This window comes from Cryobacterium zongtaii, from assembly GCF_002909375.1.
Taxonomy (GTDB): Bacteria; Actinomycetota; Actinomycetes; order Actinomycetales; family Microbacteriaceae; genus Cryobacterium; species Cryobacterium zongtaii.
Map to the genome: position 1 here is coordinate 1 of NZ_PPXD01000018.1, position 55,316 is coordinate 55,316.

Consider the following 55,316-nt stretch of genomic DNA (forward strand, 5'->3'; position numbering starts at 1 on the left):
CTGCCACCGCCTCAAACACCAATCCAGCTTCACCACCCGCCAAGGCCCCGGCGGCGCCCTCACCTGGACCACCCCCGCCGGCAAGACCTACACCTCAGCACCCACCAACACCGACCCCACCACCTACGACCCCGCCGCGCACCTCGCCGGGTACGACGGAAGACCAGTCGGCCCCAGCAGCTCGGCGGCCACGCCAGCGACGCCACCGGAACCACAGCTGCCGGCTTCGGCCAAGCGGTCGGCCTCCGCGTCTCGACGCAGCGGCGAAGAGCCTCCCCCGTTCTAACCGCCCTGTCCAGCTGCGCGTGTTCGTCAGCCGCCCAGTAACCGGCGTACCAATCGGCGCAAAGACGTCCGCCCAGGGATGCTAACCTAGAGGTTCCTGGGCCCCCATAGCTCAGGGGATAGAGCACTGCCCTCCGGAGGCAGGGGCGGCAGTTCGAATCTGCCTGGGGGCACATTTGTCACGTGACACGCCAGTTCGGACTCCTGCCACCTAGTTCGGACAAACGGCATGCCACTTCCGGGAGTTCATCCCGCGGCAGTCCATGAAACTGTTGCGACGACTCCGTTCCATTCCCCGTGGGTAGGAGCGGATTGCTCCTCGTTGCGTCGACTCCTGTGCCGTTGACGCGGCCCCCAGCGAGTGCCACCGTTAACACATGGCTCGAACCCTTGAAGCCGACTACCTTGTGGTGGGCGCGGGTGCCATGGGGATGGCATTCACCGACACGTTAATCGACCACGCCGACGTGCGCGTCGCGATGGTCGACCGCCGTCACGGGGTCGGCGGGCACTGGCTGGAGGCGTACCCGTTCATCAGGCTGCATCAGGCCTCGGCGTTCTACGGCGTCGCCTCGCGCATGCTGGGTGGCGGCAAGCTCCAGGTGAGCGGACCGGAGACCGGGCTTCAGGAGCGGGCGAACCAGGCCGAGATCACCGCGTACTACGGGCAGATGCTCGACCGGATGCTGGAGACGGGCAAGGTCGACTTTCTGCCCAACAGTCACTTCGACGGCGACCACACCGTCGTCTCGCATATCGCAGGGGTTCAGCTCGAGGTGCCCGAGACATGCCGGATCGTGAACGCCCACTACCTCGCTCCCAGCATCCCGGCCGAGACGGCACCGCCTTTCGATGTCGCCGACGCGGCTCGCGTCCTGCCCATCAACGACCTCGCGCGGCTGGAGGAGGCGCCGAGCCGGTACGTCGTCGTGGGCGCCGGCAAGACCGCGAGCGACGCCTGCATCTGGTTGCTTGCTCGCGGAGTGGACCCCGACGCGATCTGCTGGGTCCGGCCTCGCGACCCGTGGATGTTCAACCGCGCGCTCATCCAACCCGAGCCCGCAATTTTCCTCAGCATGGCCGCCGACGTCATGCAGATGTCCGAGGGCGCGGCCTCGCTCAGCAGCTTGTTCCTGCAGCTCGAGGACGCCGGGATCCTTCTGCGTATCGACCGCTCGGTCATGCCGACAATGGCCAAAACACCGACTCTCGCGTCGTGGGAGCTCGACCAGCTTCGCTCCATTTCAAACGTCGTCCGCCGCGGGCACATCGAGTCTGTGGATCGCGGCAAGCTCACCTTCGCCGACGGCGCCATGCGGGTTGCGGATGATGCCCTCGTCGTGCACGCCGCGGCGGACGGCCTGAAGTACCCACCCCTCGTCCCAGTGTGGCGACAGGAGGACATCACGCTTCAGCCGATCCGGACGGGCTTCCCGTGCTTCGGCGCCGCCCTGATCGGGTACGTCGAGGCCACCCGCACCGACGATGCCGAAAAGAACCGGCTCTGCCCGCCTTCGAACTACGGCAATTCGATGTCCCAGTGGGCGAAAGCGACCGTTCTCGGCACCCGGGCCGCGATCAACTTCACTGCCCAGCCCGACATCAAGGCGTGGTCGGACGGGGTTGCGCTCAACCCTGCGCGAGTGCCGCCGGGATACCCGCATTCCGCTGCGTTGGACGACGCTCGCGAACGTCTTGCGATCCACACCCGTCCGGCGCTGGCGAGGCTCGTCGAGCTGATGTGAGCTCAGCCTGTGCTCGGTCGCTCTTTGAGTCGCGCCACCGCCCGAGCTGGCCGTGCGGGGCTGCGCGCTTCTGCTCACTGTGGGGTGGGGCAGGATCGCGTGTCCGATGTGCGGTGGCAAAACCATCGACCTTGCACGGAGCTACTTCCGCGCAATTACGCGTGTCCGACCTTGGCAATTTGTCCGGACTGGACTGTCACGCGACAACATTTGTCACGTGACACGCAACTTCGGACTTCTGCCATCTAGTTCGAACACACCGCAGACCAGCTCGTGGGAGTTCTGTACTCGTTAACTCGCACCGTCACTTTCCGGGGTCTCGTCACCGGACTGATCTGGCAACAGTCCCAGGGTGCGGGCCCGGCGGTAGAACGTGGCGCGGGACATCCCGAAGTCGCGTGCGACCTGTGCCGTTGGTTCTCCGGCTTCGATGAGTCGGTTGGCGTTGCGGATTTGTCGGTTCGTGATTCTTCGCGGTCGGCCACCAAGGTTCTTGCCGGCCTTGCGGCGTCTATCGATCGAGTCGAGCACACGCTCACGCTTGATTTCGTGTTCCATCTGCCCGAGAGCAGCCAAGATTGTGAACAACATGGATCCCATCGGTGTCCCTGTGTCGACGTCTTCGCCGCCCAGATCGAGGACGCGAAGCTCAACGCCTCGGTCGCTAAGCCTTTTGGAGACGGCAAGAACGTTCTGCGTCGACTGCCCCAGCCGATCCAGCGTCGCGATCACGAATGTGTCGCCAGGTTCAAGCGCTGCGAGTGCGGCATAAAACTGAGGACGAGCTGCCCGCGCTCCGGAACTCCCCTGATCGATATATAGGTCGTCACGCCGCACACCCGCCGCCAAGAGCTCGGCCCGCTGCACGTCAGTATCTTGCTGCCGAGTCGATATCCGCGCATAGCCAATCAGCTTGATCACAGCACTCCTTAGTCGTCTCATAACTAACGATGCGCACTGTAATTCACGTCGAGGGTTATGCACCGTAGTTGTAAGACTCGACCCGTAGTGAGATTCAGGTGATTTCGGAGGAAGTCCAGATCACGGCGAGGAGACGTCTCGAATCCCTAGGGTTTCGAGACAGTGGAGGTACCTCTCGTGGCCCTGTGACTGTGAATCTTGCTTGTGTGGCCTGACCGTTCGAATTCCAGGCAGGATTGGAGCCATCACGACTGCTGCGACCCGTGGATAGTCCACCAGATGGGCCACAATCGCAGCGCCACAATTGACCACTCATTTCGAGGTTAGAGCTGCGTTGCTGGGCCGATATCGTTGGATTTGTGACCCCTTCAGTGCTGAACCCTGTCCTCGTGGTCGTTCGCGGTAATTCCGGGTCTGGAAAGTCCACTGTGGCTCGGAGAGTGCAGGAGCGGTTCGCTTCCGGCGAATGCGCGTTGATAGAGCAGGACAACTTTCGCCGAACGATATTGCGCGAGGGCGACTTTGCCGGCGCACTCAACATCAAGCTGATCGAGCAAGCAGCATCAACGTGCCTCGAACACGGTCTCGTTGTCATCGTCGAGGGAATCTTCCACACCGCGCGTTACGAACCGATGCTCGAACGGCTGAGCCATGCAACCACAGCGAGCACCCTCTTCTACGCCTATGACCTCACGTTCGCCGAAACAATGAGCCGACATGTGACCCGTCCGAAGTCGGAAACTTTCGGCTACGACCAGATGGTGGAGTGGTACCAGGGATGGCAGCCGTTGACTTTCGTGCCCGAAGTGCGGATCGATTCATCGTGGTCCGAAAGCGCGACCGTGAATCGGATTGCATCTGACATCGCCACGGCTCGGGTTTCGTCATCCCTTTAGCAGCTCTGTGCAGGAGGTTTTGGCTCGCTACTGAGACGAGTCCGGGTCAGGAAGCATGAACACGACTGATCGGGTGGCGATCGTTGGCTGCAAAGATATCCAGCGCGCCCGCATAAAACCCGGACGGTTCAACAGGTGTGCAGGTGAGTTTGCAAGGCGTCTCGTTTCGCCTGAGCTTCGGCGGGGTGTCCCATAACTTAGGTGCCTCAGAACCCATGGGATACGAGACGTAGGCTCAATGTCGGGCCGGGAGAAGACGCCATCGACGCCAAGGTTTTTGCGGAACCTCGAACATCTGCGGGAAGGGCGCTTGGCCTCTGGCTGGCGGGCTATGTTCCGGTGAGGGCCCCCGGCGGCCGAATCACCTGTCACAGAGCGGTTTGCGCAGTGAGGAGCTCGCGCACGTCGTCCGGGAGCGGGCGTGTGCCGCTTCCGTCACGGGAGAGCAGCTCGCAGCCGTCGAGTTCGGCGGTGAAGGTCATCTCGAGTTCATGCCCTCCGTGGATAGGCACGAGCACCAGGAACATAGTTGCTGTTGCGTCGCAGGAGCGCGGCACCGGCTCAAATGCGGCAACGCCGGCCACCAACTGGGCGGTCGCCGGGTCGAGTGTGCCACCTGCGACAAACTGGCCCGTGCGAAGCGTGATTGCCCCCGTCATTGCAGCCGTCCCGCTCGACTCCGGCGCGCCCGACGGATCGGGCTCGACCGCATAGCGGCACCAGCGCATTCCGTCGAGATCGGTCGGTAACGTACTTGTCGGCGGTGTTTTTGTCGGCGGCGTGCTTGTCGGCGGCGTGCTGGGAACCGGTGACTTTCCGCCGATACCGGGGAACGAGTCGGTGGACGAGATCGACAGGAGCCTTTCCTCATCGAATGGAGCAGTCCACTCCGCCCTACATCCGCTGTCGAGTGCAGCGCGCGGTTCAACCAGTGTCTGCTTCATGGCCGTGGTCTCCCGCACGGTCAGTCCGGCGAGGGCGTCACGGGCGGCGGGTTTTGTCTTGGCGCATCCGTCTCGGGGGTAGTGCGCGTGGATCGCCGCGCCGGTCGCGTCGACGAGCCAGAGCGGGGGCACGAGTTCCATATCGGCGGTGCACGGGCCGAGCCACTTTTCGTCGTCCGGCTCGGATAGGGCGGCGAGAAGTGGTGCGAGATCGCCCGTGAGCGTCGCTTCGGTGACGCCGCTCCAGCGTCCCTCGGCATCTTCGATGCTCGCCATCAGCTCGCAGCGCACTACCTTAACCGGGGTGAAACCGGCCGGCACCCGACCAGCTTCTGGCGCATCCGGATGCTGTGGGTCGGGCGTGCTGGTCGAGTCAGGAGGAAGCGCCCAGCCAGCCAGGTTCGGCGCGAGGCAATCGTAGCCTTCGACGATCCTGGCAGGACCCACCGCTTGAGCATTGCCGCCCGGAGCACCGGCGCATCCGCTCAGCAGCACTGACACTGACACTGATGCTAAGAGGAGCAGTATCCGGGCGGAAGCCGAGCATCTTTCTTTCGGTTCCAGTTCATGCATGGCTTCACCCTGCCCGGGGTGACCGGCCGCGTCGACGGTCGGGATGCGTTCGTTATCGGAATGGAAGACTCTTGTGCCCGGTCAGGGTGGATTCGCTGTGGTCGAGCGTCCCGATATGGATGCGCGTTACAAAGGTGTCTCGCAACCAAAGTGCCTCATATCCCATGGGTTTCGAGACGCGGGAACTCACCCTTTAACCCTTTAAGCGACGAGCGGCAGTTGATTTGTCTCGCATCCTGACCTGTCTCGTATCGGTAGGGATACGAGACAGCATCATCCGTCTAGAACAGCGGGAGGTGCTTCTGCCTCGTCGCCTGCAGGGCATCGCTCGCTAGATGTCTTGAAACCTCCGCGCGTCATGCCCCATGGGTTGGGAGCCTGTTAGGTTCAGGTCCATGCGCAGCGGAGGTGGCTTAGTGTTCAACCGTGACGGGATGAAAGTGTCTGAGCGTTGGGGAGCCGGGATGTTGCTTGCAACCACGATTCTGCTTGCGGGATGTGTGGAGTCAGCGGATAGCGATTCGGCCACCGTTACGGACGCTAACCCCACAACGGTCAGTGGTGCGCGCATCATTACAGGCAGCATTCCTGGAGAGTACGAGTACGAGGATGTTGCTGGCACGGTCACGGCGGTAGATGGCTGCGTAGCTCTGGAGCTGTCAGACGGTGCGGTTTACCCGATAATTTGGCCGCTCGGTTACCAGTATCTGCCCGACGAAGCTTCTGTCAGTAGCGCGCATGGCACCGTCGCTCTCGGCGAAAAGCTGACTGAGAGCAGGGGCTACCTCATTGATCGCGAGGTGATCGACGAGTCCCCAGAACCTGCACGGTTAACAGGTTTCGATGAGTGCGACTCGAATGCGCCGACATTCCTTGTGCTGGTAAATGTAGAAGACTTCGACACCCCTGAGTAGCGCGCCGTCGCTTGCCAATCGGCTATTAGGCGAGATTTCTTGCAGCGCGCTGTTGTCCCATAACCGACCTGCCTCAAAACCCATGGGTTATGAGACGTCGAAGATCGCCGCCGCGACACGGTACCGTCAGGACAGACAACAGGACTGGAGCGTGGGCAATGGTTTGTTTAGGAGTCAATGGGCATGCTGGGCCCTCAGGAGACTTTCAACCGAATAGCAATCTGCGCGTTGCCGAGTCTCCTGGTCGAAATTGATGAACAGATCTGAAGTGGGAGAAACTCTGCCTGTTGCGGTTAGGGCCACCGTTGTCACCAGGAAGCGCCGTTCACTTATTTTTGGTCGTACGCACCTTTCGTACGACGTCCGATTCAAGGATGGCAAGGTTCAACAGGACGTGAACATCGATGCTGTTTTACAGGGCGCCCGTTTTCCAGCTGATTATCACACGGTCGTGGACGGTGCGAAGGCAGTGGCCGGTGATGGCGTGCCGGGCGAATGGGTGGACTATCCGTATGGCCGGCCGCTGCGCGACTGAGAGAGTTAGGCCTGCCGCAGCGTCATTCATTGCCGTGCGATGGGCCGGGTCGAATCCCCTGTCCTATATTTCGCTCATTGGGCACTTCGGTCTTGTCTCGTAACACCCGTGTGTCGAAACCCATGGGATATGAGGCACCAGAAACCGTCTGAACCGTCGCTGATTGACTCTGACAGCCAGAATCGTTCATCCTCGGGTTGCTCCTGTTGCGCAGTACGATTCCCCCGTGAAGAGAACACCCGTTGGCATGCGAACCTCCGCAGCATCGCTCTTCATTGCGTGGCTGATACACGATGCGGAGGAGGCGTTCACGTTCCCGGCTACATCAAGGATCATCGCCGCGCGGTTGGGATCCTCCCGCATTCTGGTAACTCCGGCCCAGTCCTTGATCGCCATTGCTTTAATGGGCTTGCTCGTCGGAGGGGCGTGCGTTCGGGGTATACAGAGCAACGGCAAGTCACGACTGTATCGCGCTGTCACAGCGGGCTTAGAAGCGCATGTGGCCACCCACGTCCTGGCCTCCGTTGTTCTCAAGCGATATACCGCCGGACTGGTTACCGCACCATTCGTAATGCTGCCCGGGGCCCGGATCTCCCGCGCCTCCCTCAGACGCAGCGGCACGCCTCTCGCCGCGCGCGACACCGCGCGAGGAGCTGCCCTGATGTTGAGCGCAGCTCTTGCATCTCATTTCGTCGCCAGACTTGCATGCCCCGGGTCCCGACCTTCATCATGACTGTCACGGGGCCACCACCCAACAGCGTTTGTCTCGTAACCTGAGCGCCTCGTAACCCATCGGATATGAGACGTCAAAGATCGCTTGCTCAAGCGACAAGCGGCAGCTGACTTGTCTCGTATCTGGACCTGCCTCGCATCGGTAGGGTTTCGAGACGCTGGGACTTGCCGAACGGCTGTCCCCGTGGCCTGGGGTGCCGCATTCGATAGGTTTAGCAGACGGTGCCATTCAAAGATTCGGGAGCGGGCCTTCCGGACCGTCATCGGGCCTCCATACAGGTGGCTGGTAATGGAAAAGGTGTACAACGAAATGCCGACAACGGGTAGCCCTGCAAAACCGAAGGCCACTAAGCGAATCGTCAGGTCGTTGTCCTGGGCAGTTTTCCTTTTTACGGTCGTGGTTGCTGTGGGTGTATTGTTCAGCCCGGTGTGGAACACCTTTGATGTTGAAAGCGTGCGCTGTGTGGTGGTATCGGCGGAGCCGAGGACGGCGTCGGGCGGTTTGAGAGGGTCGGTGTCGACGCCTGCGGTTGTCATCTTGACGGCGAACTGCGGTCCCTTGGGAATTTCCAGAGGTGTGACTTCCGATGAGCAAGAGGAGCTAGCGTCCTCTTTTCAAGTTGGCGCCGAGTACGAGTTCGACATCGGCTGGTACGGCCGGGTCATCATGAAGCACGTCTTGCGCGGAGCTCCAGAAGTGCAGGGTTACCGGCTGGTGGAATGACCTGCCCTGCGGTGACGGCCGGGGAGTGTTTCGGTGATCCAACGGGCCGAAATGTCTCGCAACCTGAGCGCCTCGAAACCCATGGGAAACGAGACACCCTTTCTCGTCGCGTCGATTTATCTCGATTGGAACGCAGCCCGAACGTATTCGAGACCTTCGTCCATGCCGATGCCAAGTTCTACAAGGCGCAGGACGTACGCTTGCGCGGCTGCCTGGGCGTGACGCTGATTGGAGGTGCCGTGCATCGCGATGTAGGAACCATGCCGACCGCGCGTCTGGATGATTTCGTCCCGCTCAAGCTCTCGGTAGCTACGCGCCACCGTGTTGGGCGCTAGCCCAAGGTCACCAGCGAGCCGACGCACGGTCGGCAGACGTGTTCCGGGAACGAGCTCTCCGTCTCGTACTAGGTCAGCTATCTGTATTCGTATTTGCTCGTACGGCGGAGTTGACGAGGTCGGGTCGATTGTCAGCATCGGCTCGGATCGGTGGTAGCGGAGGGCTCCCATAGCCGCCCAATGGGCCGGCGGCTGACGGGAAGGTTCACCAACCACAAAGGTGACAGCCCGACGACTAGTCCCACGAAGACGAACGGCGAGCTGTAGTCGAATAGCCACGAGAAGCCCGCTACGAACGCCGCAGTGCTAAGGGCAATGGAAGCGATCCACAGGTCGCGAAGAGCGTACGCCCGAAGAGCGTCGTCCCACTGGAGCTCAAGCTCACTCGACGCTGGCTGCGGAACCGCCAAGAGCATCGAACTCAGAGCAGCGACAGCTACGATTCCGGTCAAGGCCAGAACCGCCAGAGCGAGCACTGCCCCTAGCGGTAAGCCGCCTTGCAGCGTCGTTGGCCTGAGACCGATAGAGAGCGCGATCGAAAGCGCTGCACTGACCACGGCCAGAACTGCCGCGCCAAGCACCCAGCCTGGATGCACATAGTCACCGAGGGAAGGCGATTGTGCTCGAGCGAATCGCGGAGCGCCCGGCTGCGGCGCGGTGAATTGGCCGAGGGCAGACACTGCTCCTCCCAGGGCCAGCGCGGCCGTAAGAATGCCAGTCGTAGATGCTCCCGCGACGCCGATCGGCCAATAGTCCAGCGTGATTCCGAAGAGAACGGCAAACGCGAACAGCGAGATCAGACCACCGGCCGTCGCCCCTTTGGAACGCGCACGCAGGCGTCGATCCACGCGGCTATACACGTGATCAGTCATGGGCAGGCCAATGCGCTCTATGAAAGCGAAGACTTCAACTTCACGGCGCCTCCTGGTGGATCCGTACCAGAACGTCACAAGGAGAAGCGCTGTCATCGCGCCAATGAATCCCAACACAAAGCCCATGGACCATACCCCCAATTGTCGCAACCTTGTACCAAGGTACTCGTTCGGGGACCGAGCGTACAACTAGACGATGCCGCGCGCGTGCCGGTCCGGGACGCCATCGCTCTGGCAGTCTGCCGGCGCTCACTCGGTTAGTGCCGCACGCGAGGTCGATCAGGGTGGGACGTCGCCCTCTACCGAGGCCTGGCCTTCGGCTATCCAGTGATTTGCGATTCAAGACAGGTCTCTGGTGTTCGCCACCATGAAGGCCTCCGCGAATGCAATTTTTGGAGAGAGCTGTCGCATAACCTAGTGCCTCATAACCCATGGGATACGAGACCAAGCTGTCATTCGTCGATGCGCGACGAATGGCGGGAAAGACGACTCAAATCCACCGGCGTTCGTTCCGGGCTCGATGACGAGCTGCGGGGCAATTAGCTCTTGGCGTTCGGGTTAACAATGAGGAAGTCACTGAGCCGGACCCACCCCTCCGGTGTCGGATCTCCTTCTAGCACGATCTCCGCACCCCCAGTCTCGCTGCCGATGGTTCGCATACCAGTGGCCGAACCACATGCTGAATTGGAGAACTGAGAGCTTTGATTGACGAGAACTATACAGAAGCCCTCATCACCGTTCCGTGGGTCCTCGAAACTGGCGACGTAGTACGTCACGTCTCCATTTGTTCCAACTTGCCGACTGGATTCTGCATCTAAGCCTTCCGATTTTGCGTCCGGAGGTAGGGCGTCCTCCGGACCTGCGTCCGTGGAAAGGAACGATCGAACCCGAGAGCTGGCGTCTTCGGTCGTGCAACCCGACATTGTCAAGAGGGATAGAAGCACGAGGCCTGCTGAGGTCCAGATTCTTTCGGTCCTGCCGCGATGCTCTGTCGTTAGCACTCTGAACCCCCGTTGCGTTGTGCGAGAAAGCTAGCAGACGCCGTCGAGCCCACGGGAGTGAGGCAGGTTCTTCAACGTAACAACTCCGCTAAAGCCGAAGCGGAGGGCCGAACGAGAGGCCCGGGTCGCTCGTCCAGTACTGTCCGAGATGGGCTGGCCGGTACACACTCTCGGCAGACTGGGGTGGCCTGCACCCAACCTCTCACGCGTCTCGCAACCTAGGCGTCTCGTCACATGGGATATGAGATGGGGCCGTTCTGTAAGGATGCGGATTCAGTTTGATGTGCCGAAGCGATGACAGGATGCCACCAAGAGTGCCCGGGTATTCCCGGTCGCTCAATTAGTTGGCGTCACAAGCTGAAGGACTGGCGGCCAATAGCCTTTGGGTATGAGTGAGATTGAGCAAGAACTGACTGGGGGCAACGCGTCCGGCCGTGTTGTCCGTGTGGGCAGCACGGTGCGAAAGCCCTGGATCGAAAACAGCCCGGTCGTGCAGAGCTACCTTGAGAGTCTCCATTCGCAAGGTATAGACGTACCCCGCCCGCTCGGTCGCGACGAGGCCGGCCGGCAAGCGGTCGAGTATGTAGAAGGCGCGATCGCTATGAGTGAGATGCCGCTCGAAGCCGAAGACTTGCGTCGGGTCGGCCGGATGATCCGCCGCATTCACGATGTGAGCGAATCTGTTCCTCTCCTCGACGTTGCGGGTTGGAAGATGTTGCTGCCAGTCGATAACCCAAACCTGATGTGTCACAACGATCTTGCTCCGTGGAATCTCGTCATTGGGGATCGTTGGGTCTTCATCGATTGGGATGGTGCGGGGCCGAGTACCCGGCTGTGGGACCTGGCCTACGCCGCCCAAGCGTTTGCCATGCTTGTTGAGGGTCAATCTGTAGAGTCCGCCTCGGCGAGGCTCCGGGCATTGATCGATGGGTACGAAGCCGATGCCTCTCTCCGTGAAGCACTTCCAGCGGCCATGGCGGAACGGACCGCGGCGATGTTCGAACTCTTGCGCACTTCTCACGCGAACGGTCTTCAGCCCTGGGCCGACATGTACGTGAGCGGGCACGGTGGTTTCTGGCGAGAAGCGGCCCAGTACGTCCGTCGAAACCAAAGGGCTTGGGAGCGAGCGCTCTCGCAGTCGGAGTAGTCGACCCATCACTGTTTTTCTTGCGGAAAGCTTGTTCGGGAGGGACCGCTGAGCCGCCCTTGAGTCCCATTCCTGTGAGAGGTGTCTCGAAACGTCATAGTGTCGAAACACATGGGTTACGAGACGTCAAAGATCGCCTACTCGCGCGAACGAGCCGCACCTCACTTGTCTCGTATCTGGACCTGTCTCGCATCCGTAGGGTTTCGAGACACGAATCCGGGTTCGTGGAGTCATGCGCCTCGCATCTGACAGTCTCCGGTCGCTGGCTCGGCAGTGATCGGCGCCATCCCGCTCACTGCGTGCTGGCGCGCTACTCGTCGATGGGAGGAAGGACCTGCTCGGTGCCTACACCCATGGTGACTGGTGAGGTGTTTGTGGCATCAAACGCCACGCTGAAAGGCGGGTCGACGTCAATGGACTCGGCCAGCCCCGGGTCGATGGTCAGCGTCGGGTCGAGCGACTGGAAGCTAACTTCGATTAGGCCCGGCACATCCGAGGAGCTCTGGGAAACCTGCACCTGTCGTTCGGCAGAAACGTACTGGCGGGTCTGCCTGGTCACCTCGTTGGCCGCCGTTTGGTATTCAGCTGCGTTGAAACCCACAGACTCGACGATGACGAAGGGCAAGCCGGTGTTCTGTAAAAGTACGACGGCCTCGGCCGGAGCTGATCCCTTGAACGCGACATGCATAGTGGGGGTCTTGTCGAAGAATGCGTAGCCGAACTCTTCCGGAAATTGCTCCTCAATGGCTGCGGTGGCGGTTCCAAGCGGAGCGTAATTTGCTTCCCAGAACTCATCGTCGCCGGGAGTGGACGCGTCGGCGGGCGGAGTCTGTGGCAGGACCTGCTTGGTATCCACTCCCAATACAGCACCGGCCCCCGCAGCAGCAGCAGGTTCGGATACGGGAGGCGTAGCGCAACCGGACAACAACAGCGCGGCTAACCCGGCGGCAACGAAGTAGGAAGCGAGCTTGGTCATTTTGTTCCTTCAAAAGTTGTTGCCAGCATTGGCGGGAGCCAGTTGGTCGATCCGCGCCGAACGGATTCTCCCGTTCATTCAATAATGTCCGGAACATGCCGCTCGGGTCCCGCCTGCCCCGAACTGGGGTGTCCCCTGGACGCCTACGATGAATGGCCGAGCATTAATCCATGGCGGGTCCAACCGCATGCGACGCGGCAGCTGACTTGTCTCGAATCTGGACCCGTCTCGCATCCGTAGGGTTTCGAGACAGCACCGTTCGAAAAGGTCCACCAGCTCAGATCGTGCTCGTGCCAAGAAGGGGTGACAGACCGAGCGGCTCGAGGACTAATGTCCTCGAGCCGGCAGATATGTAGGTCTCTATCGATCGAGCATCTCTCGCACCGCGTAGGTAACGTCTATCCAATACGTCGCGGACGGCACCGATGCCGACTCTTGGTCCGTGATCATCCGCGTGTCTCTAGCCCTGCGGGGGCCGCACGGTGAAGGGACCAGTGGGGGCTTGATCAACCACCGTGGTTTCCAATGTCACGTTTCCACTCGTGCCAGCCGGTACGAATTGGCGGTCAATGAGTTGAACGCTTCTGGTCCCGATAAGTAGCCCTGTGGTTGGGTCGATGATGAGCTGGTGGGATTCCGAGTCGGAGTTGGTCTTGCGGCCGATTGCTACGCCGGTGCGGCCATCGACGGTCACTTCACCCTCCGCGACATAGACCCCCGGTATCTGGGCAAGAGCCTCATACATTGCAGCGCGTAGTTTCGCCGGCACCACACCCGTCGACAGGTGGTCACAGATGTCAACAAAGGCTTGTTCGTCTCGCGGGTTCTGGCCGGTGAGGTTGTTGTAGACGAACTCCAGCAGTTCGGTGGGATCTGTGGGCATGGATGCCATCTCCGGGTACGACCGGTCAGATCCGGCGAAGATACCGGCCGGCCCCTCGTAGAATTTCGCGTCACCGCGTCCCGGCGTGCTCCAGAAATCGTCGATCTCTGCTTGTGCCTTCACGGCATCACCGAAGATCTCGCCAGCGGGGAGCCACTGTATCTCTTCAATCCAGGTGTCTGCCCGGTCATAGGGGATGTACATAGCGCTGCGACGGTTGTCGATGTAGCCGTAGTCGTTGCCTCTCCCCAGGGCGCCTTCGGTGCGTTGGGTCATGAGGTATTGGCCTGGGCCGACGACCGGGTCGGCGGTGATGATGGTCGCGGCTGCGGCTGAACGGAGCACTTCCGCAGCCGTCGCGGTCGCTACGTTCGGGCTGAAGAGGTTGGCCCCCAACAGGGCCACGGTGATCGCTGCTGCTGCCACGGCCATGGCACCTGCCCACCGTCGCCGCGTCGTCTTCTTCGCAGGGTCGTGTATGGGCGTGACCGGAGCAATCAGATCGATTGATGGGGCGAGCTCGTCGGCGTCGATTCGTTCGAACAGGCCCTGCTTCATCCGGGTGAAAGCCTCGTCGTTCGGCAGGAGGTCGCTGCGCAGGTCAGTTGACTTGGTCATGAGGTTCCTTCCTCCAGGTGCAGTTCGTGGCGTAGTTGTGTGCGTGATCGGGCGAGTCGGTTTCGCACCGTGGCGTGAGTGATGCCGAGTTGGAGCGCGGCCTGTTCGTACGTAAGGCGGTCGACCAGGCACAGGTGCACAATGCTCTGTTCGAGAGGACCCAGATCGGCGATGATTTCTTCGAGCCGTTCGGTGAGCTGGCGTTCGGCGGCGATCGTCTCGGCGCTAGCCGAGGAATGGGTATCCACGTCGTCGTTGAGCGAGATCGTCGCCTCCCGGAAACGTGCCCGTTGGTGATTCATCGCGTGGTATCGGGCGGTCGCGATCAACCACGGTAAGGCCGATCCGTCGGTGAATCGCACCGTCGCCCGCTTCTTCCACAGCGTGAAGAACGTGTCTGAGGAAACTTCCTCAGCGTCGGCCGCGTTTCGCGTGGCCGTGATGGCGACGGCGTAGACGATTCGGCTATGTCGGTCGTGCAGGGTGCCGAAGGCTCGTCGGTCACCGTCAACGCTCTGCTGTAGGAGCTTCTCGTCTGTCACCGGCCCTGACGAGATCTCTGTCACGACCGCTGTTCGCATCTTTTTCTCACGCTGTCCCCCCAAAATTGTGGTCTTTCCAAAGAATGTCAGGAACGTTCGATTCGTCTCCGAAATTGCAGACCGTTCGAACAACTCGTCTGCCGGACGCAGCCATCATTTTCCGAACGTGGGCTGATGCCTGTTCTCGACTTCCTCGCTGACATCCATGTCGGACCACCGGTTCCCCCAACCACCTCGCGACTCAAAGCAGGAGTGTCTCGAAACCAAAGTGCCTCATATCCCATGCGATATGAGACTCGGTCGGGGCGACGAGCAAGAGGTGGCTTGTCTCGCATCCGGACGTGTCTCGCATCGGTAGGGTTTCGAGACAGATGTGGGCTATTCCAGCTCCGGTGGCAAGTGGGCCTTCAGAGTGGGCGCTAGCCGGTCCGACGGACATACATCAGGGGTGTGCCAACGACGAAGCACAGGATGCAGCTCCCGACCAGTGCCAGTACCAAGCCGCCTTGCGGGTGCCCCTGGAAAGTGCCAATGAGAACTACAACCGCTCCATCCAAGGCAAGAACGACGCCGCACAACACGAGCGCACCACCAAGACGAACTGATCGAGACAACCCCGATCGAGAGGTCCCCGCTGCAGTGATATCGCGGCCGGATCCGTCCGGCTCTCGCGGGAGCGTCGTCGGCGGTGTCAGTATCCGGTCACTGTGTCGTCTCGCAGTTTCGAAGGCCACAGGTGACGGGTGGGCGACGTAGCTGCCGGCCTGTGGGACGCCTGCGATAACCATGAAGTCATCGAATCGGTCCGGGCGAACCAGGTACATCGTGGGAACGGTTTTGTAAGTGGAGTACCGGCTCAAGCCAATGTGCTGTGCTGCGAGTGCTCCCGCACGCCGTTTCAAAACTGTTCCGACGACCATTGCACTCATCACGAGCGGGAGCACTCCCACGAAACCGACGACGAGTAGCGCAGCGCCGTACTGCTCCGGCGCAGACACCATACGGCCTACGAATGCAGCCAACATGATGGTTCCGATGCCCGCTGCCACCGCCCCAAACACGATCGGGTCGGCCTTACGGCGCACTCTCGCTGCTTCCGAGCCGATTCGCTGAACCCACGCGTCGGTTTCTTCGCCCTGAGGCATTGATTTCCTCGTTTCGGCGACTGTCGAGTGCGGAGTGGCAGGTGCTCGTATGCGCGACGATTGACACCTTAGGACATGGGACGGCAAACGCATGATCGATGTGCGTGACCAACGGCTCCGAGAGGTCGCATATGCTCGGGCCATGTCGCGAAGATTTTCGCTAGCCACCCGAACAACTCTTGGCTTGATAGGCGGGCTCGTTTCAGCGGGGCTGCTGGCGGGGTGCAGCCTCCTCGAGCTGAGGACGTCGTCTCCCGACGAGGTCGAGACAGCGAACCTGCGGATCTCAGCTGATCAGATCAGCTACTCCTTCGACGGCTACTGCGGAGTCGGAGTGAAAATCGAGAACCTCAGCCCCACGCCGATCAAGTTCAACGAAAGCGACCTTGCAGTCTTCGACGGCTCAAGCTCGACCGAGTGGGATCTTCCCTTCGGCGGTCGCGCCGGATCAGTGACGACGGAGCACCGAGGTTATGCGATCGGCGAGTTCCCCTCGATCATCGAGCCGGGCGCCACCGCTACGGATGCCTTCGTCGTGTACTGCAAGGAAGGCAACACGTACACAGTCACCGTCACTTCACTCGACGGCGACAGCGCCTCATTCGATTTCACCAGCGCGCCAGGCGGTTGACATGGGCGCAGCTACGATCGGGCACCTGCTGGTCGTCGGCCTGTTCATATGCGCCGGGTTGTTGTTCGGCGTATAGGTGCCGGGTTGTTGCGTACGGGTAGCCGCCTGCGGGTGCCGGCTCCTCCTCTGAGCCCAACCTCGGTGTCTCATAGCCTCGGTGTCTCGTATCCCATACGAACAGCGGCAGACGCTGCTACTGCGGCGTCCGCGGGAGCAATACCCACGAGACTTTACGCGTCGGTAGGGTTTCGAAACAGGCAAGCCCAACAGGCGTTGAGAAAGTTGCTTTGGGTCCGAGGGTCAAACCCCGAGCTGCGGGATTCCAACCAAATAGCCAGTGCAGCCGGGCTCTCGAACTTTCGCTTGGGGTGGGTGCGCTTCGCAGGATTGTGATCCGATCCCAACGGGCATGGACGGTTGCCGGTCATGGCAGGCCCTGGAGAATCTAGGCTGCCCGAATTGGGGGCAGAACGCGAGGAGTAGGGACCAGATAGATGGCGGAGCTTGCCTACACTGCCCACTACTCTCGCAAGAGGAGCCGTGTTGTTTTTTTCGGTCCGCCCGGACAGAAGAGAACGATCAGAGGGTCCGGTCCGTCGTTTCTACGCCGATGCAACTGCGGATAGGAACTGATGCGGATCGACTACGCGCGTTGGCCAGGCGACTAGGCATCTTCAGCGTCGTCGGCTAGAGACCCTAGATACACCTTCTGTCCGTTTCGTTCAAAGGATTCGCCGTATGCGCACGACCCGGACTGGCCGCATCGCCCTCACGCCGGCTGTTTTGCTCGCCATCGTGGTCCTCAGCGGATGCACTGCGGGGCCCCCGATAGAACCGTCAGCGTCCGTCGCACCAACACCAGCGGCAGCGAGCGTTTACACCTGCGACGACATTGCCGCCCTTGATGACGTGGCACCCGTTTTCGTCACCGCTGGCGGAACCGCGCCGACCCCGGTGGCCGCGATCCAGCCAGCGTTTAACCTCATTGACTACGTCGTGCCAGCCCTGGGCGGTCTGTCCTGCTCCTGGCGGGTCGGCCCCGCGGTCACCAACCCGTTGCTCGACCCGGTCGATTTCGACTGGGCTTACGTCAGCGTCAAGGTCGTTCCCGGCGGCGCCGACTCTTGGGCGCCCTACACGGTGGGCGACGACGCCTTATCGTTCGGCGACGGCCCTTCCGACACCGCGATGACCATCGGAGGCATTGAAGCGGCGACCGGGTGCGGCTACGACACCGGCTGCTTCATCAGCGCGCCGGTCGGCGATGCCTGGGTCGAAATCGTGTTGAGCACGAACTGGATCCAACGCGACGGTTGGTATTTCTCCGGGCTGACGCCCGACGCGATTCTGGCGCAGATGCAGCCGCTCGCGGCATCCGTTTTCACCGCTCTGACGGATGCTCAGCCCGGCCAGTTCGTCTGGCCGACGGTCGATCTGGTCGAACACGAATCGGACTGCACCCGCGCGGTGGGATCGGAGGGCATCGCCACGGCTCTCGGCGTCGACTCGCTCGAATACGAAGTCCGGTCCCCACCAAACGGCTTGACCTACTTTGAGAACTACGTGGCGCAGCGGGCCGGGGTATTCCAGTGTGATGTGGATGCCGCCGGCGTCCCGGTCGACTTGATCGCCGCCGGGGTTTTGGGTACGTCGGTCACGGTCGGTTACGACCTGGCCGGACTCGTCGACACGGTGGTCTCCACACCAGACAGCCAGGCCCTGCCGACGATTGCGCTGAAGGGCGCGGTCGAGGGTGATCACGCCGTGCAGATGTGCTCCGACGTGACACCGTTCTGCGTCGTGATCTTCTCACTCGGCCAGTCGGCCTACCAGGTCGCGTCGAACAGCGACACGGTGGCTATCGCCGAAGCGATCATCGCCCACACCCGCTAGTGGTCATGTTTGTAAGTTCGTCGAGGGTTATTGACTGTCCGACAACGCGACACTGTCAATGGACGACAGCCTCCATCGTCTGGCTGGCAAAAGAGACCTTAGATGCACCTTCTGTCCGTTCATTCAAAGGATTCGCCGCATGCTCAAGACCCGGACTGACCGCATAGCCCTCATCGCGCTGCTGATGCTGCCCACTCTCGCGCTCGTAGGATGCGCCGAAGGGGCCGCCGAGGCTCCGGAGCCCACTGTGGCCAGCGCACCCGTGTCGAGCTCGACCCCGACTGCAACCCCCAAGTCGAAGCGGCGGAACCTGTGTGGCCAAACGACCGGTGTCAGGACGAACAGCTCGCCGCTGAGCTTGTAGAGCGTCCCGACCTTTCTACAGCGACCCGGGAGGGGCTCGCGATCGTGCTCACGAACGTGTCGGAGCAATCCTGCTCCTACTACGGGGGACCAGGAGTGCTGTTGCTCGGCGCCGACGGCACTAATCTGGCCAGCCGTGACGACAAGATATTGGGCCCCATCGAGCCGGAGGCCGGGGCGCTCGCCCCGGGCGAGTCGGCCCAGGTGGAAGCGCTCCTCACGTACGTCGTCACGTACGACTGCACGCCGGCGAAAGTGACGACCATCCGGGTGCTCGTGACATCGGATGGTGCTGGCCCGGGCATCGACGCGCCAGCTGATCTGCAGGTCTGCGGCGACGCTTGGACCGACTTCACGGTCGGGTCACTCGTTCCTGCATCCTGACTCCGCCGGATGCCGCGCTGCGCTCGGCAGGCCGTCGTCCTGTTGAGACTGCACATCTGAAGCACTGTCTCGTTACTTATGTGTGTCATATCCCATGGGATACGAGACATGGAGATCGCTCCCGTCCACGAGATGAGCGGCAGACGACTTGTCTCGTATCCTGGCCTGTCTCGCATCGGTAGGGTTTCGAGACAGTAAGTCCGGGATTTGCGCCGTGAAGGGCCTGTCTCCAGATCACAAACACTTTCCGCAAATGCTCGCGCGATTGCGACGTTAGTTTGGATCTGATTGCATAGCAGCATGTCAGACAGAGGAAAGGTGATGGGGGTGCTTTGCGTATTCTCACTCCTCCTCGGTATTTCCGTGGCCGCAGGTGTCTATTCGGTCCGCGACCCCACATACTCCTGCTTAGTTGACGTTTTGCCCTCCGTGGACGTCAATGTGGATCCATCACAGCCCATAGTTGGGACGATCACCACCTTCCCCCTCGGCTTACAGTGCACCTTCATCACGACAGACGGAGACACTGTCATCGAGCGTCCCGGGTGGAGCTCCTCGGCGCTGGCTGGAATGTCATTGGTGGCTTTATTCGGGGCGGGTGTAGCGGCAGCAGGCCTCCGACAGCGACAGCGGTTGAACTGAAAACACACGCGTAGTTAGCGTTAGGCTCCATCAATCACTTCTCGTGCGAAGCTGACCGCATTTTGGACAGCCAACGTTGCGCTGTGTCTCGCAACCTACGCGCCTCATAACCCATGGGATACGAGACAAAGGAGATCGCCTGTTCAGCGACGAGCGGCAGCTGACATGTCTCGCATCTGGACCTTTCTCGCATCCGTACGGCTTCGAGGCACATCACAGGCTTCGTTCGTGGGACCATACCGTCGGCGATAGGCGGCATCTCGATAACGACGGGTCGAAATCAGAGGGAACCCGTTATGGTTCGAAATACGTACGAGCCAAGGGGACGGGCCAAGCGATGCGAACGAAGACTGTCCAGATCGACTACTCGGGAGGCACATGCAGATGACCGACACCGAATATCGCCGCTCTTTGAAACGACGATTGTCCGTTCTGTTCTCGCCTATCCGTCTCGCCCTCTTCCTGGGGTCTGTGGTGTGGCTCATCGTGCTGAACTTGATCTACATCAGCAACTCCGGCAATCCGTCATGGGCTGGTCCCGCCTCGGCCTTTTCGATCCTGGTATGGGTGACGGTCATGCTGATCACGGACAGCCGTTATCGGAGGGCGGAGAAGACCTAGCTCGAGCATTTCGGTCAACCCTGAAAACGTCGAGCAATGCCATGGTCACCTTGGATGAGTTGAAGAGCTCCCTTCCTCCCTGAGCTGCCCCCTTCACGTGTCTGGCCAATCTGCCTCATATCCCATGGATGCCAGACATCGGGCACCTGCCGGCACTGAGTCCATGGGCCCTGAGCTCCTATTTCCGGACACGGACTATCCAGCCGACAAGTACACCGTGATGTACGCGCGGACTTTGCAGGCTCAAGACGCTGTGCTGCATGGCACCACCAGTTTCTGCCTCCCTCACTCCGCGTTCCGCTGGGTCTTCCGACGGGTGAAAGCGCACGGAGATCTGGTCGATTCGAGTCACGCGACCGGTGAGGTGAGTCCAAACCAAAGTCTCCGTTGGGTGCCGCCGCGCTTCGGCGTAAGTGTCCAGCTGTAGAGAGATTGTTCGGCGGCCTGCAAACAACTGGGTCGCCCAGTCGTCGTCCATCGGCACGAGTTGCCAGTCGACGTAGTGATCGAGTGCGACGTCGAAGCCCTCCTCAGCGACCTGCCATTCGGTCAGCCACACATCGGTCTCGTGTGGACCGCTGCTCGGCTCGATGTCCTCCGCGTCGACCGCTCCTACATCTTCTTTGACGAGTGGGCGGAAGGAGAAGACGCCGAGACGCTCACCACTGCTCGCGCCGGGGGAATCATCACGTTGACTCCGCGCACGCATCGCCAAACGCCGCTCACTGCTCGGGACCGTCATTCAGCCAGAATACGAACCCCAGCAGCTGAGCACTACTTCTCTGCGGGAGGCCAACCCACGTCACGAAGGTTGCGGACAATGCGAGGGGTTAGAGGCGTCTCATTACCTATGTGCCTGGTATCCCATGGGATACGAAACAGAGGGAGCGGTCTGGAGGTTGGACGAGCCGTGATGAAATGTCTCCCTAGGGTTTCGAGGCACCGCCGGCCAGGCGTTTCGAGCTGAGCGCCACGCTGGCTTCGGACACCTGGATGCGGTGGAGGCTGCGCTCGTCAGCCCGCTCGAATTAGGTCGACGATCTCCTTGGCGCTGACATCCGGCGAGAGACCGATTTGTGCCTGATCGCCTTTCAACGCTTCCATCACCAGGACCGCAGCCTGCAGCTCGCCCCCGATCTTTATGACTAGGCGCGCCGAATCTCCGGCTCCGACGGCCTTCTCCGTGAGCGCGTGAAAGACCTCGGCCCCATCTTTGTCGAACGTCACATCAACCATGTTCTGCCCGTCTTCGGAGACACTGGAATCCCTGACCCCGGCTACTTCGAATCCAGACGGGAGCAGGACACTCGTTCCGTTGACAGATACACACTGGGCATCCGACCCATCAGTGCACGCTTCCGAAATCGCCATCTCTATCATTCCCCCGGTGCCCGGCGATGCCTCGTCGGCGCCAGCAGCAGCGGAGCAGGCGCTGAGCGCCAACACGGCGAGTACAGCCAAAGAGAGCCTGGGCGTTCGAGAAGTCATGAGGTCCTTCCTCGAGGCGGGAGCTAGACACTGACACCGACCCCGCTTGCGACCCTAGGTGACGGGACAGACAAGCACCAGCATCCAGTGGTTTGCGGGCTCCAGCTGTCACTCCGGTGTCAGCAACGTGTCTCGTTAAGTATCTGGCCCGACCTGCTGACAGGCCGCCCCCACTTCGGGCAGCCCCAGAAGGGCACGGACCAATAACCACGGTCATGATTCCCACGGCCGGTATCGAAAACCGCCAAGCGCAATTTCGAGTGTCTCGAAACCTAGCTGCCTCATTAGCCATGGGATACGAGGCACGGGAAACCCACTGAACGCATGATTCGCATCGTGCGGTGCCTGTGCCGTGCACGCGAGTGTGAGGACTCGTGCAGACGAATGCGAGAAGCGACAAGGGTCGTCAATTTCCGTGCACTGTCCAACGAGCAAGTCACTTGCCGTCATGGAAAGAAATCGTTACGCTTTCCAATATGGAAAATCACTTTCGAGATCCCTCACGAGAGGAAGCCGCGGCTGCCCTGAACGCGCTGTCGTCCGACCGGGAGCACCTCGCGGCGAGCGTGCACGCGCCCTGGACATTGTTAGCCGCCTTCGGAGGTGTCGGTGCGTGGTGGGTTTCGGCAGCAGCGGCCACCAACCCAGGTGCGAACTACGAACCGCCCTCATCGAGTTGGTTAGCCCTCGTCGGAACGCTCATCGTCGTGTATCTGATCCAACGTGAGACCGGCGTCCGCTTTCGAAGGATGGGCGCGCGTGCAGGCTGGGCGATAGTCGGAATCATCGCCGCTTGTCTCCTACTCTTTAGCGTGTCACTCGGCTTCGTATCGTTCGGAATGCACTGGGCCGTCGCGCCCACCAGTTTGGTCGCCTTTGCGACGACGACCTGGCTGGCCAGTGTCGCTTATCGATCAGCGGTGGAGCACCTGCGCCATGGCTGAGACGCGGTTCGACGAAATCATCCACGCACCCGTACGACTTCGGATCTGCGGGCTCCTGCGCCCGGTCGACCATCTCGACTTCGCCGTGCTCCGCGACACACTAAGCGTGTCCGACGCCACACTCTCCAAACACCTGAAGACCCTCGCCACAAGCGGATACGTCACCTCGCGCAAGGCCGTATCGGCAGGTCGCGACGACGCGCGCCGAATCACTTGGTTGGCCCTCACCCGTGCGGGACGAACTGCGTTCGACGCACACGTCCGCGCTCTTCAGGAGATCGCGACACCCTCCATCTGACATCGAATGTTGAAATTGGGCACCGCCGCCTGTACCCGCCAATACCAGGTAACCCGCGATGGATCACGCTGGGAGTTCTCCGGAGCCAACGAACGCGCAACGATCGACTTCAGCGAAGACGGGCGCGTCCAGTGCGACCGAACACCCGTAGGCCCATGGTTCATCGAGTCGATCGGCACCTTGCCGACGCTGCAGGCCCACTTAGGGCGCCGGCGCCGCCGCCGCGCCGAGTTGCACCGCCAGCTCCATGCTTCGCAGGCGGGCCGGGGAGAAGTCGTAGGGCATGCTCCGGATGATCTCCGCCGCGCTCCTCCCGCGGGAGCCCTCTGCCGGGCCGGGGTCGGGCGCCGGGTCAGCGCCCTCGGGCGGGTGCAGCTCGTCCCAGGCGTCGAAGATGGCGTCGTCTTCCTCCAGCTGACCGGACTCCTCGATGACGCGCATCAGCGCGGTCTCGAAGGCGTGCCGCTCGGCCGCCACCTCCGCCACCCGGGGGTCGTCGACGGCGACCGTGTCGTCCAGAGCCTTCTCGGCGGCGTCGACGCGGTCGGACTCCGCTCGCAGTGCCGGATCGGCGGCCAGAGCGAGGAAGCGGCCGGCCTGGACGGCGGCGCCGAGCGGACCGAAGATCCGCTCGGTGACCAGCAGGACGTCCAGGTCGTCCGGGCGCAGCGAGCCCTCGGGTGCGCCCTCGAGGCGGCCGGAGACGAGATCGTCGAGCAATCCCAGTCGGCTGCCGAGGGTCCGCATGCGCTGCACCGAGGCGCGCTTCCGCCGCAGCTCGGCCTCCTGCGCTGCGAGGGTGTCCTCCAGTCGCGCGAGGACGCCTGCGATCTCGTCCTCGCCGTCGGCACCGCTCGGTGCGGCGCCGTGGAAGGCGTCGCGGATGTCGTCGAGGGCGATCCCGGCGTCGGCCATGCGGCGGATCCAGAGCAGCCGGATGATCTCCGCGTAGCCGTACCGGCGGCGGCCGTCGCCGCCCCGCTCCCGCTCGGGCAGCAGGCCGACCTGGTGGTAGTGGCGGATCGTCCGCGGAGTGACGCCGACGAACGCCGCGGCGTCGCCGATCAGGACCTCTCGGGGCGGGGTCGGGAACGGGCGCATGGCAAACCTCTCGGATTGGGACGGGATGTGTTTCCAGCAGACCACATGACGCTACGGCAGGAGCAACCCCCTCTGACACAAAACGCCGACTCCAGGCGCGAGGGCCCGCAGTGCAACCCGCGTCAGCCTGCGCCTCGTACTCGCGAGCTTGCAGCTCGAGCACAACCGCCTGATCCACGCGCCCCGACCGTGCTGCGCAGCGCCGGGACTTCGAGGATGCGGATGATTACTCGACAACGACCATGTAGGCGTCGTGCGATTCGGCCCAGTCGGTAACCGCGGCCACCATCGCCTCTTGGTCGCTGGTGCCTGCTAGCCCGGTCCCGCCTGAAGCGTCGACGGAGGAGATCGAGCCCCAATAGCCGAAGTCGTCCCGGTAGACGATGACGACGATGCGACCAAGCTCGTTCGCGTATGAGCTTGCGACCTCGCGGATGCTTCTCATGCCCGCAATGGGCGCAAACTCGTCGGCGGTCTGTGCCTGGGCCGCGCCGGGCGCCGCATCGGCGGCTATCTGGTCGATGACCGGCTGCGGGAGGGGCTGACCGGGTGTTACGACGACGACGGTGCCATCGTGGAGGGTGATGTCGCGGGGAGCGTTCATCGTGAGCACCTGCTTCTCGAACTCGGAGAGCTTGCCGTCCCCGTTCGAGTCCCCTTCGATTGGCGCGGAGGCCGCGGCAGTCGCCTGCGGGGTCCTGTCGGTGTCGGGCAGAAACGAGGCGTCCCCAGTGGTACAGCCGGTGAGCACGGCGAGCACGAGCAGGCCAGCGCCGGCTGCTGTGGCGGCGCGGATGGTGGTCACTCGGTGGTCCCCCTCTAGCTGCACTGACCTGGAGGGTTGACTACGCGGGCCGCTGGGGGCTTGCCTCCGAGGCGTGTGGCGATCTGTGGCGATTGTAGTCGTGGAGCCAGGGTCCGGATGCAGCTGGCCATGCCGGTGAGGGATCCTCATACGGATACCCGCCCTCACTCCCATCAGTGGGCCGTACTCAAAGCCCGGCGGCGCGGCTGACCTCGGCCAGGCGCTGCTCCAGGAAGGCGCGCTCCGCGGCGTTCGCCGTGAGCTCCATCGCGCGCCGGTACGACTGAGCCGCGCCGGCGGCGTCGCCGAGGCGGCGCAGCAGGTCGACGCGGGTGGCGGGAAGGTAGGGGTAGTCGGCGAGCCGGGGATCGGTCGCCAGCTCGTCGAGGAGCGGCAGGGCGGCGGCCGGACCGTCGGCGAACGCCACGGCGGCGGCCCGGTTGAGCGCGACCACCGGGGTGTTCCACACCGCCAGCAGCCGGTCGTAGAGGTGCACGACGCGCGGCCAGTCGGTCTGCTCCAGGGACGGCGCCATCGCGTGCACGCCGGCGATCGCCGCCTGCAGGGTGAACCGCCCCGGTGGGCCGGACGCCAGCGCCCCGGCCGTCATCGTGAGCCCCTCCAGAATCGCGCGCTGGTCCCAGCGCGTCCGGTCCTGGTCGGCGAGCAGGAGCAGCCGGCCCTGCTCGTCGGTCCGGGTGGCCCGGCGCGCGTCGGTGAGGAGCAGCAGGCCCAGCAGGCCGCGGGTCTCGGCCTGCTCGGGGAGCAGCGCAGCGAGGGTGCGCGCGAGGTGCACGGCCCGGTCGCAGAGCTCCTCACGGACGAGCGCGTCCCCCTCGCCGGCCGTGTGGCCGGTGCTGAAGAGCAGGTGGACGGCGGTGAGCACGCTGTCCAGGCGCTCGGGCAGCTCCGCCCGGCCCGGAACCCGGTAGGGGATCCGCGCCGCGGAGATCTTCTTCTTGGCCCGGGTAATCCGTGCCGCCATCGTCGGCTCGGACACCAGGAAGGCCCGGGCGACGTCGGGCGTGGGAACGCCGCAGACCAGGCGCAGGGTGAGGGCGACGCGGGCCTCGGGGGCGAGGGTGGGGTGGCAGCAGGTGAACACCAGCCGGAGCCGGTCGTCCGGCACCGCGGCGTCGGGCCAGTCCAGGTCGGCCGGGTCGTGCGGATCGACGGTCGCCGGCTCCACGAGCAGCGGTAGCTTGCGCCGGAGGGTGACCTCCCGACGCAACCGGTCCAGCGCGTGGTTCCGCGCCGCCGTGGTCAGCCACGCGCCGGGCCGCTCCGGGACGCCGTCCCGGGTCCAGGCCTGCAGCGCGCTGACGTACGCCTCCTGCGCGCACTCCTCCGCGACGTCCAGGTCGCCCGCGACGCGCACCGTGGCGGACAGCACGAAGGCCCACTCGGAGCGGTGGGCCTGCGCCAGCGCGGCAGCGACCGCGTCCGCCTGCATGGCGGACGCGGTCGGCTCGTCGCTGGGAGCGATCAGAACGGGTTCGTCGACGCGTCCACGAGCGGGCGAACCTCGACGCCGCCGCCGGGGGCCGGGCACAGCTTGGCGATCTCGACGGCGTGGTCGAGGTCGCGCGCCTCGACGATGTAGTAGCCGCCGAAGGCCTCCTTGGTCTCGACGAACGGGCCGTCCGTCACCGTGCCGCCACCCTTGATCGTGGTGGCCGTCGTCGTGGGCGCGAGCGCCCCGCCGCCCGCGAGGGACCCACCGAGCTCGGAGACCTGCTTGGTGAACGTGTTGTGCGCGTCGATCACCGCGCCCCACGCCTCGGGCGACGCGTTTGCGTAGAACGCCGGGTCTTCGTAGATGAGGATTGCGTACTGGGACATGGAGCTGCCTCCTGCATTAGGTCGCGGGCCGGCCTGTCCGGCTCCGTCATTAACTACGACGAACATCCTGCCGCCGGATCGACAGCTAGACCTGGATTTTCTTCAAGATTTTTCCGGCGCCGCCGCCGCCGTGCGTGCCGGAGTCGGCTTTGCGTGCTGAAGTGCACTCTAGCGGCCCCACCTGACGCTCCGTCTCGCCGCGGAGCGGCGCGACGGGATGCCGCCCGCTGACGCCTAGATGTACTCGCCTGACACGTTCATGACAGTCGGCTGATCGGGGGAAGGCCTCTGATGGATGAGCGGCGTCGTCCAAAACCTGCAGATACCGCTCGTAAGTCTCGACGGTCACGTGGGGCGAGGGTGAGTTGGTGCCGTTGCTCGATGGAGCGACCCCATGCCGTTCCCGCGAGGATGAGGGCGACACCTAAATATCCAGTGACGGTCACGAAGTCACGAGCAATCGTAATTCCGATGATCACGGCCCAGACGGGCTCAGTTCCCAGGAGGAGGCTCACTCTCGACGGCGATGTTCGCCGGACCGCCCAGGTTTGCACCAGGAAGGCGAAGACTGTGCAAGCGACGACGAGGTAGAGGAACATGACCGCGCGTCGCGGGTCGAGGTCGGTCAGGAAGTGTGGGATTGGGTCGCCGTAGAACAGTGACGCCACCGAAAAGACTGTCGCGCAGGTAACGAGTTGAACCGTGGTGAGGTGAAGCGAGTCCATCGGTTTGTTGCCGGTGAGTTTAGACATCGACGTGACGTGGATGGCGCGCACGATTGCCGCAATGAGGATAAGTAAGTCGCCAAGGCTTGGCGTCTGAAAAGTGCCGTTGCTGGCGAGAAGTGCAACACCGATGACGGCGATCATTGCGGCAAAGAAGAATCTGCCGGGCAGAGGTCGACCGGATACCGCGGAATCGAGAAGAGGAGTGAACACGATTGTCAGGCTGATGATGAGGCCGGCATTCGTAGCTGACGTGTGGGCGATCCCGAAAGTCTCGAATGCGAACACTGAAGCCAACACCATCCCGAGGATCACACCCGCTCGCAGTTCGGCTGCAGTTACACGGTGCCGCCGGGCGGCCACGATTGCCGCCATGAGGGCCCCGGCGAGCAGCATGCGCAGCGCGAGGAGTGCCACCACGGAATCGAGCGTGACTAGCTCTTTGGCCACGAGGTACGTCGATCCCCACGAGGCGGCGACTAAGAGCAGGAGTAGGTCGACACGGAATCGGCTGAGTGGAGCGGTCATTCCACCATCGTCCGGTTTGCTTTCACGTAAGACAAGAGAGAAGTTTCGTCATGGATGGTTTAGTTTGAACTTATGGAACTGGGTCAGCTTCGCGCCCTAAGAGAGTTGGGTGACCGGGGCAGTATTACCGCCGTCGCTGCGGCGCTGTACGTCACGCCGTCGTCGGTCTCGCAACAGATCAGCGCCTTGCAACGTCACTCGGCCGCACCGTTGACTTACAGGGACGGACGGCGGACAGCGCTCACCGACGCAGGGCGCGCCCTGGCGATGGCGGCGATCGACGTGGAAGTGGCGCTCGAACGTGCCCAGCAGGCAGTGGCCCGCTTCCAAGACGATCGCTTGGGCGCCGTTTCAGTGGCGGCTTTCCATAGCGTGGGCCTTGCGGTCTTTGGCGCCCTGATCGCCGCATGTGGCAGTCCAGATCAGCCCGATGTACGGCTGAGTGATTTCGACGTAGCCCAGGAGGAATTTCCCCCTCTCACGGCCGATCACGATCTTGTCCTTGCGCACAGGCTGGTCGGTAGCCCGTCGTGGCCGGGGTCGGTGCGTGTGGAACCGCTCCTGTACGAGCCTCTGGATATCGCTATCCGACAAGATCACCCCCTCGCAGCGAAAGCCGCGATCCAACCGGCAGACCTTCAGGACGAAGCATGGATCGCTGTACATGAAGGATTCCCGCTCAAGCAGGCTCTCTCAGTAATCTCAGGAATCGGTGGGAGTGAGGCGCGCATCCTGCACCGGATCAACGAGTTCTCCGTAGCTGCCGCAGTTGTCGAAGCGAGCGGTTGCATCGCGCTCATGCCCCGATACACGACCAACATCCGCGACCACCCGGATCTGGTCCTTCGTCCGCTCGCCCACCCTGGGCTGGGCCGGCACATCGACTGCCTTGCTCGACCGGAAACTCTGGAGCGAAACAACGCAAAGGCGGTCCTTTCACAGGTCAGGGCCATAGCAACGGCCCTCACCCAAAGACCGCCCGGCGTCTAGAACCGGTGTCGCGTGGGGAGTTCCTCTTGTAGGGAACGTCACGACAGTGGCCAATTCACTCTTGTCTCGTAACCTCCGTGTGACCGCCTGTTCGAGCGTCGTGCATCAGGTCACTTGTCTCGTATCTGGACCTGTCTCGCATCCGGTGGGGTTACAAGACACGAAATCATGTCGCAGATAATGCACCCTTACATCCCGACCGATTACCGACCGCCCATTGGGCAAGGTCGGTGGTCCGAATTCGGCCGCAGAACTGGCTCTGCGCGACTGTGCCCCAGTTCACACCCGTACCGTAGCCTCGAATCGTGATTGAGGAGCACCCTGTAAGTGGAAGTGACGGCCGGTACCGCCGCGTGGTCGACCCGGGGACGCAGATTGAGATACTCGTGCCCGCGGAAATCCCAGACGATCGCGCCGTCGACCATGCCCGGCGGGAGCAAGCAGGCGAGCTGCACCGGATCCGGTTCTTCCTGGACTGGGGCCATGACTATCCGTTATGGGAGAGCTTCACTGACAAGTACGCCATAGAGCCGGACGATTATGGCATCTCATCTGAACTGGGCCGACGCCTCAACGACTGGTCGCTTTTCTGGCAATGTCACTTTGACCCGTTTGACGGCTGGGACGAATCCAGGAATCAGACTCGATGGTTGGCGACGGGAGATGAGTTAGTGCGTCTGCTTGAGGTTGAGGTCTACGACATCGCGGTGGTTTTGCCCCAATTCCGCCCCAGCTGAAGAAATCGCGTGCTGGAGGCTCTGGTGCAACTGTTCGCCGTAGCGCGCTCGAGATCGCTATTTGCGGAATCTTAACTCGAACACACGAGACGCCTCACAAGCCATCGGATGCGGTACAGACGAGCAACACGGCATGCTGAGGCCATGCCCAGTCGCACGCAGGGTGCACGCTCATCGACAACCAAAGCGCGCTCACCGTCGAGGCAGTGGTGAATGCTGAGTACGAACCGGATGCCACGACCAATCCTCAGGATGTCACCGCGGATAAATGCGGAGCAACCGTTGACTGCGTCGAGGCCTTCGCGAGTCATGACGCCCACATAGAAAGTCAACGGTGGGCGATGGAAGCGCTCGCTGGGACTTGGCAAGACTACGAGGGAACCTTCCCCGCACGGTAGACGCCCGAAGCCGCGGGGTGTCGCGTAACTTCTGTGTCGCGTGTCCCATCGGATACGAGACATCAGAGGTCGGCCGCCAAGGTCCTTGCCGGCGTCGCGGTGTTTGCACGTCTGGGTCGCTTGGCCCAGCCGGTCCAGAGTCGCGATTACGAGAGTGAATCGCCGGGCACAGCCACTTACCGCGATCCACTCTCGCCGTCATTGCGCAGAGAGTGGATCATGCTCTGCAGGATTCTGTGCGCACCGGACTGCTCTTCTTGGGTCATGCCGCCCAGCATCCTGACCTCGACGGATCGGACCGCAACGGTCGCCTTCTCGAGGCTCCGTCGACCGCGTGGCGTGAGCTGCGCGGGAAGGACTTTACCAACGCGGGCCTCCGCCGGCCGGGTCACGTCTCCGTCTCGTTCCAAGGCTTGCAGCAGCACATTCATCGATTGCCGCGTCACGAACGCTCCTCGCGCGAGCTCGGAATTGGACAGGCCCGGGCGCTGTGCGAGCAATTCGAGGCAGGAGTAGTGCGTCACGCTCATTCCGAGCGGGCGCAGTACTGTCTCCATGGCGGCGCGGAGGCCGCTCGAGGCCTCTTTCAGCAGGTAGCCCAGTGACGTCTCCAGGTCTATACCGTCTTGACTCATGTCAGTATTTTGACATACATTGGTCTGTGTCAGATAACTGACACTGTCGCAACTGAAAGTAGCATCCCCATGCCCGTAACCGGCCCTGACTTCATCTCCCTTCAAGCTCGCGATCTCGCCGCGTCGCAGGCGTTCTACGAGCAGTACCTCGGCCTCGTTCGCTCGCAGACGGGCCCACCCCATGCTGTCGTCTTTGAGACGACCCCGATCGCGTTTGCGCTTCGAGACATCGTTCCCGGCACCGATCTCGCGTCCGTTGCTCAGCCCGGTATCGGGGCCGCGATCTGGCTCCACGCCACCGACGTCCAAGCCATCCACGACGCTCTCGTCGCCGACGGCCACACGATCGTCTCGGCCCCGATCGACGGCCCTTTCGGTCGAACCTTCACCTTCTCCGACCCCGACGGCTACCAGGTCACCCTCCACGACCGGCCCTAAGGCGCCGAACGCCGCCGCACGGCTGGTGACCCGCAAACTAGGCGGGGACAGCGCCTCAGCATTCGGAGCGCTCGCTGAGCGTGCGGCGTGAGTGTCACCAACGTCATGCCTCAGTACACCTAAACGGCACTCCAGCCGGATCGACGAGCGGCACTTCACTTGTCTCGTATCTGGACTTGGCTCGCATCCGTAGGGGTTGCGGACAACGGATGACGTGCTCAAGCTCGTGCGTATGGTGTCCCGCCATCTGGCTTATTCTCGGGACGGTCAAAACTTGTACCGTCGTAATCCGGCAGGCGCGGAACCGCCTGGCTCCGGGCGATGAGTTGAAAGTCAGTTACGTGGCGAGCCACGAGGGGTCGGAAAACAGTTCTTGCAGCTCTTGGACAAGGCGAGCGGTGTGGAAACCGTCAGCGGCCGCATGGTGCACCTGAATGGCGACGGGCATCGTGGTTCGCCCCCCAGACTCCCTGTACCGACCCAGGGTGAATATCGGCAGAAGATGCTTCCAACCGTCGCGTATCTGCAGGCTGAACCCAGTGAACGACGTCCACGGAACGCTTGATATATCAAACACATTTGCGGGCATGTCTGGTTGCGGCTGAAACGACGTGGAGGTGCGGTATCTGGCCAAGACGTCGGCCGCGTGTTCATGGAAGGTAAAGAAGTCGGCGTGAAAGGGAGACCAGACGTTTGAGAACGTCTCTCGCTCGGGATTGAAGACGGTGAATGCAGGGTGAACGATGTCCCAGGTCGCCGGGCCGTTCCCCTCAGTGAGGGTCATCCGGAATTCAACGTGACTATTCACTACTGACGCGATGGCCCACATCTGCGCGATATAGCTCTTCCATGGACGGACACGAAGCGCCGCTACCAACTCTGTGACATCGAGTTCGACCGTGATGGCATAAGTGCACTCGACGCGGGTGAGGTAGTGCTCGAAGTGCTCCCGCCGAGGCCAATTGTGCATATCGATCGCACGTGTATGTGTCATGCTCTCGAGCCTAAGTCGGGTAGGCAGCTCCACCGGTCGGCTACGTGGTCGGCAGCGTCGGGCTGGCTTTCGTCTGGCTGTTGGGGGCTCTCTCTTTCTCCGCACCCGGCGGCCAACGCCGCGCGTGGGGAGTGTGTGCCGGCCCGCAGCACTCTGGGCAGGTGACGCCAGGGCGCAATAGGGTGGGCGGATGAACTGTGATGGTGTTGTTGGCGGGGCGACATGAGCAGGACGCCTTGAGTCCGAGGGGCAGAGCGCTTCTGAGTCTGAGCGTCGGCTTCGTTGCATCCGTTTTTGCGGGAAGTGGCTTTCTGCTGGGACTGGTGCGGGAGGACCTACATTTCCAGTGCAGTTTCCATCACATGGGCAGCGATGATCCTGGCTCGTTCTATTGCGCAGACGGCATCGGATACATCGGTGTTGGAGTGGCCACGTATGGTGTGTATGGCGTTATTCTGCTGATCGCTCTCGGTATTGCCATGGCGGACTTGAAGTCGTCGGGAATGCAGTCGCGGCTCCTGGCAGGCATCTCGATTTTGCCCATCGCCATGTTCAGCTGGTCCACCTGGTACGCGACGAGTTCCCGTCCTATCGATCAGGCGCCGGGTGCCAACTACTGGGTCCAGCCCCTTCTCCCCGTGACGGCAGTCTTGGTCACTGCCGTGATCGTCATCCTGGCAGCCGGGCTTATTCCTCGACCAGGGTTACGCACCGCTGGATTCCGGCTGGCAATGGCACTGTTCGTCGCGGCTGCGCTCATTCAGCCTGGCAGTCTCTCGGCCGTCGCCGTCACCCTCGGGACATTGGCTGCGGCAGTGTGTCTCGAGTGGCGAGTGCCAGACGAGGTCGAAACCCCCACGGTCACGTCCGCCAGGAAACTCCTCTAAGACAAACCGCAGCATCCGACGGCAAAGGCATAGCCCGTGTGATGTCTCGCAACCTGCTCCCAGATGTCGGATGATCCCCCGCTACTCATTGCACGGAAGGGCGGTTCCTCACCGTGCACCCAAGGACTCAGACCAGCGGAGCCAGCAGTAGCGCTGCCCGCCTCAGTCTGGCCACGTTAGCGGATGCCCCCTCGTTTTGTGACTCCCAGTAGTACGACCCGACGTAACGCGCGAAAGAGAGAGCTTGAGCCCAGGTGTAGTCGACTCCTGCCGTCTCGGTAAAGCGTCGAGTCCAGTCGGCCAGGACTGCGACAGGGGCGTCAGCGCTCATGGCGGTACTCAAGTGGCTTCTAACCACTGTGTGTGCTTCGTTGGCCGAGGTCCCGATCAGCAGGAGGGGGTCGATGGCGACCCAGCGATCAGAATCCGCCTGAAGGATGTTGGAGAGACTGAGATCTCCATGGGTAAGGGTCGATGTGCCGTCTGACGCGAGCTGCTGAACAATCCGGACAGCCAGCTGCAGGTGCTCGTCTGACATCGCAGAACCAGATTGTTGTGCGACCTCGTGCTGTTCGCGCAGTTGGGCCAACCAACCACACGCCTGTCCGGCGAGGCCAGGCGCACCGGCCGGTGAAGTCGCAGTGGCCAACTCGTGACTGAGCTGGCCGGCAATCGCCATCGCGGCACCTTTGTCCGCCATCTCGCTAAGCGCTGGGCCGTCTATCCACTCAAGCAACATCGCTTGACGCGTGGTGTCCGCATCCAGCAAAATCACCGCCCCACGACCCCCAAACGCGGATAGCGCTGACACCTCGGCCTCGATACGGACCACCGGACTCACGAGCTTCACCGCGGCGCGGATGCCAGTCCGTGTGACCACTGGAACGACGAGTGAGGTTGCGCCGGTCCGTGGGGATCCGACAACGTCCAAGCCCCATGCCGCCGCCAGGCTTCGCCAAAGTCCAGGTAGACCCTCAAGCCACTGGGCCGCTAAGGCATCACGGCGGGTAACCTCCGCTCTGAAAGCAGAACTGATCTCTGGGAAGGTATCCATTCCCCCCATCTTCTCGTCATTCAGCTGCACTGACCCGCTTTTGGTGTGAGGCTATAGCCAACAACTCTGTTTGAAGGCCACGAAGGGAACTCCTATGACCGCCGGCGCTCTCATGATTGTGCTCATCGCCGGGGGTGGTCTAGGTCTCGCGCTCGTCATTCTGGCGGCCTTCTACCTGCTGTCTTCGCGGCGGCGACTCAACCCATCGGCAGCTCGGGATCTTCGAGGTTCTGACCCGGAGTTGGCTCAAGCCTTGTCGGACGTTCGAGCAGACATCGAGAGAGGCCAGCGCGGGTTCTAGGGGTTTAGGCGGTCAAGAGTGCGGGTCTGAGCATCAAGAATGCTTCGTCGAGCAATTGCCGAGATGACACGTCGCCGCCGCGGTGCACCCACTCGGCTGAGCAGACGTCCAGGCAAGTCAGGGCGCACAGGGTGACCGCCCGCGCCTGGTAATGCCGATCCGCCTCGGGACCAGTCAGGGCGTCAGCGACCAGCGGCTCGAGGACGGTCATCCAAGCCAGGTGCTTCTCCGTGTCATCGATTCCAGGCCTTGCGCCAGGCGGGAACGTCGCTGTCACCAACCGCCACGCGTCGGCGTATGGCCCTGTCGGGCGTCGTCGGGCATCGCCATCTCGGCTCGCAGGCCCAGGAGCCGGATCGGACGGCCCGCTTCGATCCCGGCCGCGAGATCCAGGGCCCCCGCGAGGATTTCGCTCCGGTCAGATGTGTCGGGGATCTTTCTCGCGCGTGTCGTGGTGACGAACGGCGCATAGCGAATCTTGAGGGTCAGCCCGATGACTGGCCGCCCTTCGGCCAGGACATCCTCGAGCACCCGCGCCGTCAGCTCACGCACGGCGTCGTCCACCTGGGCGGGGTCGGTCAGGTCGCGTTGGAAGGTGGTCTCCCGGCTATGCCCGCGGGCGACCCACGGGGTGTCATCCACAACACTGGCACCGTCCCCGCGTCCGAGTTCCGCGTACCACGGCCCCATCTTGGGCCCGAACTCCGGGATCAGGTGCTGGGGGTCGGTCGAAGCGAGTTCGGCGACGGTTTTGATACCGAGTTTCGCCAGCCGGCCAGACACTTTGCTTCCCACGCCCCACAGATCCTTGGTGGGCCGGCTGCCCAAGACACCGAGCCAGTTCCCGGCCGTGAGACGGAAGACGCCGGCCGGCTTGGCAAAACCGGTGGCGACCTTGGCGCGGACCAGAGTGTCGCCGATGCCCACACTGCACTGCAGCAGAGTCCGCTCCAGAACGGCAGCCTGCACCTGGCGGGCGTAGCTTTCCGGATTCTCGGTCTTTATGCCGACAAAGGCTTCATCCCAACCCAACACCTGCACGGTGGCTCCGGGCTGCGCACGCAGGGCAGCCATCACAGTTTCCGACGCCGCGAGGTACGCCTCCTGATCAACCGGCAGGATCACGGCGTCGGGCACCTTGCGGGCCGCAATGCGCAGGGGCATCCCGGAGCCCACGCCAAACGCCCTGGCTTCGTAAGAGGCGGTCGACACCACCGCTCGTTCCGTGGGGTCACCCCGACCGCCGACGATGACCGGCCGGCCGGCAAGTTCCGGTCGTCGGAGCACTTCGACCGCCGCAATGAACTGGTCAAGATCGACGTGCAGTATCCAGGGGATTCCGCTCACGCCGCCAGTCTGCCCCGACCTCGTCGAGAGTGTCACTCTTCACGGACGAACTCGATCGAATCGAAGACGGCGCGCGCCTCTTCCGTCAACTCGTCAGTGACCGATTGGAACTCACCCACCGCGAAGAGAGCGAGCTCGCCATTCAGGTCGAGCACCCGCTCGGTCTCGCGTTCGGTCACCATTGAGTACCCGCGTGTGCAGTCGGTGGCCTGTTCCGACCAGAGGCAGACGTGTTCCTTGCCGCAGTCGTTGATGTTGATGCCGTTCTCGACGGAGTAGTCGAACTCGAAGCCTGAATAGTCGCCCATCACGACCTCAACCGGCGGTGTGGTCTCCGTTGAAGCCTGCGCCGTCATCGCAGCGACAAAGGCCTCAGGCGACGGGTCTACGGCGACGAGCGCGTTCTGCCAGGCGCAGGCATCCGTCGGCACATAGCCGGGGCTCAGGAAATTCACGAAGACCTCCCAATCCTTCAGGACACCCCAGCCGAAGGATTCCCAGCCGTCTGGAACGGTGACCTCGAAGGGTGCTGTGAAGCCGTAGACGACGTAGGTGCCGGCGTCGATGGCACCGGTCGCCGGCAGCGGTTTGGTCGTTTCAGTCTCCGCGGTCGGTGCGGGGGCGGGCGTCTCGGCCGCTGCGGTGCAGGCCGCGAAACCGGCGCACGCCAGCAGGGCGACCACGACACCCGCCAGCGGCGAGCGCGTCCGATGAGTGGCGCCGGAGCGCCGGGATGATGTCCACATGTCTGATCCTTCCGTTCGGACCGTGCAGCGAGATGGCTGCAAAGTCAGTAAAGGACGCGCCGATATCAGCTGAATACCGGAAGCCCAGCCGGCCGGTATCGGCCCGATATCGGCCGTCTTGACTGATGTCGGAGGCGAGCGCACAGTGGCGTCATGGAGATACGCGTCCTTGGATCGCTGACTCTTGACGACGGTCGGATTCCTCTTGCTCCGCGCGATCGTGCGGTGATGAGTGCGCTCACGGTCCGCCTCGGTGAATCCCTGTCGGTCGAGTCCCTCGCGGCGGCGCTCTGGGGCGACAACTTGCCCGCGTCGTGGTCGCACGTCATTCCTGGATGCATCATGCGGTTGCGCCGGCTGATCGCACCGGCGCAGATCGAGACCACCGCACTCGGATACCGGCTGTCCGCGGAGCACCTCACGGTCGACGCCGATCAGTTCGAGCGACTCGTTGCGCGGGGCACTCAGCAACTGGAGCTCGGTGAACCCGAGCGTGCCACGCATACGTTTTCGGAGGCGCTCGCGCTGTGGCGAGGTGAGCCCTTCGTCGACCTCATTGACTGGGCGCCGGCAGAGATCGAGTCCGGTCGTCTCGAGGAGATGCGGTTGGGGGTCGAGGAGCTCCTCCTCGACGCACGGCTCCAGGCCGGCGAGGTTCAGGAGGTCGCCGCATTGGCGCGCGCCCGCGTCGCCGAAGCTCCACTGCGGGAGCGACGATGGGTGGTGCTGAGCGTGGCGCAATATCGCCAGGGGCGGCAGGCGGAGGCCATCGCCACCGTACGCAGGGCGCGAGGGCTTCTCGCTTCCGAGCTGGGGCTGGATCCGTGCACGGAGCTCGCTGAGCTTGAACAAGCTATCCTCCGGCAAGATCCATCCCTGCTGTCCGACCGAGTGTTCCGGCCCGGGAGTACCGAGTGTCCGTACTTCGGTCTGCCTCACGCGCGCGTGGAGGACGCCGAGCGGTACTTCGGTCGCGAGCGGGAGCTGTCCGGGGCGCTGCGAGCGCTCGACGAACACGGCGTGCTGCTCGTCACCGGCTCATCGGGTGTCGGCAAGTCCTCGTTCGTCAGGGCGGGGATCGGCGCGGAGATGATCGCCCGCGGCAGAGAAGTCGCCATCGTGACGCCCGGCGAGCATCCGATCGATGCACTGCGCGATGTTGGTCTCACGCCCGGAAACTCACTGCTCATCGTTGATCAATGCGAGCACGCGTTCGCCGCGGACGACCCCGCCGAGATTCGGGAGTTCTTCGGCGCCCTGCAGCGCATGGTCTACCGTGGCCTGCTCGTCATCGCGATCCGCGCAGACCGTCTCGGCGACTTGGCCGATCACGACGGCTTTGCCGGGATCATTCAGTCGCACATGCTCATGCTCACCGCGCTCGGCCCCGACGGGCTCCGGGCCGTGATCGAAAAGCCCGCGGAGCAGGCCGGGCTCATCCTGGAGCCGGGCCTCGTCGAGATCCTCGTCCGCGACGCCGATGGGCGAAACCTTCCGCTGCTGTCCCACGCCCTGCGCCAGGTGTGGGCACGGCGTGAGGGCCGCGTCCTGACCGTCGACGCCTATCGGGCATCCGGTGAGATCAAGGGCGCCGTCGCGAAGACGGCTGAAGAGGTCATCGCCGCGCTCCCGGCTGAGGACAGGCATTTGCTGCGCGACATCCTCCTCCGACTCGTCGAAGCGTCCGCGGACGGTGCGGTCGTAGCTCGTCGGATTGAACGCTCACGGATTTCGATCGACGACGCCCACGCGAGGATCGTCGATCGGTTGGTCGATGCGCGCCTGCTCACCACCGACGAGGAATCGGTGCAGTTGTCGCACGAAGCACTCGCACGGGAATGGCCCCGGTTGAAGGACTGGCTAGCGGACGATGTCGAGGGCCAGCGGATCATGCGACATCTTGGAGCCGCGGCCGCCGCCTGGGATGCGATGGGACGACCCGAAAGCGAGCTCTATCGCGGCGGCCGGCTGACGGCGACCCAGCATTGGAGGGATGCGGCCGATCCCGCACTCACGCCGGTCGAGCGAGACTTCCTCAACGCGGCGGCTGAGCAGGAGTCCGCCGGACTCGAGGCCGCCCAAAGGCAGCTGCGGAAAGAGCGCCGGATGGTGCGACGTCTGAAATGGGTGTCGGCCGGCGCGGCGGGTCTCGCGGTCCTCGCTGTCACGGCGGGCCTCATCGCGGGCTTCCAGACGAACCTCGCGGGCGAGCGTGCGACGGTTGGGGAGGCACGCCGCGTCGCCGCGTCGGCGCTCGAGGAGCCGCACTTCGATCGCGCGCTGCTGCTCGCGGTCGAGGCCATCCAGCTCTGGGACAGTTCCGAAACACGTGTCAATCTTGTGCGGGTCTTCGCGCGCGCGCCCCGCTTGACGAGCATCATTCGTATCCAGGAAGACGGTGTGGCTGCGAAGAGCATGTCGGTCGCGGAGAACGGGACTCGAGCAGCGGTGATCGATAGCGATGACGATGTGCGCCTCTTCGATCTTGACAGCCGCTCGCAGCTCGGCGAATACGGCCCCTTCGGCGGGAATGTGGTGTCATCGGCCGTCGACCCCGCTTCGGGCACCGTCGCGTACAGCGCCACCTCGGACCTGTGTAGCGTCCTCCCCTGCCCTAGTGGGCGAACGGGAACAGTGGATCTCGCGGACGGAGGACGCTCGTCCGTGATGACCTTTGCGGGCCTGGCTGGGACAGCGGCGGATGTCGAGTACTCCGCCGACGGATCCCTGTTCGCTGCGCTCGCGGCGACACGCCCGTTCGAGCCGTCTGGGAGGGTCGCCCTGTGGCGAGGCGGAGGGGAGAACCCGTCCGGCCCGACAATCCTGAGTTTGGACGTGAGCGGTTCAGAGCTCGCCGCCCCAATCGGGTGGGTCGGCCAGTTCGGCGCGGTGAAGTTCTCGCCGGACGGTTCGCGGCTGTACGCCAGCCGATTCGGACCGACCGTGGTGTACGAGACGACATCGGGTGCCGTGCTGGATCGGATCGCCGGCGCCGGGATTCTGGCCGTCAGCCCGGACGGCCGTCGGATCGCGGTCCGCGATGGCTTACTCGCGGCGCGCATCGTCGACTCGTCCGGGGGCGCAGCGCCCGTCACCGTCCCGCTGACTGACTTTCCATCGGTGGCCGATTTCAGCCCTGACGGCAGTCACCTCGCTGTCGCCGCCGGCACCGGCGTCGTGGTGTTCAACACCGAGACCGGAGACGTTGCCGAGTCGCTTCGTAATCACGAAGGCGCGGTCACCGCGGTCGAGTACCGGCCGACCGGTGAGCTGGTGGCCGCCGGGGAGGACGGCGCGATCATCACGTGGGACCTCGGCGACTGGTCGGCGGGTTTTCGCACCGACCAATTCGTCGTGCGGAGGTCGGCCGGCGCGGAGAGCAGCGAACGTACCCTGGCTCTTGAACGATCCGATGGGAGTACGCAGGTGGTCATCGCCGACCCGGCGGCCTGGGAGGAACGCGCGTGTCAGGTCGCGGGACGGGTACTGACCGAACAGGAGTGGGGAGAGCTCCTGGGCGCTCGGCCCTACTCGCCGGCCTGCCGCGATTGATCCCCGCCGTCAGCCGATTCGCGCGTAGGTTGGAAACGGATTGGGGGCCTCATGACCGGTGAACCGATACCCTTCGAAGCGCACGAAACGGGTGCGCTGTTCCACGGCACGAAAGCCGACCTGGCGGCGGGTGAACTCCTGATTCCGGGCCGTCGTTCGAACTTCGGCGGCGGACGGAGCGCGAACCACGTCTACGTGACCGCCACACTGGATGCGGCAACCTGGGGCGCCGAACTGGCCGCCGGCGAGGGCCGTGGTCACATCTACATCGTGCAACCGCTGGGCCCTCTCGAAGACGATCCCAATGTGACCGACAAGAAGTTCCCCGGCAATCCGACCCGGTCATACCGCACCCGGGAGCCGGTGAAGGTCATCGGTGAGCTCACGGACTGGGTCGGACACACACCCGAACAGCTGCAAGCCATGCGGGACGGCCTTGCTGAGCTGGAGCGTCAGGGTATTGCCGTCATCTACGACTAACCGCGCCAGAATGCAATGGGTTGGCTAGCCGATCTCTGCCGCGTACTCTGGCAAAAAACAGGAGGAATAGCAGTGATGGCGAATGATCCGTTCCTGATGGCATCGGATGCCCTGTCCGATAGCGGAGCCCGGATCTCCGAGCTTGCCCGCCCATTCCTGCGGTTTCTGCCCATTTCTGGCGCCTCGATCTCGACCTTCGGATCGTTTCTTGGCGCCGAAACAATTTCAGCCACGGATGCCCGCGCCGGGCGTGTGGATGAACTGCAATTCGACCTCGGTGAAGGTCCGTGCTGGGACGCATTGGTCAACCGGGAACCTGTTCTCGAACCCGACCTTGCCTCCACGACCAGCGTCTCCTGGCCGGCCTTCCTGGACGCCATTCGTGAGGAGGAGATCGGGGCGATCTTCGCCTTTCCGCTTCTCTTCGGCCCTCTGGAGATCGGCGCCGTCGACCTGTACTCCATAGACCCGGTCTCCCTCACCCCCGAGCAACAGGGGCAGACGCTCGCCCTCTCAGCCCTGGTGAGCCGGATTATCCTGCGCCACGCCATCAGCACCGACAGCATCCCCGACGATACGACGACATTCTCACGGCGACTCATCCATCAGGCGACGGGCATGGTCCTCGCCCAACTCGGAACGACCGCCGAGGACGCACACCTGAGCATCCAGGCGCGGGCCTTCGCCGAGAATCGTCCGATGCGCCAGATCGCCCAGGACGTCATCGAACGGCGGACCCGCTTCACCGCGCTGACCGAGCCGGGCCGATCCCATGAATGAAACGACCCGCCTCGAATTACTCTTTGATGCCTTCGCCACCTTCGCGGACACCCTCGTTGTCGGATATGACATCCTCGATCTCTTGCAAACCCTGGTGGAGACCTGCCGCGATCTCCTCGACGTCGATTCCGCCGGAATTCTCCTGGCCAATGCCGCAGACAAGCTCGAGGTCGTCGCCTCCACCAGCGAGGCGAACACCCTCGTGGAAGTGATGCAAATCGACGCTGACGCGGGGCCCTGCCTGGAGTGCTTCCGCACCCGTGCCGTGGTGTCCTTGCCGGACATCGACGTCGGTTCCTCCCGCTGGGCAGCGTTCTGCGAAACCGCCCGCTCGCAGGGCATCCACTCGGTCTATGCCATCCCCCTGCGACTCCGGGAGACGACAATCGGCACATTGAATCTCATGCGGAACGAGCGCGGGGAGCTCAATCAGTACGATATCCGGGCCGCACAGGCCCTCGCCGACGTGGCGACCATCGGCATCCTGCAGGAGCGCACCATCCGTGATGCCTCAACGCTTCGCGATCAGCTGCAGAAAGCCCTCTCAAGCCGGATCATCATCGAGCAGGCCAAGGGCGTCGTCGCGGAAACCGCAAATGTGTCGATTGAGATGGCTTTCGACCTCATTCGCCGACACGCCCGTTCGCACCAGACGTCCCTGAGCCTGGTCGCGCAAAGTCTCGTCGCCCGGGAGCTCAGCCTCTGATCCAACTGCGCGAGACTGGGCACATGTCTGATCTCACTCTGCGCGGCGGCCTCGGCAGCCATGTTGAGGCCGAAATCGACGTCAAACGATCCAGATTCCTCTGCAGTCTCGTCAGGATCGACACCGAGGATGCCGCGCGTGCGGCGATCGACGAGGCACGCAAGAAGCATTGGGGCGCTCGCCACCACTGCTCGGCATTCGTGATCGGGCCGCGGGGCACCCCCGATCAGGTGCGCCGCTCGAATGACGACGGGGAACCATCCGGAACCGCGGGGCGCCCCATGCTGGAGGCGCTGTCGGGACGCGGATTGGTCGACTGCCTGGCTGTCGTTACTCGGTACTTCGGTGGCACGCTCCTCGGTGCCGGCGGTCTGGTGCGCGCCTACTCGGACGCCGTGACCACCACCATCGATCGGGCCCAGTCCCTCGGGGCGCTCGTGGAACGCGAACGCCGTGAGTTGTTCACGCTCACCCTCCCCCATGCGGATGCGGGCCGCGTCGAGGCCGAGTTGCGCCAGCGCGGTGTGCTCATCCTGGGCACGGACTATGGGCAGGACGCCGTGCTGCACATCGCCGATGATGACGCCGAGCGGCTCGCCGCGATAGTCGCCCACGTAACGGCCGGAAGCGAACACCTGGAGAGCCTCGGCCACGAATGGGTCGACGTCGAACCCGCCTGACGCCCTGCCGGGGCAACAGAGGCCTACAGTGGGCTGCATCGCGCCGAAGGGAGATCATATGTCCGGTCGGATTCACATCGACCACTTCACCACCCTCGACGGGGTCGCCCAGGCTCCCGGCGGTCCCGACGAAGACACGGATAGCGAATTCGCGTTCGGCGGGTGGCAGGCGCCCCTGCTCGACGACACCGTCGGCGCCCAGGTCGACGCCGGGATCCAGGCCATGGACGCGCTGCTACTTGGGCGGCGTACCTACGACATCTTCGCGGCGTACTGGCCTCATCAACTCGACGGGCCCGCCGCCGGAATCGCCCGCACGTTCGACTCGATCCCCAAGTACGTGGCGTCGCGGGGCTCGCCGGAACTCGGCTGGCGCGACTCGCACCTGCTCGGCCGCGATCTCGCCCGGGAGCTGACCGCGCTGCGCAAGCGGCACCGGGAAATCCACGTGATCGGAAGCATCGATTTCGCCCGCACCCTGGTCGCCGATGGCCTGTTCGACCAGCTGAACCTGTGGGTATATCCGATCGTGGTCGGGGCTGGCAAGAGACTGTTCCCCGACGACGGACCCCCGATGGCCCTGGAGCTGCTCGGCGCCGAGCCGGCCTCGGAGAAGGGAGCGGTTCTCCTCCGGTACGGTCCGACGGGTTCGGTGCCGGCGACGGGCGACATGAGCCGAGAGGATCTCGACACCTGATGCCAGCGGCAAGGGTGCGACCAGCGCGCGCCATCCGGGCCCTTGACCACACGATGTTCGATCGTGTGGGCCGGCCCACGTCGGCCCGGTTCGATCGATCCATGGTCGGCCTGTCCTCGCTTGCCGATCACGGAAAGCTCTGGGCGGCAGCCGGCGCCGTCCTGGTGGCAACCGGCCACCGGTCCGCCGCCGCGCGCGGCATCACAGCGCTCAGTATCGCGAGCCTCACCGCCAACCTCTTCGGCAAGCAGTTTTTCGGCGGATCACGCCCCCTGCTCAGTCGTGTTCCCCGTCGTCGTCGGCTTCCGCGGCCACCTACCTCGGCGACGTTCCCCTCCGGCCACAGCGCCAGCGCCTTCGCCTTCGCGGTGGGGGCATCGCTTGATGACCCCAGGCTCGCCATGGTGTTCGTGCCGATGGCCGTGGCCGTGGCGTATTCCCGTCTGCACACCGGCTCACACTGGTTTTCCGACGTGGTCGGTGGAGCCCTGCTGGGGACGGCCATCGCGGCGGCCGACGCCGCCCTCCACCGCCGTCGGGCAGCGTTGTGACCGGCGAGGGGCTCCGACCTGCGCCCACCGGCGCCGGCCTGTTCCTCGTGATCAATCCGCACTCCGGCCAAACCAAGCGACGGCCGGACCCGAAACCAATCCTGGACAGCGAAATGCCCGACGCCGTTGTGCATGTCCTCGGCAAGGGCGAGCGCATCTCCGACGTGATGCGTGCTGCCGTGGGCTCGACCACCCCGCCCACCATCCTGGGCGTGTACGGCGGCGATGGTTCCGTCGCCGCAGCGGCAGAGGTCGCGTTCGAGACCCACCTGCCCCTGCTCGTGTTGCCGGGTGGCACTCTCAACCACTTCGCGCTCACGGTCGGGATTCCCGATCTCGCGACGGGCATCGCTGCCGCGCAAGCAGGAACCGGATCCGCGGTTGACCTCGCAGAAATCGACTTCGGCGATCGCGGCAGGGTCCTCGCGCTCAACACCCTCAGCGTGGGCGTGTACCCCCGGTTCGTCCAGTTCCGCACCAGGATGGAGCCCACCATCGGCCGGCCGTTGGCGACACTCGCCGCCGCGCTACGTGCCGCATTCACTGCCGCGCCCCTCGACGGCAGTCTTGACGGCCAGGAACTTCGCGTCTGGTCGATGTTCATCGGAGTCGGGCGCTACGCCCCGCCCCGAGGCGCCCCACTGAAACGGCAGGGATTCGACGACGGGGTCCTGGATGTCCGGATCCTGCGCTCCACAGCCCGATCCCGCGGACGTGGGTTCCTCTCCCTACTGTCCAGCCGGACCCGCAGTCTCACCGACCACGGTCCGGAGCCGATGTTCCACGCTCCACGGCACAGCCTCGTGTTCACGCGAACGGCAATCACCCTGCGGTCCAACACCGACAGCGCCCAGTTCTACGCGCATGACGGGGAAGTTCAGAAGGCGCCACCGTTCATCCCCGGCGGTACGCGCGCGGTGACCGTGCGCGTACTACCGGCGGCAATCGAGATCTACCGCCCGTGAGAACGCTGAGTATCCGCGCCACTAGGACCTTTGTCGCTGGGACCGGCGACCGGTCGGCAGCACGCTGGAGACATGATCCGTTCACGATTCGCAGCGAGCCTTGGCACGCTAGTCCTCCTTGTCTCCGTCGCGGCCTGCTCCAGCGGCGGCGAGAGCACCCCCACACCGACCGCTCCGGACAGCCCGGTCGGGCTGGGCGTGGATGCCGAGTCGATGCTCGCCGAGTTCGACATCGCGGCGCCCGCCAACGTGGAGGACCTCATCGAGCAGCTCCAGTCGCAGCCACTGGCCGAGCGCCCGGCCGGCCTGATGGCCTCCGTGCGGGTCAACGAGCTACTGCTCTCCAGCGGGGACGACGAGGTGGGCGTCCCCCTCCCGACCGACGACTTCCACCTCTCCGTCGCGCCCTATCTGAACGACACTCACGACTGCTACTTCCACTCGCTGACGACCTGCGTCGGGGAACTCGCCGACGAGGAGCTGCAGGTGACGATCACCGACGACGCCAACAACGAGGTGTTCCTCGACGAGACCGTCACCACGTTTGAGAACGGATTCTTCGATGTGTGGCTCCCGGCCGGGCGCGAGCTCACGATGCGCATCGACGACGGTGAGAACACCGCAGAGGTGCCGGTCGGCACCGGCGCGGACGATCCCACCTGTGTCACCACGGTGCAACTGAGTTGACCGACCGCGGGCGCTCCGAGTTGCTCTCGCCGCACCACGCGCACCAGACTGGAACCACCGGATCGCTATTGAGTTTTCCGCCTGTGGCTAAGGAGCTCACCATGACCGAACCGAACGACGCACGCGTAGGCCTGTACATCGACTTCGACAACATCGTCATCTCGCGCTATCAGCAGCTGCACGGCCGCAACGCCTTCCAGCGCGACGGCATCCGCAACTTCGACAAGACGAGCCGGGATGCCGACCCCGAGGTCGCCGCCCGGCTGGCCGCCGCGACGGTGGACTTCAACGCCATCATCGACTTCGCCGCATCCTTCGGCACGCTGGTCGTCAACCGCGCATACGCCGACTGGTCGGTGCCCGTGAACGCTAGCTACCAGCGCCAGCTGATGTCCCGCGCGGTGGACCTCACTCAGCTGTTCACCACCACCACCCGGGGAACGAAGAACGGCGCCGACATCCGTCTGGCCGTCGACGTGGTCGAAGACCTCTTTCGGCTGCCCGATCTCACCCATGTCATCATCATCGCCGGTGACTCCGACTACATCGCCCTCGCCCAGAAGTCGAAGCGGCTGGGCCGCTTCGTCGTCGGCATCGGTGTCGCCGGGTCCACCAGCACCTCTCTCGCGGCCGCGTGCGACGAGTTCGAGGACTACGACTCGCTGCCCGGAATCGTGAAGGTCACCGCGAACGCCGACGCCGACACCGCCCGTGCGGACAAGCCCAAGGGTGGCCGCCGAGCTGCCGAACCCGTTGAGGTGGAGCCCGCACCGCCGGCCAGCACGACCCGCAAGCTCACGACAATCCCGATGTTCTCGCACACCGACGATTCCCCCTACGACGAGCCGGAAACGGCCGAAGACATCGACCCGCAGTCGCTCGCGACGGAGCTCCTCGTTCGTGCGCTGCAGATCGGTCACGCCAAGGGCGATGACGACGAGTGGCTGAACACGGGCACGGTCAAGAACCAAATGCGTCGGATGGACCCGTCTTTCAACGAGAAGCCGCTCGGCTTCCGCTCCTTCACCGACTTCCTCTCCTCACGCAGCGACCTGGCCGAGCTGGCCGAGGACGGCTCGCAGCGCCTCATCCGGCTGCGCCCGGAGGCGAACGCCGGACACTGAGCCGTCGGCGTTTCGGGCCCCGCGGCGGGCCCATACCCCCACCTTGCGGGACTAACGACCCAGCGCGGGCCGCGCTGAGCGTGTAAATTCAACTGTTGTGTGAAATTTAACAGGAGAAACTCAGTCGGCTAACCCGGTTCGACTGAGCTGTGTACCAAGCGGGAACCACGCGTTTGGCATCCACACCGTAAGGAGATTCAGGTGGCGTCCTCGCCCGCTAAAGACATTATTGAGAGCATCGGAGGGGCCGCGAATGTCGTCGCGCTCACTCACTGTGCCACCCGACTGCGCTTCACACTGAAGGACGCATCGGGAATCGACCTGCCGACTGTTGAGGGTATCCCCGCAGTCCTGGGTGCCGTTCCCCAGTCCGGCGACCGCTTCCAGGTCGTCATCGGCGGCGCGGTCGAGACCGTGTACAACGAGATCCTGGCTCTGCCCGAGATGAAGAAGGTCGGAACGGGCGAAAGCGCCGACGACATCAAGGCCGCCGAGCGCGCCAAGGGCCCCCGCGGCAAGTTCGCCGGGCTCGACACCTTCTTCGAGGTCCTCTCCGACTCCTTCCGCCCGATCCTGGGCGCGCTGCTGGGCGCTTCGCTGTTCATCACCTTCATGGCGCTGATGGCCACCCTCGGTGTCATCCCCGCATGGAACGCGCCGGGCGTCACCTTGGAACCGGGCTGGGCGTTCATCAACCTGATGTGGCAGGGCGTGTTCGTCTTCCTGCCCCTCATGGTCGCCTACAACGCCTCCAAGCGCCTCGGCGCCGACCCGTGGGTCGGCTTCGGCATCATGGCCGTCGTCATGCTGCCGGGCTTCTCCGCCCTGGCCGCCTCCGACGGAGCCCAGACCGTCTTCGACGGCAAGGCCGCCATCGTCTCGATCTTCGGCCTGCCGCTGACCGTCACCGACTACAGCTCGCAGGTCTTCCCGCCGCTGCTGATGGCTGCCGCTCTCGGTCTCCTCACCAAGGGCCTGAAGAAGATCATCCCGGCCAGCGTCCAGCTGATCTTCGTGCCGTTCCTGAGCATGCTCGTCATGATCCCCGTCACGGCCTTCCTCATCGGCCCGATCGGCGTCTTCGGCGGAGCGGCCATCGGCGAGTTCCTCAAGTCCATCAACGACTTCTCACCGCTCATCTTCGCCATTGTCATCCCACTGGCCTACCCGTTCATGGTTCCGCTGGGCCTGCACTGGCCGCTGAACGCCGTCATGCTGCTGAACATCCAGTCCTTGGGCTATGACTTCATCCAGGGCCCGATGGGCGCCTGGAACTTCGCCTGCTTCGGTGCCACGGCCGGCGTACTCTTCCTCGCCATCCGCGCCAAGAACAGCCAGATGAAGCAGACCGCGACGGGTGCTCTTGCCGCCGGTCTCCTCGGTGGTATCTCCGAACCGTCGCTATACGGCATCCACCTGCGGTTCAAGCGCATCTACCCGCGCATGCTCGTCGGTTGCCTCGTCGGTGGTGTCATCATCGGTCTCGGCGGTGGCGTCACGACCAACGCGTTCGTGTTCACCTCGCTGCTGACCATCCCGGCGTTCAACAACATCCCGTTGTACGCACTGGCCGTTGCCGCGTCGTTCTTCACCGCGATGATCCTCGTGATCCTCTCCGGCTACCTCTCGCCCGAGCAGAAGGCCGAAGCGGCCGCTCAGCTCGCCGCAGACACGGCTGCTGAAGAAGCCAAGCACGCGCCCGTCGCCCCGGTTGCCGCACCGGTTGCCGCTGCAGCTACCGCCGCACCTGCCGCCGGCGGCACGGCGACCATGGTCGCCACCGTCCTGGCCACGATCGGTTCGCCGGTCGCCGGCATCGTCGTCCCGCTCGCCGACGTTCCCGACCCCGTGTTCAGCAAGGGCATCGTCGGACTCGGCGTGGGCGTCGACCCGACCGAGAACACCGTGTACGCACCCGCCGCAGGCAAGGTCCTGGTCGCTCAGCCGACCGGACACGCCTTCGGACTGATGCTGGACGGCGGCATCGAAATGCTCATTCACGTGGGCATCGACACCGTCAACCTCGCCGGTAAGGGCTTCGACGTCAAGGTCAAGGCCGGCGACAGGGTCGAGGCGGGTACCCCGCTGGTGACCTTCGACCGCGCCGTGATCGAGGAAGCCGGCTACTCGCTGGTCACCCCGGTCCTGGTGACCAACCCGAAGAAGTTCGGCTCGATCGACCAGGCCGCTTCCGGCCAGGTGAGCGTCGGAAGCCCGCTTCTCACGGTGACCGCCAAGTAACACCCCGCACGAACAAAGGTGGGCAGAGATTTCTCTGCCCACCTTTGGTGTACCCGCCGGCGCCGGTCGCCGCCGCCCATGGAATACCGGGGAGGTGCCCACGGTTGTAACCAATTCGTCCGCGACAACCTCAGCAAGGAGACCTACATGAGCACCCTCGACGTGACCGAGACCACATTCGGCGAGACCCTGTCAGCCAACGACATTGTTCTGGTGGACTTCTGGGCCGACTGGTGCGGCCCGTGCAAGCAGTTCGCGCCGACCTATGCGGCGTCCTCCGAGCAGCACCCCGACGTGGTGTTCGCCAAGGTCGAGACCGAAGCCGAACAGCAGCTGTCCGCGGCCGCCGGCATCCAGTCGATCCCCACGCTGATGGCCTTCCGTGAGGGCGTCCTGGTGTTCTCCCAGCCCGGAGCGCTGCCGCCGGCGGCACTCGAGCAGGTCGTGACCGCGGTCAAGGCGTTGGACATGAACGATGTGCACCGTCAGGTGGCGGAGCAGAAGGCCGCCCAGCAGACCGCACAGGCCTGACCCCGCGGGCTGGACTGATACGCGGCGCGAGCCGCCGGGTCACCGCCCAGGTCTGTCATGACCGCCTCACATCCATGCCGAAGATGATCGCCGCATCGTGCACGGCAATGTTGAGCACCGGCCGGCGCCCGCTCAGGTAGCCCAGCGGGCCGTTCTCGGGAAAATGCCATGCCGCACGCAAACCCGCCATCCGGCCGATGACCCGGTTGTGTGACAGCGTCACCCGGCCGTCGAGGTCTTGCAGGACCGGCAGCGTGAGCTGGCGCATCCCGGGCAGCAAGGGCAGCCCGCGGCGAGCGCGCAGGCCCGCGACCGCGGCACCGTCGACCGACATGGTCATACTCGTGACACCCCTGCGGTCGCTCTGCCGAAACACGGCCAGGTGTTTGGGGATGCCCCAGAGGTCGCGCCCGCCGCGCACCGACGTGGGGCTATCGACCCAGATCTGCGGGATGGTCACGCGCAGGCCACCGCGCCCGAGACTCGGCACCGCCACCAGCAGCTCGTCGTAATCGAGCACCCCGCCGGGCAGATAACGCACAGCGGCGACCCCCACGACGACCCGTGAACCCAGACGCAGCGCGCGCCGCCCGCTCGGCAGCTCGAACCCGGCAGGCAGGCCGGCCGCCGGCACGAGGAACACCGACACGTTCAGGGAACCGCCGAGATACCAGGGCTCGGGCGGGTACCCGGTGCTGTCGGTCATGGGAGGTCCCTTCGCCTGGTGCAGGTCTCGTTTTCAGTGTGGCATGCAGAATGGATGGCATGGTCACCGTTCCGAGCAGCCTCATCGCCCCCGCTCTGCGTCTCATGCGCGCGAACCGCGTGTTCGCCACGGCCGACGGGGCGCGCCGCCGGGTGCGCGAGCTCGAACTCCGGCCGACCCCATACGGGCCACCGAGCAGAATGCGCCGAGATGTACGGATAGACGTTTCCAATCGGAGCTGGCCGGTCTACACCATCACCCCCTTCGGCAGCACCCCGACCGGAAGCGTGGTGTACGTGCACGGCGGCGGCTGGCTGAATCAGATCGCTGGGCAGCACTGGCATCTGGCCGCCCAGATCGCCGCGGAGGCGAACACCGTCGTCACGGTGCCGATCTACCCACTCGTGCCCTTCGGGACCGCAGCCGTCGTGGCCGCCGGAATCGTCGACCTCGTGCTGGATAACCTGCAGTGGTACGGCGCCACCTGCATCGCCGGGGATTCCGCCGGCGGCCAGATTGCCCTGTCCACCGCGCTCGCACTGCGGGATGAGCACGGCATCACGCTCCCCCAGACCGTCTTGGTCTCACCCGCCCTCGATCTCAGCTGGAGCAACCCGCGCATACCGGCCGTGCAGCCGAGCGACCCCTGGCTCGCCACTCCCGGCGGAGAAGTTCTGGCCCGCCTCTGGAAGGGCGACCGGGACATCCTGGACCCCGTGGTGAGTCCGTTGATGGGCGACCTGGCCGGGCTGGGACCGCTCACCCTGTTCAGCGGCTCCAGGGACGTGCTGAATCCGGATGCGCACCTACTCGTCGGCAAGGCCGCAGCAGCGGGGGTTGACCTGGATTTCCACGAGGCCGTGGGGCAGCTGCATGTGTACCCGTTGCTCCCCACGACGATCGGCGGCGATGCCCGTGCGACGATCGTGCACGCGCTGCGCCGGGGAGTGACCACACCGCTCAGCGTCGGCGAGACGCCACCTGCGCCCCGATAGCCAGGGTGAATGCGCCAAGCGCGGGGAGGAGGCCCAGCGCAGCGATCTCTCCGATCACGACAAAGCCCACCATCGACACGACAAAGAGCACTGCGGCGAGGAGCAGGCTGGCGATGGCAAGAATGCGCATGCGCCCATCCTGCTACATCGCCGTGAACTACACCCGGCCCGGCAGTTAACGGCGGATCAGTTGGGCCAGAGACCCGGCACGACGATCGCGAGCTTGCAACGCGGGCAGCGGTGGCAGGACTCGAGACCCTCGGCCGTGTCGACGCCGTCGGGGCTCATCTCGATGCCGCAGGCCGGGCAGAGCGGGCCGGGCTCGTCGAAATCGAATCCGTCGTCGTCCATAGGTGAGCTAAGCCTCGCATGCCTACCGTCGCCAGTCGACCAGGCCGATCAGGAGTTCCGGGCGATCCGGAAACCGACGTCGTCGATCTGGAGGCCCGGGTAGCTGCCCCGCCGCACGGAAGCACGGCAACTCCAGTGCTGGTCGAACCAGCCGCCGCCGCGCAGCACGCGGTAGGTGCCGTACCGCTCGGGGTCGGCGAAGTCCCAGCACCACTCCCAGACACTGCCCAACGTGTCGTACAGACCCCAGGCGTTCGGCTGCTTGCCGCCGACGTCGTGCGGGTGTTCGTCTGAGTTGCCGCGGTACCAGGCGATCTCGTCGAGGTCCCCGTAGCGAGGTCCGGCGGTTCCGGCACGGCAGGAGTGCTCCCATTCCGCCTCGGTCGGCAGCCTGTAGCCCTCCGCTGCGGGGTCCCAAACGATGGCTTCGTCGGCGCCCAGCCGATACGCCGGGGTGAGGCCGGCCCGCTCCGATAGGGCATTGCAGAAGCGGATCGCGTCCCACCACGACACTCCCTCGACGGGCAGCCGTGCGCCCAGGGTCGCGGCAGGCCGAAGACCGGTGACCTGGGCGTACTCCTCCTGGGTCAGCGGATACGCTGCGATCTCGATCGCGGCGACATCGGCGCTCCAGCTGCGGCGGGTGCGCGCATCCGTCATGGTCACGGTCCCCGAAGGAACGGCGACCAGGCTGGGGGCGGCATCCGTCGGCATACCTGCACGGTACCGGCCCGCGCGCCAGGGCACCGCTGTGTTACGCCGGGGTGGCGACAAGGACCAGGGCGCGCAGGGTGGGCTGATCCGACCACGTTCCGGCGAGCACCTCATGGGCCGAATCCGGAGCCTGGTTCGCCAGGACGTCGTCGTCGCCGAGCACACGTGCCACGATTATCCGCAGCGTTCCGGCAGTCACGACGGTGGCGCCGGGCTCCTGCCGGATGCTGATCTCGGCCACCGCGGGCGGTGTCACGGCGGCACCGCCGGGCGTGCCGCTGCCTGCGACGACGGCGGTGGGCTCACGCACCACCATCTGCCCGTCGATCTCGATGGTGAGCTCGGCCTGGTGGCCTCCGGTGAGCGCGGCGGTAGCGACGGCCGCGAGGTAGGCCGGGTCGCCGGTAGCGTCGTAGACCCACCGCTCCCCCAGCACCGAGTGCTGCATGGTGGTGATGAGTGACGCGTCAGCGCCGGCGAGCGGGGCGTCCCGGTACGTGACGGGAATCTGCAGTACCGGGCCGGCGCCGGCCGTGATGAGGATGGTCTCGATGCCGACCTGTCCGTCCGGATCGTCGAACCTGTAGGCGGCGAGGTTCGTCACGCTCACGCCGGCATCGCCGACGAACCAGGGCTGGGTGGGCGCCCAGCGGCTGAGCATGTCGATCTTCGTCGGGGTGATGTCAGCTTGGTGAAGGAGGGCCATGAACCGATCCTACGGCGGCCGGATGATCACTCGGCGTCAGTCAGGGCGGACTGCACGGCGACCACGCCCGCACCCCACTGGTCGTCGAAGAACCGCTGGATCGAGCCGTCGTCGTAGATGACCGAAATCCAGAGGTAGCCGTTTTGGGTCCAGTTGGAGAGGATCGGCATCTCGGACCAGTCCGAGGCCGTGGCCGGGCTGTAGTCGGCGGCGTTCAACTCGTCCTGCAGGCGCAGCAGGGTACTCTCCTCGCTCGGGCCGGGCGTGGCCTCGTCGAGCCGCGGATCGATCTGGGCGAGCGGGTCGTAGAGCGATAGCGGGATGGGCGGCCGGGTCACCGTGAACGCGGCGGCGTCCCAGGTTCCGGTGACGGCGTAGCTGCCCCAGGTGACGCCGGACTGCGTCTCGGACTGGTCAACAGTCGCCCAGTCCCAGCCGAGGATGGGTGGTCCGCCGCACTGGGGCGGGAGTGACTGAGCGACTGCGCCCAAGCAGAGTTGCGGGGCCTCGCCGTCCTTCTGCAGAACCGTGGCCTGCGCGAGGACCTCACCGGCGGCCGCGGGGCGGGGAAACTGCCCCGGGACCGCGGAGGACCGAGGCCCCCGCGCGTCACTGCCGGCGCATCCGCTGACGGTGAGCAGGGTGACGGTGACGCCGGCGAGCACGAGGAGCCCCGAGATTCTCATAACCGCAGTGTGGCAGGCGGGCGCGACAGCCGCCAGCAATCATTTATTGTCGAGGAATGACTTTTAACGACGACGCCAAGTACTCCGGCCAGGGTGTGCGCAAATCGGGCCGCCGCACCGGCCTCGCCGTCGGCGGTGGAGGCCTGGGCCTCGTCGCCATCGTGCTGCTCTCCCAGCTGCTGGGGGTCGACCTGTCCGGCTTGCTGGGCGGCGGCACAGCCGGTGGCGGCGACGAGGGCGACACCACTGCGCTGACGAATTGTGAATTCGGCGCCGACGCCAACGCGGACGTGGAATGCCGGGTGGGTTTCACCCGCGACTCACTCGAGGACTACTGGGCCGAGCAGGCGCCGGCAATGGGCATCAGCTATTCCTCGCCCCTCATTCAACTTTTCACCGACGGGGTGGACACCGGCTGCGGCGCAGCCACGAGCGCCGTCGGGCCGTTCTACTGCCCGGCCGACCAGCAGATCTACCTCGACACCGCGTTCTACGACACACTGCGCACCGAGTTCGACGCCACGGCGGGTCCGCTGTCCCAGCTCTACGTCGTCGGACACGAGTGGGGCCACCATATCCAGAACCGCGCCGGCACGTTCGCCAGCACTGACACGTCCGAGGCCGGCCCCAGCTCCGACGCCGTCCGCGTCGAGGTGCAGGCCGACTGCTTCGCGGGCGCCTGGCTCGGCTCAGCGGCCGAGACCACGGATGCCGACGGCACCCGCCTGCTCGAACCGATCACCGACGCCCAGATCGCGGATGCGCTCAACGCGGCGTCCGCCATCGGAGACGACCGCATCCAGGAGAAGGCCCAGGGCCAGGTGAACCCGGAGACCTGGACGCACGGCTCCAGCGAGATGCGCCAGAGGTGGTTCCAGACGGGCTACACAAATGGGGCAGAGGCCTGCGACACCTTCGCCGTGGCCGACGCTGAGCTGTGAGGCGAGCTGTGAGGCGAGCTGTGAGGCGAGCTGTTACTTGGGCTCGGTCAGATCGACGACGCGGCCCTTGGCGTCGGCCTTGACGACTTCAATGCCCTTGAGCGCCGCTGCTTTGGTCTGGTAGCTCTCCGAGGTCATCAGCACTTCACCGCTGTGGGTCTTGAGCCTGAAGACATAGCCACCGGATCGGTCTGCAGTCAATTCATACTTGCCGGACATGACACGCTCTCTTCGTCGAGATGGAACTCCGCCGGCTACGAGGCCGGTGGCGCAACCTTACCGCGCCCAGCCGGGGCGGTATCGCCGCGCAGGCCGAGCGCCGGCAGCAGCACCCCGTCGATGAGCGTGATGAGGAAGTCCCGGTCAACGGGCTTGCGTTCGATGAGGGTGCGGTAGGCGGCCATCGACGGGGTGACCAGGCAGAGGGTGTCGATGTCGCACTCGGGCGAGATCTCGCCGCGGTCGATGGCCCGCTGCATGAGGAATCGGTTGGCCGCCGCCCGCGGTTTGACGATGGCGTTGTTCGCCGCGTCGGCCATCTCGGGCGTCGCCGAGAGCATCGACATCAGCCCGGCCATGATCTGCATCTTCTTCTCGCCGTCTTCGATGGAGCGTGGCTTGATCATCGCCACGAAGTCTCCGC

The 55,316-nt window shown here is 64.1% G+C and carries 58 protein-coding genes, 1 tRNA gene and 1 pseudogene (1 of these 60 running past the window's edge); 33 read left to right on the top strand and 27 right to left on the bottom strand.

All coding sequences use genetic code 11. The features are described 5' to 3' along the window. From C3B61_RS11350 to C3B61_RS11360, 3 genes and pseudogenes are all read left to right on the top strand, one after another. Positions 1–286: pseudogene (locus C3B61_RS11350) on the top strand (hypothetical protein); the annotation flags it as partial. Positions 287–386: 100 nt separating this feature from the next. Beyond that, a tRNA-Arg gene (locus C3B61_RS11355) sits at positions 387–458 on the top strand. 258 nt (positions 459–716) lie between these two features. Beyond that, positions 717–2,030, top strand: coding sequence for a pyridine nucleotide-disulfide oxidoreductase (locus C3B61_RS11360; RefSeq protein ID WP_241990341.1), 1,314 nt, complete (start codon positions 717–719; stop codon positions 2,028–2,030). Positions 2,031–2,321: 291 nt separating this feature from the next. Here the strand turns inward: C3B61_RS11360 and C3B61_RS11365 are convergent, their stop codons facing one another. Then, positions 2,322–2,951 carry a recombinase family protein gene (locus C3B61_RS11365; protein ID WP_103460687.1) on the bottom strand — a complete coding sequence of 210 codons (630 nt, stop codon included), beginning with the start codon at positions 2,949–2,951 and terminating at the stop codon, positions 2,322–2,324. Between the two features lie 371 nt (positions 2,952–3,322). Between C3B61_RS11365 and C3B61_RS11370 the strand changes: the two genes are divergently transcribed. Further along, on the top strand, positions 3,323–3,847 hold the full coding sequence (locus tag C3B61_RS11370) for a zeta toxin family protein (RefSeq protein ID WP_279628305.1): 525 nt from the start codon (positions 3,323–3,325) through the stop codon (positions 3,845–3,847). Between the two features lie 368 nt (positions 3,848–4,215). Here C3B61_RS11370 and C3B61_RS11375 read toward each other — a convergent pair whose 3' ends face one another. Beyond that, complete coding sequence (locus C3B61_RS11375) at positions 4,216–5,292, bottom strand: hypothetical protein (RefSeq protein ID WP_133160284.1); 1,077 nt, start codon at positions 5,290–5,292, stop codon at positions 4,216–4,218. Positions 5,293–5,759: 467 nt separating this feature from the next. Between C3B61_RS11375 and C3B61_RS11380 the strand changes: the two genes are divergently transcribed. The 4 genes from C3B61_RS11380 (at position 5,760) to C3B61_RS11390 (ending at position 8,269) form a co-directional block, all read left to right on the top strand. After that, positions 5,760–6,278, top strand: coding sequence for a hypothetical protein (locus C3B61_RS11380; protein WP_133160285.1), 519 nt, complete (start codon positions 5,760–5,762; stop codon positions 6,276–6,278). Between the two features lie 268 nt (positions 6,279–6,546). Then, positions 6,547–6,813, top strand: a complete 267-nt coding sequence (locus C3B61_RS19480; protein WP_133159714.1) for a hypothetical protein — start codon at positions 6,547–6,549, stop codon at positions 6,811–6,813. A 247-nt stretch (positions 6,814–7,060) separates the two neighbouring features. Beyond that, on the top strand, positions 7,061–7,546 hold the full coding sequence (locus tag C3B61_RS20285) for an HXXEE domain-containing protein (protein ID WP_103460695.1): 486 nt from the start codon (positions 7,061–7,063) through the stop codon (positions 7,544–7,546). Between the two features lie 288 nt (positions 7,547–7,834). After that, positions 7,835–8,269 carry a hypothetical protein gene (locus C3B61_RS11390; protein WP_103460697.1) on the top strand — a complete coding sequence of 145 codons (435 nt, stop codon included), beginning with the start codon at positions 7,835–7,837 and terminating at the stop codon, positions 8,267–8,269. 116 nt (positions 8,270–8,385) lie between these two features. Here C3B61_RS11390 and C3B61_RS11395 read toward each other — a convergent pair whose 3' ends face one another. Both C3B61_RS11395 and C3B61_RS11400 read right to left on the bottom strand, forming a co-directional pair. Next, positions 8,386–8,775, bottom strand: coding sequence for a GntR family transcriptional regulator (locus C3B61_RS11395; protein WP_341866770.1), 390 nt, complete (start codon positions 8,773–8,775; stop codon positions 8,386–8,388). Then, entirely contained in the window at positions 8,736–9,602 is an 867-nt protein-coding gene (locus C3B61_RS11400; RefSeq protein ID WP_103460700.1) for a hypothetical protein, read from the bottom strand. Before C3B61_RS11400 ends, C3B61_RS11395 begins: the two co-directional genes overlap by 40 nt. 1,263 nt (positions 9,603–10,865) lie before the next feature. Between C3B61_RS11400 and C3B61_RS11405 the strand changes: the two genes are divergently transcribed. Next, a complete protein-coding gene (locus C3B61_RS11405; protein WP_103460702.1) occupies positions 10,866–11,624 on the top strand; it encodes a phosphotransferase in 759 nt (252 codons plus the stop codon). Positions 11,625–11,934: 310 nt separating this feature from the next. On the opposite strand, the gene C3B61_RS11410 is transcribed toward C3B61_RS11405, so the two are convergent. From C3B61_RS11410 to C3B61_RS11420, 3 genes are all read right to left on the bottom strand, one after another. Continuing rightward, positions 11,935–12,600: a hypothetical protein gene (locus tag C3B61_RS11410; protein ID WP_103460704.1), complete on the bottom strand. Its 666-nt coding sequence runs from the start codon at positions 12,598–12,600 to the stop codon at positions 11,935–11,937. A 460-nt stretch (positions 12,601–13,060) separates the two neighbouring features. Then, positions 13,061–14,101, bottom strand: coding sequence for a CU044_5270 family protein (locus C3B61_RS11415; RefSeq protein WP_103460706.1), 1,041 nt, complete (start codon positions 14,099–14,101; stop codon positions 13,061–13,063). After that, on the bottom strand, positions 14,098–14,643 hold the full coding sequence (locus C3B61_RS11420) for an RNA polymerase sigma factor (RefSeq protein ID WP_208858809.1): 546 nt from the start codon (positions 14,641–14,643) through the stop codon (positions 14,098–14,100). Before C3B61_RS11420 ends, C3B61_RS11415 begins: the two co-directional genes overlap by 4 nt. 1,287 nt (positions 14,644–15,930) lie before the next feature. On the opposite strand from C3B61_RS11420, the gene C3B61_RS11425 reads away from it, so the two are divergent. From C3B61_RS11425 to C3B61_RS11440, 4 genes are all read left to right on the top strand, one after another. Next, a complete protein-coding gene (locus C3B61_RS11425) occupies positions 15,931–16,419 on the top strand; it encodes a hypothetical protein (RefSeq protein ID WP_133159801.1) in 489 nt (162 codons plus the stop codon). A gap of 738 nt (positions 16,420–17,157) precedes the next feature. Next, a complete protein-coding gene (locus tag C3B61_RS11430; protein WP_103460711.1) occupies positions 17,158–18,312 on the top strand; it encodes a hypothetical protein in 1,155 nt (384 codons plus the stop codon). Positions 18,313–18,624: 312 nt separating this feature from the next. Further along, on the top strand, positions 18,625–19,059 hold the full coding sequence (locus C3B61_RS11435; RefSeq protein WP_165791157.1) for a DUF4232 domain-containing protein: 435 nt from the start codon (positions 18,625–18,627) through the stop codon (positions 19,057–19,059). A 1,026-nt stretch (positions 19,060–20,085) separates the two neighbouring features. Further along, on the top strand, positions 20,086–20,322 hold the full coding sequence (locus C3B61_RS11440) for a hypothetical protein (RefSeq protein ID WP_133159803.1): 237 nt from the start codon (positions 20,086–20,088) through the stop codon (positions 20,320–20,322). 178 nt (positions 20,323–20,500) lie between these two features. On the opposite strand, the gene C3B61_RS11445 is transcribed toward C3B61_RS11440, so the two are convergent. Further along, entirely contained in the window at positions 20,501–21,064 is a 564-nt protein-coding gene (locus C3B61_RS11445; RefSeq protein WP_103460716.1) for a DUF6578 domain-containing protein, read from the bottom strand. Between the two features lie 272 nt (positions 21,065–21,336). Next, entirely contained in the window at positions 21,337–21,810 is a 474-nt protein-coding gene (locus C3B61_RS11450) for a SecDF P1 head subdomain-containing protein (RefSeq protein ID WP_103460718.1), read from the bottom strand. A gap of 440 nt (positions 21,811–22,250) precedes the next feature. On the opposite strand from C3B61_RS11450, the gene C3B61_RS11455 reads away from it, so the two are divergent. Then, complete coding sequence (locus C3B61_RS11455; protein ID WP_244285915.1) at positions 22,251–22,754, top strand: hypothetical protein; 504 nt, start codon at positions 22,251–22,253, stop codon at positions 22,752–22,754. After that, positions 22,747–23,052: a transcriptional regulator gene (locus tag C3B61_RS11460; protein ID WP_103460721.1), complete on the top strand. Its 306-nt coding sequence runs from the start codon at positions 22,747–22,749 to the stop codon at positions 23,050–23,052. The genes C3B61_RS11455 and C3B61_RS11460 overlap by 8 nt, the downstream gene beginning before the upstream one ends. A gap of 201 nt (positions 23,053–23,253) precedes the next feature. On the opposite strand, the gene C3B61_RS11465 is transcribed toward C3B61_RS11460, so the two are convergent. From C3B61_RS11465 to C3B61_RS11485, 5 genes are all read right to left on the bottom strand, one after another. Further along, complete coding sequence (locus tag C3B61_RS11465; protein WP_103460722.1) at positions 23,254–24,153, bottom strand: MerR family transcriptional regulator; 900 nt, start codon at positions 24,151–24,153, stop codon at positions 23,254–23,256. Between the two features lie 226 nt (positions 24,154–24,379). After that, entirely contained in the window at positions 24,380–24,958 is a 579-nt protein-coding gene (locus tag C3B61_RS11470) for a hypothetical protein (RefSeq protein WP_103460724.1), read from the bottom strand. A gap of 187 nt (positions 24,959–25,145) precedes the next feature. Continuing rightward, the gene (locus C3B61_RS11475) at positions 25,146–26,411 is read right to left on the bottom strand and encodes an RNA polymerase sigma factor (protein ID WP_208858810.1); all 1,266 of its coding nucleotides are present in this window, start codon (positions 26,409–26,411) and stop codon (positions 25,146–25,148) included. Positions 26,412–26,443: 32 nt separating this feature from the next. Beyond that, positions 26,444–26,800, bottom strand: coding sequence for a YciI family protein (locus tag C3B61_RS11480; protein WP_103460726.1), 357 nt, complete (start codon positions 26,798–26,800; stop codon positions 26,444–26,446). A gap of 257 nt (positions 26,801–27,057) precedes the next feature. Then, positions 27,058–28,053, bottom strand: a complete 996-nt coding sequence (locus C3B61_RS11485; RefSeq protein WP_103460728.1) for a DMT family transporter — start codon at positions 28,051–28,053, stop codon at positions 27,058–27,060. 72 nt (positions 28,054–28,125) lie between these two features. Between C3B61_RS11485 and C3B61_RS11490 the strand changes: the two genes are divergently transcribed. Together C3B61_RS11490 and C3B61_RS11495 are read left to right on the top strand one after the other, a co-directional pair. Next, positions 28,126–29,043, top strand: a complete 918-nt coding sequence (locus C3B61_RS11490; protein ID WP_103460730.1) for a LysR family transcriptional regulator — start codon at positions 28,126–28,128, stop codon at positions 29,041–29,043. A 305-nt stretch (positions 29,044–29,348) separates the two neighbouring features. Continuing rightward, positions 29,349–29,780, top strand: a complete 432-nt coding sequence (locus C3B61_RS11495) for a hypothetical protein (protein WP_133160286.1) — start codon at positions 29,349–29,351, stop codon at positions 29,778–29,780. Between the two features lie 574 nt (positions 29,781–30,354). On the opposite strand, the gene C3B61_RS11500 is transcribed toward C3B61_RS11495, so the two are convergent. Then, complete coding sequence (locus C3B61_RS11500; protein WP_103460734.1) at positions 30,355–30,813, bottom strand: MarR family winged helix-turn-helix transcriptional regulator; 459 nt, start codon at positions 30,811–30,813, stop codon at positions 30,355–30,357. 69 nt (positions 30,814–30,882) lie between these two features. Between C3B61_RS11500 and C3B61_RS11505 the strand changes: the two genes are divergently transcribed. Further along, entirely contained in the window at positions 30,883–31,251 is a 369-nt protein-coding gene (locus C3B61_RS11505) for a VOC family protein (protein ID WP_103460735.1), read from the top strand. Between the two features lie 337 nt (positions 31,252–31,588). Here C3B61_RS11505 and C3B61_RS11510 read toward each other — a convergent pair whose 3' ends face one another. Then, a complete protein-coding gene (locus C3B61_RS11510) occupies positions 31,589–32,245 on the bottom strand; it encodes a CatA-like O-acetyltransferase (RefSeq protein ID WP_103460911.1) in 657 nt (218 codons plus the stop codon). Positions 32,246–32,607: 362 nt separating this feature from the next. Between C3B61_RS11510 and C3B61_RS11515 the strand changes: the two genes are divergently transcribed. Next, positions 32,608–33,132: a hypothetical protein gene (locus C3B61_RS11515; RefSeq protein ID WP_133160287.1), complete on the top strand. Its 525-nt coding sequence runs from the start codon at positions 32,608–32,610 to the stop codon at positions 33,130–33,132. 127 nt (positions 33,133–33,259) lie between these two features. Here the strand turns inward: C3B61_RS11515 and C3B61_RS11520 are convergent, their stop codons facing one another. From C3B61_RS11520 to C3B61_RS11540, 3 genes are all read right to left on the bottom strand, one after another. Continuing rightward, entirely contained in the window at positions 33,260–34,216 is a 957-nt protein-coding gene (locus tag C3B61_RS11520) for an aminoglycoside phosphotransferase family protein (RefSeq protein ID WP_103460739.1), read from the bottom strand. A gap of 544 nt (positions 34,217–34,760) precedes the next feature. After that, positions 34,761–35,834, bottom strand: a complete 1,074-nt coding sequence (locus C3B61_RS11535) for a DNA polymerase IV (protein WP_482764185.1) — start codon at positions 35,832–35,834, stop codon at positions 34,761–34,763. 32 nt (positions 35,835–35,866) lie between these two features. Then, positions 35,867–36,580, bottom strand: coding sequence for a hypothetical protein (locus C3B61_RS11540; RefSeq protein ID WP_244285916.1), 714 nt, complete (start codon positions 36,578–36,580; stop codon positions 35,867–35,869). A gap of 153 nt (positions 36,581–36,733) precedes the next feature. Here C3B61_RS11540 and C3B61_RS11545 point away from each other — a divergent pair, with 153 nt between their 5' ends. The 12 genes from C3B61_RS11545 (at position 36,734) to trxA (ending at position 49,574) form a co-directional block, all read left to right on the top strand. Further along, positions 36,734–40,132: an nSTAND1 domain-containing NTPase gene (locus C3B61_RS11545; RefSeq protein ID WP_103460743.1), complete on the top strand. Its 3,399-nt coding sequence runs from the start codon at positions 36,734–36,736 to the stop codon at positions 40,130–40,132. Positions 40,133–40,183: 51 nt separating this feature from the next. After that, positions 40,184–40,612, top strand: coding sequence for an NAD(+)--rifampin ADP-ribosyltransferase (gene arr, locus C3B61_RS11550; protein WP_103460744.1), 429 nt, complete (start codon positions 40,184–40,186; stop codon positions 40,610–40,612). A gap of 15 nt (positions 40,613–40,627) precedes the next feature. After that, positions 40,628–41,392 carry a GAF and ANTAR domain-containing protein gene (locus tag C3B61_RS11555; RefSeq protein ID WP_103460746.1) on the top strand — a complete coding sequence of 255 codons (765 nt, stop codon included), beginning with the start codon at positions 40,628–40,630 and terminating at the stop codon, positions 41,390–41,392. Beyond that, positions 41,385–42,098: a GAF and ANTAR domain-containing protein gene (locus tag C3B61_RS11560; RefSeq protein ID WP_103460748.1), complete on the top strand. Its 714-nt coding sequence runs from the start codon at positions 41,385–41,387 to the stop codon at positions 42,096–42,098. The genes C3B61_RS11555 and C3B61_RS11560 overlap by 8 nt, the downstream gene beginning before the upstream one ends. A gap of 23 nt (positions 42,099–42,121) precedes the next feature. Beyond that, a complete protein-coding gene (locus C3B61_RS11565) occupies positions 42,122–42,778 on the top strand; it encodes an IMPACT family protein (RefSeq protein WP_103460750.1) in 657 nt (218 codons plus the stop codon). 58 nt (positions 42,779–42,836) lie between these two features. Further along, positions 42,837–43,475, top strand: coding sequence for a dihydrofolate reductase family protein (locus tag C3B61_RS11570; protein ID WP_103431471.1), 639 nt, complete (start codon positions 42,837–42,839; stop codon positions 43,473–43,475). Continuing rightward, positions 43,475–44,026 carry a phosphatase PAP2 family protein gene (locus tag C3B61_RS11575; protein WP_103460752.1) on the top strand — a complete coding sequence of 184 codons (552 nt, stop codon included), beginning with the start codon at positions 43,475–43,477 and terminating at the stop codon, positions 44,024–44,026. Before C3B61_RS11570 ends, C3B61_RS11575 begins: the two co-directional genes overlap by 1 nt. Continuing rightward, positions 44,023–44,991 (top strand): diacylglycerol/lipid kinase family protein, encoded by a 969-nt coding sequence (locus C3B61_RS11580; protein WP_165791158.1) that lies wholly within the window; start codon positions 44,023–44,025, stop codon positions 44,989–44,991. Before C3B61_RS11575 ends, C3B61_RS11580 begins: the two co-directional genes overlap by 4 nt. Positions 44,992–45,063: 72 nt before the next feature. Further along, positions 45,064–45,678, top strand: coding sequence for a CueP family metal-binding protein (locus tag C3B61_RS11585; RefSeq protein WP_103460756.1), 615 nt, complete (start codon positions 45,064–45,066; stop codon positions 45,676–45,678). Positions 45,679–45,779: 101 nt separating this feature from the next. Further along, entirely contained in the window at positions 45,780–46,802 is a 1,023-nt protein-coding gene (locus tag C3B61_RS11590) for an NYN domain-containing protein (RefSeq protein ID WP_103460758.1), read from the top strand. 201 nt (positions 46,803–47,003) lie between these two features. After that, positions 47,004–49,043, top strand: coding sequence for a glucose PTS transporter subunit IIA (locus C3B61_RS11595; protein ID WP_088455402.1), 2,040 nt, complete (start codon positions 47,004–47,006; stop codon positions 49,041–49,043). Between the two features lie 147 nt (positions 49,044–49,190). Beyond that, positions 49,191–49,574: a thioredoxin gene (gene trxA / locus C3B61_RS11600; protein ID WP_103460760.1), complete on the top strand. Its 384-nt coding sequence runs from the start codon at positions 49,191–49,193 to the stop codon at positions 49,572–49,574. 55 nt (positions 49,575–49,629) lie between these two features. On the opposite strand, the gene C3B61_RS11605 is transcribed toward trxA, so the two are convergent. After that, complete coding sequence (locus tag C3B61_RS11605; RefSeq protein ID WP_103460762.1) at positions 49,630–50,280, bottom strand: acetoacetate decarboxylase family protein; 651 nt, start codon at positions 50,278–50,280, stop codon at positions 49,630–49,632. 59 nt (positions 50,281–50,339) lie between these two features. On the opposite strand from C3B61_RS11605, the gene C3B61_RS11610 reads away from it, so the two are divergent. Further along, positions 50,340–51,275, top strand: coding sequence for an alpha/beta hydrolase fold domain-containing protein (locus C3B61_RS11610; RefSeq protein WP_103460765.1), 936 nt, complete (start codon positions 50,340–50,342; stop codon positions 51,273–51,275). Here the strand turns inward: C3B61_RS11610 and C3B61_RS19710 are convergent. Genes C3B61_RS19710 through C3B61_RS11625 form a run of 5 tightly spaced genes read right to left on the bottom strand, consistent with a single transcriptional unit; the run spans position 51,241 to position 53,732 of the window. Next, the gene (locus C3B61_RS19710) at positions 51,241–51,405 is read right to left on the bottom strand and encodes a hypothetical protein (protein WP_165787965.1); all 165 of its coding nucleotides are present in this window, start codon (positions 51,403–51,405) and stop codon (positions 51,241–51,243) included. The two genes, C3B61_RS11610 and C3B61_RS19710, sit on opposite strands and share 35 nt — an antisense overlap. 56 nt (positions 51,406–51,461) lie before the next feature. Further along, positions 51,462–51,626 carry a hypothetical protein gene (locus tag C3B61_RS19715; RefSeq protein ID WP_165787966.1) on the bottom strand — a complete coding sequence of 55 codons (165 nt, stop codon included), beginning with the start codon at positions 51,624–51,626 and terminating at the stop codon, positions 51,462–51,464. Positions 51,627–51,674: 48 nt separating this feature from the next. Next, positions 51,675–52,340, bottom strand: a complete 666-nt coding sequence (locus C3B61_RS11615) for a formylglycine-generating enzyme family protein (RefSeq protein WP_103460768.1) — start codon at positions 52,338–52,340, stop codon at positions 51,675–51,677. Between the two features lie 40 nt (positions 52,341–52,380). Next, positions 52,381–53,046 carry a CG0192-related protein gene (locus tag C3B61_RS11620; RefSeq protein WP_103460769.1) on the bottom strand — a complete coding sequence of 222 codons (666 nt, stop codon included), beginning with the start codon at positions 53,044–53,046 and terminating at the stop codon, positions 52,381–52,383. Positions 53,047–53,072: 26 nt separating this feature from the next. Further along, positions 53,073–53,732 (bottom strand): hypothetical protein, encoded by a 660-nt coding sequence (locus C3B61_RS11625; protein ID WP_133159807.1) that lies wholly within the window; start codon positions 53,730–53,732, stop codon positions 53,073–53,075. Between the two features lie 56 nt (positions 53,733–53,788). Here C3B61_RS11625 and ypfJ point away from each other — a divergent pair, with 56 nt between their 5' ends. Beyond that, positions 53,789–54,673 carry a KPN_02809 family neutral zinc metallopeptidase gene (ypfJ, locus tag C3B61_RS11630; protein ID WP_103460773.1) on the top strand — a complete coding sequence of 295 codons (885 nt, stop codon included), beginning with the start codon at positions 53,789–53,791 and terminating at the stop codon, positions 54,671–54,673. 33 nt (positions 54,674–54,706) lie between these two features. Here ypfJ and C3B61_RS11635 read toward each other — a convergent pair whose 3' ends face one another. After that, positions 54,707–54,892, bottom strand: a complete 186-nt coding sequence (locus tag C3B61_RS11635) for a YegP family protein (RefSeq protein WP_103460775.1) — start codon at positions 54,890–54,892, stop codon at positions 54,707–54,709. Positions 54,893–54,927: 35 nt separating this feature from the next. Further along, positions 54,928–55,316: the 3' portion of a TetR/AcrR family transcriptional regulator gene (locus tag C3B61_RS11640; protein WP_088455392.1), read on the bottom strand. It continues 292 nt past the right edge of the window; the window shows 389 of its 681 coding nt (coding positions 293–681); its start codon lies off the right edge, out of view; its stop codon occupies positions 54,928–54,930.

Bases quoted from the DNA above. Each gene is read 5' to 3' on its own strand.
- C3B61_RS11625 (WP_133159807.1), bottom strand. From the start codon at position 53,732: ATGAGAATCTCGGGGCTCCTCGTGCTCGCCGGCGTCACCGTCACCCTG.
- C3B61_RS19710 (WP_165787965.1), bottom strand. From the start codon at position 51,405: ATGCGCATTCTTGCCATCGCCAGCCTGCTCCTCGCCGCAGTGCTCTTT.
- C3B61_RS11575 (WP_103460752.1), top strand. From the start codon at position 43,475: ATGCCAGCGGCAAGGGTGCGACCAGCGCGCGCCATCCGGGCCCTTGAC.
- C3B61_RS11560 (WP_103460748.1), top strand. From the start codon at position 41,385: ATGAATGAAACGACCCGCCTCGAATTACTCTTTGATGCCTTCGCCACC.
- C3B61_RS11540 (WP_244285916.1), bottom strand. From the start codon at position 36,580: ATGTGGACATCATCCCGGCGCTCCGGCGCCACTCATCGGACGCGCTCG.
- C3B61_RS11565 (WP_103460750.1), top strand. From the start codon at position 42,122: ATGTCTGATCTCACTCTGCGCGGCGGCCTCGGCAGCCATGTTGAGGCC.
- ypfJ (WP_103460773.1), top strand. From the start codon at position 53,789: ATGACTTTTAACGACGACGCCAAGTACTCCGGCCAGGGTGTGCGCAAA.
- C3B61_RS11360 (WP_241990341.1), top strand. From the start codon at position 717: ATGGCATTCACCGACACGTTAATCGACCACGCCGACGTGCGCGTCGCG.
- C3B61_RS11465 (WP_103460722.1), bottom strand. From the start codon at position 24,153: ATGCGCCCGTTCCCGACCCCGCCCCGAGAGGTCCTGATCGGCGACGCC.
- C3B61_RS11590 (WP_103460758.1), top strand. From the start codon at position 45,780: ATGACCGAACCGAACGACGCACGCGTAGGCCTGTACATCGACTTCGAC.
- C3B61_RS11380 (WP_133160285.1), top strand. From the start codon at position 5,760: ATGCGCAGCGGAGGTGGCTTAGTGTTCAACCGTGACGGGATGAAAGTG.
- C3B61_RS11545 (WP_103460743.1), top strand. From the start codon at position 36,734: ATGGAGATACGCGTCCTTGGATCGCTGACTCTTGACGACGGTCGGATT.
- C3B61_RS11515 (WP_133160287.1), top strand. From the start codon at position 32,608: ATGGGCAGCGATGATCCTGGCTCGTTCTATTGCGCAGACGGCATCGGA.
- C3B61_RS11400 (WP_103460700.1), bottom strand. From the start codon at position 9,602: ATGGGCTTTGTGTTGGGATTCATTGGCGCGATGACAGCGCTTCTCCTT.
- C3B61_RS11610 (WP_103460765.1), top strand. From the start codon at position 50,340: ATGGTCACCGTTCCGAGCAGCCTCATCGCCCCCGCTCTGCGTCTCATG.
- C3B61_RS11475 (WP_208858810.1), bottom strand. From the start codon at position 26,411: ATGCAGGCGGACGCGGTCGCTGCCGCGCTGGCGCAGGCCCACCGCTCC.
- C3B61_RS11440 (WP_133159803.1), top strand. From the start codon at position 20,086: ATGACCGACACCGAATATCGCCGCTCTTTGAAACGACGATTGTCCGTT.
- C3B61_RS11510 (WP_103460911.1), bottom strand. From the start codon at position 32,245: ATGACACATACACGTGCGATCGATATGCACAATTGGCCTCGGCGGGAG.
- C3B61_RS11425 (WP_133159801.1), top strand. From the start codon at position 15,931: ATGTCGCGAAGATTTTCGCTAGCCACCCGAACAACTCTTGGCTTGATA.
- C3B61_RS11480 (WP_103460726.1), bottom strand. From the start codon at position 26,800: ATGTCCCAGTACGCAATCCTCATCTACGAAGACCCGGCGTTCTACGCA.
- C3B61_RS11410 (WP_103460704.1), bottom strand. From the start codon at position 12,600: ATGACCAAGCTCGCTTCCTACTTCGTTGCCGCCGGGTTAGCCGCGCTG.
- C3B61_RS11635 (WP_103460775.1), bottom strand. From the start codon at position 54,892: ATGTCCGGCAAGTATGAATTGACTGCAGACCGATCCGGTGGCTATGTC.
- C3B61_RS20285 (WP_103460695.1), top strand. From the start codon at position 7,061: ATGCGAACCTCCGCAGCATCGCTCTTCATTGCGTGGCTGATACACGAT.
- C3B61_RS11555 (WP_103460746.1), top strand. From the start codon at position 40,628: ATGGGTTGGCTAGCCGATCTCTGCCGCGTACTCTGGCAAAAAACAGGA.
- C3B61_RS11450 (WP_103460718.1), bottom strand. From the start codon at position 21,810: ATGACTTCTCGAACGCCCAGGCTCTCTTTGGCTGTACTCGCCGTGTTG.
- C3B61_RS11395 (WP_341866770.1), bottom strand. From the start codon at position 8,775: ATGGGAGCCCTCCGCTACCACCGATCCGAGCCGATGCTGACAATCGAC.
- C3B61_RS11505 (WP_103460735.1), top strand. From the start codon at position 30,883: ATGCCCGTAACCGGCCCTGACTTCATCTCCCTTCAAGCTCGCGATCTC.
- C3B61_RS11490 (WP_103460730.1), top strand. From the start codon at position 28,126: ATGGAACTGGGTCAGCTTCGCGCCCTAAGAGAGTTGGGTGACCGGGGC.
- C3B61_RS11390 (WP_103460697.1), top strand. From the start codon at position 7,835: ATGGAAAAGGTGTACAACGAAATGCCGACAACGGGTAGCCCTGCAAAA.
- C3B61_RS11585 (WP_103460756.1), top strand. From the start codon at position 45,064: ATGATCCGTTCACGATTCGCAGCGAGCCTTGGCACGCTAGTCCTCCTT.
- C3B61_RS11615 (WP_103460768.1), bottom strand. From the start codon at position 52,340: ATGCCGACGGATGCCGCCCCCAGCCTGGTCGCCGTTCCTTCGGGGACC.
- C3B61_RS11570 (WP_103431471.1), top strand. From the start codon at position 42,837: ATGTCCGGTCGGATTCACATCGACCACTTCACCACCCTCGACGGGGTC.
- C3B61_RS11620 (WP_103460769.1), bottom strand. From the start codon at position 53,046: ATGGCCCTCCTTCACCAAGCTGACATCACCCCGACGAAGATCGACATG.
- C3B61_RS11485 (WP_103460728.1), bottom strand. From the start codon at position 28,053: ATGACCGCTCCACTCAGCCGATTCCGTGTCGACCTACTCCTGCTCTTA.
- C3B61_RS11460 (WP_103460721.1), top strand. From the start codon at position 22,747: ATGGCTGAGACGCGGTTCGACGAAATCATCCACGCACCCGTACGACTT.
- trxA (WP_103460760.1), top strand. From the start codon at position 49,191: ATGAGCACCCTCGACGTGACCGAGACCACATTCGGCGAGACCCTGTCA.
- C3B61_RS11500 (WP_103460734.1), bottom strand. From the start codon at position 30,813: ATGAGTCAAGACGGTATAGACCTGGAGACGTCACTGGGCTACCTGCTG.
- C3B61_RS19715 (WP_165787966.1), bottom strand. From the start codon at position 51,626: ATGGACGACGACGGATTCGATTTCGACGAGCCCGGCCCGCTCTGCCCG.
- C3B61_RS11405 (WP_103460702.1), top strand. From the start codon at position 10,866: ATGAGTGAGATTGAGCAAGAACTGACTGGGGGCAACGCGTCCGGCCGT.
- C3B61_RS11430 (WP_103460711.1), top strand. From the start codon at position 17,158: ATGCGCACGACCCGGACTGGCCGCATCGCCCTCACGCCGGCTGTTTTG.
- C3B61_RS11415 (WP_103460706.1), bottom strand. From the start codon at position 14,101: ATGACCAAGTCAACTGACCTGCGCAGCGACCTCCTGCCGAACGACGAG.
- arr (WP_103460744.1), top strand. From the start codon at position 40,184: ATGACCGGTGAACCGATACCCTTCGAAGCGCACGAAACGGGTGCGCTG.
- C3B61_RS11605 (WP_103460762.1), bottom strand. From the start codon at position 50,280: ATGACCGACAGCACCGGGTACCCGCCCGAGCCCTGGTATCTCGGCGGT.
- C3B61_RS11445 (WP_103460716.1), bottom strand. From the start codon at position 21,064: ATGACGGTCCCGAGCAGTGAGCGGCGTTTGGCGATGCGTGCGCGGAGT.